The organism is Citrobacter freundii complex sp. 2024EL-00216, from assembly GCF_043945515.1.
GTDB lineage: Bacteria > Pseudomonadota > Gammaproteobacteria > Enterobacterales > Enterobacteriaceae > Citrobacter > Citrobacter portucalensis.
The window spans coordinates 169,456-214,975 of the sequence record NZ_JBIMRA010000008.1 but is presented as its reverse complement, the minus strand read 5'-3'; the positions used below and the strand labels follow the sequence as shown (position 1 = coordinate 214,975).

The 45,520-nt window shown below is 52.0% G+C and carries 43 protein-coding genes; 25 read left to right on the top strand and 18 right to left on the bottom strand.

Features of this window, described 5'->3' with window-relative positions; genetic code table 11:
- Window positions 1-461 precede the first annotated feature (461 nt).
- Together ACHHZ7_RS13355 and mdtD are read left to right on the top strand one after the other, a co-directional pair.
- A complete protein-coding gene (locus ACHHZ7_RS13355) occupies window positions 462-1,166 on the top strand; it encodes a FadR/GntR family transcriptional regulator (RefSeq protein ID WP_003023753.1) in 705 nt (234 codons plus the stop codon).
- A 1-nt stretch (window position 1,167) separates the two neighbouring features.
- Complete coding sequence (mdtD, locus tag ACHHZ7_RS13350) at window positions 1,168-2,595, top strand: multidrug transporter subunit MdtD (protein ID WP_008786557.1); 1,428 nt, start codon at window positions 1,168-1,170, stop codon at window positions 2,593-2,595.
- On the opposite strand, the gene rbsR is transcribed toward mdtD, so the two are convergent.
- The 7 genes from rbsR to kup form a co-directional block, all read right to left on the bottom strand.
- Window positions 2,561-3,553, bottom strand: a complete 993-nt coding sequence (rbsR, locus tag ACHHZ7_RS13345; protein ID WP_123969733.1) for a ribose operon transcriptional repressor RbsR — start codon at window positions 3,551-3,553, stop codon at window positions 2,561-2,563. The two genes, mdtD and rbsR, sit on opposite strands and share 35 nt — an antisense overlap.
- Before the next feature lie 3 nt (window positions 3,554-3,556).
- Entirely contained in the window at window positions 3,557-4,486 is a 930-nt protein-coding gene (gene rbsK, locus ACHHZ7_RS13340) for a ribokinase (protein ID WP_008786556.1), read from the bottom strand.
- Window positions 4,487-4,627: 141 nt separating this feature from the next.
- A complete protein-coding gene (gene rbsB / locus ACHHZ7_RS13335) occupies window positions 4,628-5,518 on the bottom strand; it encodes a ribose ABC transporter substrate-binding protein RbsB (RefSeq protein ID WP_003023760.1) in 891 nt (296 codons plus the stop codon).
- Between the two features lie 24 nt (window positions 5,519-5,542).
- The gene (gene rbsC / locus ACHHZ7_RS13330; RefSeq protein ID WP_003826999.1) at window positions 5,543-6,508 is read right to left on the bottom strand and encodes a ribose ABC transporter permease; all 966 of its coding nucleotides are present in this window, start codon (window positions 6,506-6,508) and stop codon (window positions 5,543-5,545) included.
- 5 nt (window positions 6,509-6,513) lie between these two features.
- Window positions 6,514-8,019: a ribose ABC transporter ATP-binding protein RbsA gene (gene rbsA / locus ACHHZ7_RS13325; RefSeq protein ID WP_003023764.1), complete on the bottom strand. Its 1,506-nt coding sequence runs from the start codon at window positions 8,017-8,019 to the stop codon at window positions 6,514-6,516.
- Between the two features lie 7 nt (window positions 8,020-8,026).
- Window positions 8,027-8,446, bottom strand: coding sequence for a D-ribose pyranase (gene rbsD, locus ACHHZ7_RS13320; protein ID WP_003827001.1), 420 nt, complete (start codon window positions 8,444-8,446; stop codon window positions 8,027-8,029).
- Window positions 8,447-8,638: 192 nt separating this feature from the next.
- Entirely contained in the window at window positions 8,639-10,507 is a 1,869-nt protein-coding gene (kup, locus tag ACHHZ7_RS13315) for a low affinity potassium transporter Kup (protein ID WP_003827003.1), read from the bottom strand.
- 329 nt (window positions 10,508-10,836) lie between these two features.
- Between kup and ravA the strand changes: the two genes are divergently transcribed.
- Both ravA and viaA read left to right on the top strand, forming a co-directional pair.
- Window positions 10,837-12,333: an ATPase RavA gene (gene ravA, locus ACHHZ7_RS13310; protein ID WP_060683004.1), complete on the top strand. Its 1,497-nt coding sequence runs from the start codon at window positions 10,837-10,839 to the stop codon at window positions 12,331-12,333.
- Window positions 12,327-13,778, top strand: coding sequence for an ATPase RavA stimulator ViaA (gene viaA, locus ACHHZ7_RS13305; RefSeq protein ID WP_003827006.1), 1,452 nt, complete (start codon window positions 12,327-12,329; stop codon window positions 13,776-13,778). The genes ravA and viaA overlap by 7 nt, the downstream gene beginning before the upstream one ends.
- A gap of 3 nt (window positions 13,779-13,781) precedes the next feature.
- Here the strand turns inward: viaA and asnA are convergent, their stop codons facing one another.
- Window positions 13,782-14,774 carry an aspartate--ammonia ligase gene (gene asnA / locus ACHHZ7_RS13300; RefSeq protein WP_060683003.1) on the bottom strand — a complete coding sequence of 331 codons (993 nt, stop codon included), beginning with the start codon at window positions 14,772-14,774 and terminating at the stop codon, window positions 13,782-13,784.
- 151 nt (window positions 14,775-14,925) lie between these two features.
- Here asnA and asnC point away from each other — a divergent pair, with 151 nt between their 5' ends.
- From asnC to phoU, 20 genes are all read left to right on the top strand, one after another.
- A complete protein-coding gene (gene asnC / locus ACHHZ7_RS13295; RefSeq protein ID WP_003023780.1) occupies window positions 14,926-15,384 on the top strand; it encodes a transcriptional regulator AsnC in 459 nt (152 codons plus the stop codon).
- A gap of 88 nt (window positions 15,385-15,472) precedes the next feature.
- Window positions 15,473-15,922: an FMN-binding protein MioC gene (gene mioC / locus ACHHZ7_RS13290; RefSeq protein WP_003827013.1), complete on the top strand. Its 450-nt coding sequence runs from the start codon at window positions 15,473-15,475 to the stop codon at window positions 15,920-15,922.
- Between the two features lie 372 nt (window positions 15,923-16,294).
- Window positions 16,295-18,184 (top strand): tRNA uridine-5-carboxymethylaminomethyl(34) synthesis enzyme MnmG, encoded by a 1,890-nt coding sequence (mnmG, locus tag ACHHZ7_RS13285; RefSeq protein ID WP_003827014.1) that lies wholly within the window; start codon window positions 16,295-16,297, stop codon window positions 18,182-18,184.
- A 102-nt stretch (window positions 18,185-18,286) separates the two neighbouring features.
- Window positions 18,287-18,910, top strand: coding sequence for a 16S rRNA (guanine(527)-N(7))-methyltransferase RsmG (gene rsmG / locus ACHHZ7_RS13280; protein WP_003827017.1), 624 nt, complete (start codon window positions 18,287-18,289; stop codon window positions 18,908-18,910).
- 614 nt (window positions 18,911-19,524) lie between these two features.
- Window positions 19,525-19,905 carry a F0F1 ATP synthase subunit I gene (atpI, locus tag ACHHZ7_RS13275; protein WP_003827019.1) on the top strand — a complete coding sequence of 127 codons (381 nt, stop codon included), beginning with the start codon at window positions 19,525-19,527 and terminating at the stop codon, window positions 19,903-19,905.
- Window positions 19,906-19,912: 7 nt separating this feature from the next.
- Complete coding sequence (gene atpB, locus ACHHZ7_RS13270; RefSeq protein WP_003023792.1) at window positions 19,913-20,728, top strand: F0F1 ATP synthase subunit A; 816 nt, start codon at window positions 19,913-19,915, stop codon at window positions 20,726-20,728.
- 46 nt (window positions 20,729-20,774) lie between these two features.
- The gene (atpE, locus tag ACHHZ7_RS13265; protein WP_003023794.1) at window positions 20,775-21,014 is read left to right on the top strand and encodes a F0F1 ATP synthase subunit C; all 240 of its coding nucleotides are present in this window, start codon (window positions 20,775-20,777) and stop codon (window positions 21,012-21,014) included.
- Window positions 21,015-21,073: 59 nt separating this feature from the next.
- Entirely contained in the window at window positions 21,074-21,544 is a 471-nt protein-coding gene (gene atpF / locus ACHHZ7_RS13260; RefSeq protein ID WP_003827022.1) for a F0F1 ATP synthase subunit B, read from the top strand.
- A 14-nt stretch (window positions 21,545-21,558) separates the two neighbouring features.
- Window positions 21,559-22,092: a F0F1 ATP synthase subunit delta gene (gene atpH, locus ACHHZ7_RS13255; protein WP_003827024.1), complete on the top strand. Its 534-nt coding sequence runs from the start codon at window positions 21,559-21,561 to the stop codon at window positions 22,090-22,092.
- Window positions 22,093-22,104: 12 nt separating this feature from the next.
- Complete coding sequence (atpA, locus tag ACHHZ7_RS13250) at window positions 22,105-23,646, top strand: F0F1 ATP synthase subunit alpha (RefSeq protein ID WP_003023802.1); 1,542 nt, start codon at window positions 22,105-22,107, stop codon at window positions 23,644-23,646.
- 50 nt (window positions 23,647-23,696) lie between these two features.
- Window positions 23,697-24,560 carry a F0F1 ATP synthase subunit gamma gene (atpG, locus tag ACHHZ7_RS13245; protein WP_006687765.1) on the top strand — a complete coding sequence of 288 codons (864 nt, stop codon included), beginning with the start codon at window positions 23,697-23,699 and terminating at the stop codon, window positions 24,558-24,560.
- A 26-nt stretch (window positions 24,561-24,586) separates the two neighbouring features.
- Window positions 24,587-25,969 carry a F0F1 ATP synthase subunit beta gene (gene atpD, locus ACHHZ7_RS13240; RefSeq protein WP_003023806.1) on the top strand — a complete coding sequence of 461 codons (1,383 nt, stop codon included), beginning with the start codon at window positions 24,587-24,589 and terminating at the stop codon, window positions 25,967-25,969.
- A 20-nt stretch (window positions 25,970-25,989) separates the two neighbouring features.
- The gene (locus tag ACHHZ7_RS13235; protein WP_003023809.1) at window positions 25,990-26,409 is read left to right on the top strand and encodes a F0F1 ATP synthase subunit epsilon; all 420 of its coding nucleotides are present in this window, start codon (window positions 25,990-25,992) and stop codon (window positions 26,407-26,409) included.
- A gap of 676 nt (window positions 26,410-27,085) precedes the next feature.
- Complete coding sequence (gene glmU / locus ACHHZ7_RS13230) at window positions 27,086-28,456, top strand: bifunctional UDP-N-acetylglucosamine diphosphorylase/glucosamine-1-phosphate N-acetyltransferase GlmU (RefSeq protein WP_395149119.1); 1,371 nt, start codon at window positions 27,086-27,088, stop codon at window positions 28,454-28,456.
- A 224-nt stretch (window positions 28,457-28,680) separates the two neighbouring features.
- Entirely contained in the window at window positions 28,681-30,510 is a 1,830-nt protein-coding gene (glmS, locus tag ACHHZ7_RS13225; RefSeq protein WP_060683001.1) for a glutamine--fructose-6-phosphate transaminase (isomerizing), read from the top strand.
- Window positions 30,511-30,844: 334 nt separating this feature from the next.
- Complete coding sequence (pstS, locus tag ACHHZ7_RS13220; RefSeq protein WP_003827033.1) at window positions 30,845-31,885, top strand: phosphate ABC transporter substrate-binding protein PstS; 1,041 nt, start codon at window positions 30,845-30,847, stop codon at window positions 31,883-31,885.
- A gap of 143 nt (window positions 31,886-32,028) precedes the next feature.
- The gene (gene pstC, locus ACHHZ7_RS13215; RefSeq protein WP_008786549.1) at window positions 32,029-32,988 is read left to right on the top strand and encodes a phosphate ABC transporter permease PstC; all 960 of its coding nucleotides are present in this window, start codon (window positions 32,029-32,031) and stop codon (window positions 32,986-32,988) included.
- A complete protein-coding gene (gene pstA, locus ACHHZ7_RS13210; protein ID WP_003827037.1) occupies window positions 32,988-33,878 on the top strand; it encodes a phosphate ABC transporter permease PstA in 891 nt (296 codons plus the stop codon). Before pstC ends, pstA begins: the two co-directional genes overlap by 1 nt.
- Before the next feature lie 46 nt (window positions 33,879-33,924).
- On the top strand, window positions 33,925-34,698 hold the full coding sequence (gene pstB, locus ACHHZ7_RS13205; protein WP_003023821.1) for a phosphate ABC transporter ATP-binding protein PstB: 774 nt from the start codon (window positions 33,925-33,927) through the stop codon (window positions 34,696-34,698).
- Window positions 34,699-34,712: 14 nt separating this feature from the next.
- Window positions 34,713-35,438, top strand: a complete 726-nt coding sequence (phoU, locus tag ACHHZ7_RS13200; protein ID WP_003023824.1) for a phosphate signaling complex protein PhoU — start codon at window positions 34,713-34,715, stop codon at window positions 35,436-35,438.
- Between the two features lie 121 nt (window positions 35,439-35,559).
- Here phoU and yieH read toward each other — a convergent pair whose 3' ends face one another.
- Window positions 35,560-36,225: a 6-phosphogluconate phosphatase gene (yieH, locus tag ACHHZ7_RS13195; protein ID WP_003827040.1), complete on the bottom strand. Its 666-nt coding sequence runs from the start codon at window positions 36,223-36,225 to the stop codon at window positions 35,560-35,562.
- A 167-nt stretch (window positions 36,226-36,392) separates the two neighbouring features.
- On the opposite strand from yieH, the gene adeP reads away from it, so the two are divergent.
- Window positions 36,393-37,730 (top strand): adenine permease AdeP, encoded by a 1,338-nt coding sequence (gene adeP / locus ACHHZ7_RS13190; RefSeq protein WP_003827042.1) that lies wholly within the window; start codon window positions 36,393-36,395, stop codon window positions 37,728-37,730.
- Between the two features lie 56 nt (window positions 37,731-37,786).
- On the opposite strand, the gene ACHHZ7_RS13185 is transcribed toward adeP, so the two are convergent.
- From ACHHZ7_RS13185 to rpmH, 9 genes are all read right to left on the bottom strand, one after another.
- A complete protein-coding gene (locus ACHHZ7_RS13185) occupies window positions 37,787-38,353 on the bottom strand; it encodes an NADPH-dependent FMN reductase (protein WP_003827046.1) in 567 nt (188 codons plus the stop codon).
- A 30-nt stretch (window positions 38,354-38,383) separates the two neighbouring features.
- On the bottom strand, window positions 38,384-39,130 hold the full coding sequence (locus ACHHZ7_RS13180) for a 4'-phosphopantetheinyl transferase superfamily protein (protein WP_060683000.1): 747 nt from the start codon (window positions 39,128-39,130) through the stop codon (window positions 38,384-38,386).
- 166 nt (window positions 39,131-39,296) lie between these two features.
- Complete coding sequence (gene yidZ, locus ACHHZ7_RS13175; RefSeq protein WP_060682999.1) at window positions 39,297-40,256, bottom strand: HTH-type transcriptional regulator YidZ; 960 nt, start codon at window positions 40,254-40,256, stop codon at window positions 39,297-39,299.
- A complete protein-coding gene (locus ACHHZ7_RS13170; RefSeq protein ID WP_032945462.1) occupies window positions 40,225-41,406 on the bottom strand; it encodes an MFS transporter in 1,182 nt (393 codons plus the stop codon). Before ACHHZ7_RS13170 ends, yidZ begins: the two co-directional genes overlap by 32 nt.
- 182 nt (window positions 41,407-41,588) lie before the next feature.
- The gene (gene mnmE / locus ACHHZ7_RS13165) at window positions 41,589-42,953 is read right to left on the bottom strand and encodes a tRNA uridine-5-carboxymethylaminomethyl(34) synthesis GTPase MnmE (RefSeq protein WP_032945460.1); all 1,365 of its coding nucleotides are present in this window, start codon (window positions 42,951-42,953) and stop codon (window positions 41,589-41,591) included.
- A 105-nt stretch (window positions 42,954-43,058) separates the two neighbouring features.
- On the bottom strand, window positions 43,059-44,705 hold the full coding sequence (gene yidC / locus ACHHZ7_RS13160) for a membrane protein insertase YidC (RefSeq protein ID WP_003827058.1): 1,647 nt from the start codon (window positions 44,703-44,705) through the stop codon (window positions 43,059-43,061).
- Between the two features lie 2 nt (window positions 44,706-44,707).
- Window positions 44,708-44,965, bottom strand: a complete 258-nt coding sequence (gene yidD / locus ACHHZ7_RS13155) for a membrane protein insertion efficiency factor YidD (protein ID WP_003023846.1) — start codon at window positions 44,963-44,965, stop codon at window positions 44,708-44,710.
- Window positions 44,929-45,288, bottom strand: a complete 360-nt coding sequence (gene rnpA, locus ACHHZ7_RS13150) for a ribonuclease P protein component (RefSeq protein WP_003844432.1) — start codon at window positions 45,286-45,288, stop codon at window positions 44,929-44,931. The genes yidD and rnpA overlap by 37 nt, the downstream gene beginning before the upstream one ends.
- A gap of 17 nt (window positions 45,289-45,305) precedes the next feature.
- Window positions 45,306-45,446, bottom strand: coding sequence for a 50S ribosomal protein L34 (rpmH, locus tag ACHHZ7_RS13145; RefSeq protein ID WP_003023858.1), 141 nt, complete (start codon window positions 45,444-45,446; stop codon window positions 45,306-45,308).
- Window positions 45,447-45,520 lie beyond the last annotated feature (74 nt).

The window sequence follows — 45,520 nt, the reverse complement described above, 5'->3', positions numbered from 1 at the left end:
ATTAAACTTCGTAATGAATTACGTGTTCACTCGTTGAGACTTGGTATTCATTTTTCGTCTTGCGACGTTAAGAATCCGTATCTTCGAGTGCCCACACAGATTGTCTGATAAATTGTTAAAGAGCAGTGCCGCTTCGCTTTTTCTCAGCGGTGCGGGGTGTGCATATTACGCCATCCCGCTACGAAGTCAAGCATTTAATTTCGCTTTCTTCGCCGGAGTTCTCAGTGGAACCCCGCTGACCCGGCGGCTTGTAATCCGTTGTTCCGTGTCAGTGGAGGCGCATTATAGGGAGTTATTTCAGGCTGACAAGGGGAAATTTAAAATAACTTTCCGAGTGCGTGTTTTTTCACCAAAACAACCATTAACATGCCATAAAATAAGCAAATTGCCGTTTTTGCAGCCGCAATCACACTTCCAGATGGCATACTAATGAATAAGAAAAAGAGTAAGGAAGAACATTCATGCCGTTAAATGCCCAACAGCTAGCCGCACAGAAAAACTTGTCCTACGTTCTGGCCGAAAAGCTGGCTCAGCGAATATTAAAAGGTGAATACGCACCGGGTGCGATATTGCCTGGCGAAATAGAGCTAGGCGATCAGTTTGGCGTGAGTCGCACCGCGGTAAGAGAGGCAGTAAAAACATTAACGGCAAAAGGTATGGTATTACCGCGCCCACGTATTGGTACACGCGTCATGCCGCAAGCAAACTGGAACTTCCTTGACCAGGAGCTGCTCACCTGGTGGATGACAGAAGATAATTTCCCGCAGGTCATTAAACATTTTCTGGTGATGCGTATCAGCCTTGAGCCTCAGGCGTGCTTACTGGCAGCGACCATAGGTACGGCTGAACAGAAAGCGCACCTCAACACGCTGATGGAAGAGATGGTCGAGCTGAAAAGAAACTTCAGACGCGAACGCTGGATTGAGGTTGATATCGCCTGGCATGAGCACATCTATGAAATGAGTGCGAATCCGTTCCTTATTTCCTTTGCATCTCTGTTCCATTCGGTTTACCAGACCTACTTTACCTCTATTACCTATAACGATGTGGTGAAACTGGATTTGCACCAGGCCATTGTCGATGCAATAGATGATAACGATGGCGATCGCGCCTTTGCTGCCTGTCAGGCATTGCTGATAGCACCGAACGTGCTACCGGATAAATAATATGTCAGAAAAGAAATCTCGCAGTATGGCCGGGCTACCGTGGATAGCAGCCATGGCCTTTTTTATGCAGGCACTAGACGCCACGATCCTCAATACCGCCCTACCCGCAATAGCACATAGTCTTAACCGCTCTCCACTCGCCATGCAGTCGGCCATTATCAGCTATACCCTGACTGTCGCGATGCTGATCCCGGTAAGTGGTTGGCTGGCAGACCGATTTGGTACCCGACGCGTCTTTATGATTGCCGTTAGCCTGTTTACGTTGGGATCGCTGGCCTGTGCGCTGTCCAGTTCCTTAAGCGAGCTGGTGATTTTCCGTGTCATTCAGGGGATCGGTGGCGCCATGATGATGCCCGTTGCCCGTCTGGCGTTATTGCGTGCTTACCCCCGCAGCGAACTGCTTCCCGTGCTTAACTTCGTCACCATGCCAGGACTTGTGGGGCCGATTTTAGGTCCGGTATTGGGCGGTGTACTGGTTACATGGGCCAGTTGGCACTGGATCTTCCTGATTAATATTCCAATTGGCATTGCCGGTATCTTCTATGCCCGCAAATATATGCCGAACTTCACCACGCCACGCCGCGGTTTTGATATGACCGGTTTCTTTCTGTTTGGTTTGAGCCTGGTGTTGTTTTCCAGCGGCGTTGAATTGTTCGGTGAGAAGCTTGTCGAGACCTGGGTCGCACTCGGTATTATTCTTGCCAGTGTGTTGTTACTACTCGCCTATATTCGCCATGCGCGTCGCCACCCAACGCCGCTGATATCGCTTCCGATATTTAAGACTCGGACCTTTTCTGTTGGGATCGCCGGAAACCTCGCCACTCGCCTGGGCACAGGCTGCGTGCCCTTCTTAATGCCGCTGATGTTGCAGGTAGGATTTGGATATCCGGCTCTGATAGCCGGCTGCATGATGGCGCCAACAGCGTTAGGTTCAATTCTGGCAAAATCCATGGTGACGCAGGTACTGCGCAAACTCGGCTACAGGACCACATTGGTGGGTGTTACGGTATTTATCGGCCTGATGATTGCGCAGTTCGCTTTGCAATCTCCTGCCATGCCGATCTGGATGCTAATCCTGCCGTTGTTCATTTTAGGTATGGCGATGTCCACACAGTTTACTTCAATGAATACCATCACTCTGGCGGATCTGACCGATGAAAACGCCAGCAGCGGCAACAGCGTATTGGCCGTTACTCAGCAGTTATCAATCAGTTTAGGGGTTGCCATCAGCGCCGCCGTTCTGCGTATCTATGAAGGTATGGAAGGAACCAATACGGTCGAGCAGTTCCACTACACCTTTATGACGATGGGCGCTATAACGGTAATATCCGCGCTGATGTTCATGCTGCTAAAAGCCAAAGATGGACGTAACCTGATCAAAGATCGGCACAAACCTAAACCGACCCCCGCTCCATCAGAACAGGAGTAAGCTGCAAACGCTGTTGCTGTAATGTGGGCTGCGCCATCCGGTGAATTAATACATCGATGGCCAGTTCGCCCAATTCATCTTTTGGTTGGTGGATGGTCGTCAGGGGCGGCGTCATATAGCGCGCCAGCTCGATATCATCGTAACCCACCACAGCCATATCCTGCGGAATGCGCAATCCTGACTGGTACAGAGCCTGATACGCGCCAACTGCCATTGCATCATTGCCGGTAAAAACGGCCTGCGGTCGCTGTTTATGCGACAGCAACGTTTGCATAGCTTCAAAGCCGCCGCCGAACTCAAAGTCACCGGTAATCTCGTAGCCTTCCGGGACAGGCAACCCCGCCCGCTTCATTGCTGCCCGATATCCTTCCAGACGCAAACGCGCCGGGGTTTTATCCAGCGGCCCGGTGATGCAGGCAATGCGCGTAAAACCTTTTTCGATAAGATGTTGCGTGGCTAAATCCCCGCCCAGCAAGGAGTTATCCTGAATCAGATCGCTTTCACCATCAAAAGGCGACCAGTCCATCATCACGGTCGGTATAGAAGGATAACGCTGCATTATCTCTCTGGAAGGCTGATGTGTTTCGGTGCAGAGCAGCAACAAGCCGTCCACACGTTTTTGCATCAGAGTTTCCAGGTTACGGTTCATGCGCTGTTCATCGCCTTCGGTATTGCACAGCACCAGGCTGTAGCCGCGCTCAAAACAGCTACGTTCAACGCCGCGCACTAGTTCAGAATAGAAGGGATTGGTACTGGCAGTGATTAACATGCCAATCGTGCGGGTCTGGTTTAACTTGAGGCTACGCGCCAGCGCGGAGGGCGCGTAGTTAAGCGCTTTAATTGCAGCTTCTACTTTGTCAGTGACGGACTCACTGACAAAGCGATCTTTATTAATGACGTGAGAAACCGTCGACGTGGAAACACCCGCCAGGCGGGCGACGTCCTTCATTGTAGCCAAGCGTTACCTCTGTTGACTTAAAAACGCTTCTATTTCTTCGCGCCACGGAACGGAAGGCTGTGCGCCTTTACGGGTAACCGCAATCGCCGCAGCGGCATGCGCAAAACGGATCGCTTCAGGCAGCGGAGTCTCTTCCAGCAACGCCGTAATTAACGCGCCATTAAAGGTGTCTCCAGCGGCAATAGTATCAACGGCTTCCACTTTAAAACCGGGCACACGCTGTCCTTCGCCATTAACACTGGCCCACACACCGCGACTACCTAAAGTAATCAGTACAGTATGGATACCTTTAGCGTGCAATGCCTGCGCCGCTTTGGCCGCGTCTTCATCATTTTCGACCCGGATCCCCGTCAGCTTTTCAGCCTCGGTTTCATTCGGGGTAATAATATCCACCAGCGCCAGCAGTTCATCAGAAAGCTCACGTGCCGGTGCCGGGTTCAGGGCGACCATGGTCTTATTTTGATGTGCAATCTTTGCTGCAGTCAGTACGCTTTCGATCGGCGATTCTAACTGCATAAGTAAGGCGGAGGCCTGCGCAATGCGATCGCGCTGTGCTTCCACCAGCGCAGGAGAAAGGGCTGCGTTTGCACCGGCGTGAATGCCGATAACGTTCTCACCTTCACCATTCACAAAAATCAGTGCCACACCGGTCGATTCCCCCGAAATTACGCTAATCGGCGCGATATCGATGTTGTCTTTGGCTAACTGTTTACGCACACTTTCGCCAATATCATCATCGCCCGTACAGGCAATGAATGCGATATTAGCGCCACTACGACCCGCAGCAACAGCCTGATTCGCGCCTTTACCGCCAAATGCGACCTGATAATGGCTACCTGTTACGGTTTCACCAGGTGTCGGGAAAGAGTTAAGGTTAAGGATGTGATCGGCATTGATACTGCCAAGAACAACGAGGTTGCCTGCGGTTTTCATATTTGGTGTTCCAAGTCAAAGTGCGCCACCGGGTTAGGGTGGCGCGTGCCCTGCTTTTCTTTTTACGCTTTCATCCCCAAAATCAGATACGGGGATGGCGTATTTATGTCTCCATCAGGCCGCGAGCGACCTGAATCGGTATTACTGCTTGATGACCAGCTTCAGGTCAACCGGATATTTAGCCTGAACCTTCTCGCCTTTCAGGACTTTATCCGCAGTCTCAACGCCTTTCGCGCCGATCTGATCCGGCAACTGAGCAATGGTCGCAGCCAGTTTGCCATCATTTACTGCTTTTTCGCCATCTGGAGTGCCGTCAAATCCAACCACCATCACATCAGATTTACCCGCGGTTTGCAGTGCGCGCAGCGCACCCAGCGCCATTTCATCGTTCTGGGCAAATACGGCCTGCACATCAGGATGCGCGGTCAGCAGGTTCTGCATGACGTTCAGACCTTTGGTGCGGTCGAAGTCTGCCGGCTGGCTGGCCAGTACGTTAAATTTGTGTGCCGCAACGGCCTGCTGGAAACCTTCGCCACGCTCACGCGCCGCTGAAGTTCCGGCAATCCCCTGCAGTTCGATAACTTTCGCGCCTTCACCTGCTTTCTTCGCGATGTAATCACCCGCAATTTTGCCACCCAACACGTTATCAGACGCGATGTGGCTTACCACTTCGCCTTTGGAGGCAACACGGTCAAGGGTAATAACCGGAATTTTTGCCTGGTTAGCCATCTTCACAGCATTACCAACGGCATCAGAGTCAGTCGGGTTGATCAGCAGAATTTTAGTTCCACGAACCGTTAAGTCCTGAACGTTAGCCAGCTCTTTCGCCGGATTGTTCTGCGAGTCCAGAATCACCAGGTTGTAACCCAGCTTATCCGCCTCTTTTTGCGCCCCATCCTTCAGAGAAACAAAGAACGGGTTGTTGAGGGTGGAGACCACCAGCGCAATGGTATCTTTCGCCATCGCATTCGCGCTCACGGTGGCGCTCAGCGCAACAGCAGAAACCAGGGTAGCCAGTTTTTTCATGTTCATATTTAAGATGTCCTGTAATCGTTGTTACTGCTTTTTGTTGTCTACCAGTACCGCCAGCAAAATCACCACCGCTTTGACGATCATCTGGTAATAGGAGGATACACCTAACAAATTCAAACCATTATTGAGGAAACCAAGAATCAATGCGCCGATCAGCGTCCCAACAATACGTCCTTTACCACCCGCCAGGCTGGTACCGCCTAACACCACCGCTGCGATAGCATCCAGCTCATAGCCAGTACCTGCTGTTGGTTGCGCAGAGGAGAGGCGCGCGACTTCAATGATGCCCGCCAGCGATGCCAGCAGACCGCACAGTGAGTAAACGATAATTTTGATTTTACTGACGCTGATACCAGACAAACGCGTTGCCGCTTCGTTACCGCCCAGCGCGTAGATATAACGGCCCAGACGAGTGTGGTGCAGCATGTACCACGCCGCGAGGAAGACAATCCCCATGATCCACACTGGCGTAGGGATGCCTAACGGACGACCAATACCAAACCAGCCAAACAGATCGGCATTGTCAGTAAACCCGGTATTAACCGGACTGCCGTTGGTGTACACCATGGTCACGCCGCGCAGCAGCAGCATCATCACTAGCGTTGCAATAAACGCCTGCACCCGGCCTTTCGCAACAATCACCCCGGTGACTGCGCCAATGGCAGCGCCGAGCGCCAGGGCCGCAGCAACAGCCACCAGCGCATTGACCTCAATCCCTACAATTGAAGCCGCAACCGCGCCGGTAAGCGCCAGCAAGGAACCGACGGACAGATCGATACCCGACGTCAGGATGACCAGCGTCATGCCAACGGCCATGATGGCGTTCACCGACGTTTGCTGGAGAATGTTGAACAGGTTATTAACGGTAAAAAAGTTAGGGCTCATGGTGGAAACAATCGCGATCAGCACTAACAGAGCGATGAGCGACTTTTGCTCCAGAAGCCATGCTTTAGTGAAATAACGGCGACCAGAAACAGCCTGGGTAGTCATCTTTTTTACTCCTGATTCACGCGATTAAGCTTGCCCACAGCGGCAGCCATTAATACTTCCTGAGTGGCCTGCTCGCGAGTGAACTCACCGCCGAGATGCCCTTCATGCATAACGATAATTCGATCGCTCATGCCCAATACTTCTGGCATCTCAGAGGAGACCAGAATGATGCTCAGCCCGTCAGCCTTAAACTGGTTGATAAGCTGATAGATTTCTTTCTTGGCTCCAACGTCAACGCCGCGCGTTGGTTCATCAAGGATCAACACTTTTGGCCGGGTCATCAGACCGCGTGCAATCGCCACTTTCTGCTGGTTACCACCGGAAAGCAGGCCGATAGCCTGTTCCATTGATGGTGTTTTAACATTGAACAGACGAATAAAATCACCCACCGCCTGCTGCTCATCTTTATGTTTAAGGCTTCCACCGGCGCGGCTGAAATAACGCAGCGCGGTCAGTGACATGTTCTCTTTCACCGACATGCCCAGCACTAAGCCATCGCGTTTACGGTCTTCAGAAATATAGACGATGCCGTTAGCCAACCCATCCTGCGGCGAACGGGTAACCACTTCATGGCCATCAAGCGTGACGTAACCGCTGGTGCGCGGCAATGCGCCGTACAACACTTTCATCAGTTCGGTACGTCCGGCCCCCATCAGCCCGGATACGCCAAGGATCTCGCCTTTACGCAGCGTGAACGAAACATCGTTTACGCCAGGACCGCACAGGTTATCGACCTTCAGGCGAATATCACCCGGCGCTTTTTCCAGGCGCGGGTACTGATCTTCCAGCTTACGTCCCACCATCATTTCAATCAGCGAGTCTTCTGTCAGCGAGGCAACTTCACGTTCGGCAATAAACTGCCCGTCACGGAAGACGGTTACGTCGTCGCAAATCTCGAAGATCTCTTTCATACGGTGAGAAATATAGACAATGCCGCGTCCCTGGGATTTCAGTTCGCGGATGACGCGGAACAGGGATTCGGTTTCGGTATCGGTGAGGGCATCCGTCGGTTCATCCATAATGATGACCTTCGATTCAAAGCTCAGCACTTTGGCAATTTCGACCATTTGCTGATCGCCAATCGACAGCTCACCGACCAGCCTGTCGCTTTTAAAGCGTAGATTGAGTTTGGCGAGCAGCAGATCGGCTTCGGCGTACATCTTCTTCCAGTCAATTTTGCCAAAGCGATTCACAAACTCGCGGCCAAGAAAAATGTTCTCGGCGATAGTGAGTTGCGGGATCAGGTTCAGCTCCTGGTGGATGATACCGATTCCGGCTTCCTGGGAGGATTTAGGGCCGTTAAAGGTGGTCTCTTTCCCCAGCCACAATAAAGAACCGGCATCACGGGTATAGATCCCGGTCAGCACTTTCATCATGGTGGATTTGCCCGCGCCGTTTTCGCCCACCAGCGCCATTACGCGGCCAGGGTAGACATTCAGCGCGGCGCCGGATAGCGCTTTTACGCCCGGGAACGCTTTATCGATCCCTTTGAGTTGCAGTAATGCGTTCATGATGGCCTCAGAACGTGACGCCAGCACAGAGAATGATATTCGCATACGGAGAACATTCTCCGCTGCGAATTACCGCCTGACTGTCTGCGGTTTGTTTTTTGAATTGTTCATGCGTGGTGTAACGAATTTCTATGGTGTTTCCCTGGTGTTGTTGCAGTTGCTCAATGTGGCTGAGCAACGTTTCGTGGAGTTGCGGATTATGTTGTTTAATTTCCGACGCGAGAATGGCTGCCTCGACCTGCATTTCACGTGTGACCACATCCAGTACCTGCATAAAAGAAGGTACGCCCTGGGTTAATGCCATATCAATACGCGTTGTGCTGTTCGGGATGGGTAAACCTGCATCACACACCACCAGCGTATCGGTATGCCCCAGACGGGAGATCACCGTTGAAATTTCAGAGTTGAGTACCGTGCCTTTCTTCATTTTCTTTCCCCACTAGCGAAACGTTTCGCTGGAGATAAGTGTAGTGCGAAGAGTGGACAGAAAACCACCGCGACGTTACGAAAATGTGATCGCCATCGAAACGTTTCGCAAGGATTATCATTTGATGAAATGAAAACTGAGAGGGGCAAAACAAAACGCCCCCTTTCGCGATGAAAGAGGGCGTCGATGAGATTAAATCTCTACCTGAGTACCAAGCTCAATAACCCGGTTCGGTGGAATTTCAAACTGGTCCGGCGCGCGCAGAGCGTTGCGCTGTAGCAGCAGATACAGCTTGCCGCGCAGACGCAGGTACCATGGCCGCTTGCCAACAATCAACGACTCATGCGACATGAAGAAGGACGTTTCCATCATCCGACAGCTTAAACCTTCCAGACCGCAGCGATGGAACACTTCCTCCACGTTCGGCGTTTCGCGCCAACCGTAGCTGGCCACCACACGCCAGAAGGTGGGCGATAACTGCTCAATCTGCACCCTACGCACGTTGTGCACGTATGGCGCATCTTCCGTGCGCAGCGTCAGCAGAATAACGCGCTCATGCAGCACCTTGTTATGCTTGAGGTTATGCAGAAGTGCAAACGGGATGACGTTCAGTGCGCGGGACATATACACCGCCGTTCCCGGCACGCGTACCGGTGGCGATTTCTCCAGAGAAGCAATCATCGCCTCCAGAGAGTTACCGTGCTCATGCATGCGACGCAGCAGACGGAAGCGTTCGCTTTTCCAGGTGGTCATGATGGTGAACATCACCAGACCCAGCGTCAGAGGCAGCCAACCGCCGGAAATAAGCTTATCGAGGTTCGCGGAGAACAGCGGAACATCGACGCACAAGAACGCCACCAGGATCAGGAAGACGAAGTATTTATTCCAGTGCCAGTTTTTGCGCGCCACGGTGGTCGACAGAATTGAAGTCAGTACCATCGTCCCCGTTACCGCAATCCCATACGCCGCGGCAAGGTTACTGGAGTGTTCAAAGCTCACTATCACGATAACTACCGCAAAATAGAGCATCCAGTTAACGAAAGGAATGTAAATCTGGCCCGATTCCATTTCCGAGGTATGGATGATACGCATCGGCGATAAATACCCCAGACGTACGGCCTGACGCGTCAGCGAGAAGACACCGGAGATAACCGCCTGAGAAGCGATAACCGTTGCCAGCGCGGCGAGGATCAACAATGGAATTAATGCCCAGTCCGGCGCCAGCAGGAAAAACGGGTTTTTGATCGCTTCAGGATGCTTTAACAGCAACGCGCCCTGCCCAAAATAGTTCAGCACCAGTGAAGGCAATACAACTGAGAACCATGCCAGACGAATCGGCAATTTACCGAAGTGGCCCATATCCGCATACAGCGCTTCAACACCGGTAATCGACAGTACCACCGCACCCAGCGCGATAAAGGACAGCGTTTTGAATTCGAGGAAGAAATGCACCGCCCAATACGGATTGAGCGCCTGCAGCACTTCCGGATTGCCAATAATACTGCGCACACCTAATACCGCGAGCGTCAGGAACCATAGCAGCATAATCGGCGCAAACAGCTTACCGACCATGCCGGTACCGTGTTTTTGAATCAAAAACAGCAGGGTCAGCACAATTATTGAGAGCGGAACAATCCAGGTATCCAGTTGCGGGGCAACTATCTCCAGACCTTCAATTGCAGACATCACCGAAATGGCTGGCGTAATCACCACTTCACCATAGAAGAAGCTGCCGCCTATCAATCCCATAATGACCAGCATGGAGGTTGTTCGCGCCGAGGTATTGCGCCCGGCCAATGACATCAGCGTCAGGATCCCGCCTTCTCCGGCGTTATCTGCGCGCATGACAAACGTCAGGTATTTAATGGAGACAACAAAGATCAGCAGCCAGAAAATCAGCGAGAGAAAACCAAATACGGCATCACGTTCAACGCCAAAACCAAACTGGCCGGACAAACATTCACGAAGCGTATAAAGTGGGCTGGTACCAATATCACCGTAGACAACCCCAATGGCCGCAAGGGTAATCGCAGACAATGATTGTTTATTATCAGTGCTCATAGACTCGTCTTTCGTTTATACACATCATCTTTCAAGTCACTCCGTGTGGGCTGCATTCGTTATTCCCCCCATCCCAGAAGAAAACTCCATTGCCGCCTTGGTGCAGCTTGATTGATTTGGTGTATATATAAGAAATGTGTGCGTCGTCCCTTGGCCCACAAAAAGGCGCACAGTATGCACGATTAATCACAAAATCGTACCCCTAAATGAGACCAGATTAATCTGGCTCAAAGAAAAATAAGCGCACCTTCAGTCTATTACTGCAATGGTGTGAAGCATCTATACTCGCAGTTTATGCAGTACATTTGGCGAAAGGACGCCACTTCATTATGGCTCACCCACATTTATTAGCGGAAAGAATTTCCCGTCTGAGCAATGCGCTGGAAAAGGGACTTTATGAACGTAGCCACGCCATTCGTCTGTGTCTGCTGGCAGCACTCAGCGGCGAGAGCGTTTTCTTATTAGGCCCCCCGGGGATCGCAAAAAGCTTAATTGCCCGTCGACTGAAGTTTGCCTTCCAAAATGCACGCGCTTTTGAATACCTGATGACGCGCTTCTCTACGCCCGAAGAGGTGTTTGGTCCGCTGTCCATTCAGGCCCTTAAAGACGAAGGTCGCTATGAACGCTTAACGGCGGGCTATCTTCCTGAAGCTGAAATCGTTTTTCTCGATGAAATCTGGAAAGCAGGCCCGGCAATTCTTAACACCCTGCTGACCGCCATTAACGAACGTCACTTCCGTAACGGCGCGCATGAAGAGAAAATCCCGATGCGCCTGCTGGTGGCGGCTTCCAACGAACTGCCTGAAGCCGACAGCAGCCTGGAAGCGCTGTACGACCGTATGCTGATTCGCCTGTGGCTGGATAAAGTTCAGGACAAGGCCAATTTCCGCTCCATGCTGTTAAGTCAGCAGGATGAAAGCGACAATCCGGTCCCGGCATCATTGCAGGTGACGGATGAAGAGTATCACCAGTGGCAAAAAGACATTGGTGCCATCAAGCTTCCCGATCGCGTGTTTGAGCTCATTTTCACGCTGCGCCAACAGTTGGACGTGTTACCGAATGCTCCTTATGTGTCCGATCGTCGCTGGAAAAAAGCGATCCGCTTACTCCAGGCCAGTGCTTTCTTTAGCGGACGCGATGCGGTAGTACCTATCGACCTGATCCTGCTGAAAGATTGCCTGTGGTACGACGCGCAAAGCCTGAATCTGATGCAACAGCAGCTTGAAATATTGATGACCGGACACGCCTGGCAACAGCAAGCCATGCTGACGCGCCTGGGCAGCATTGTGCAGCGCCGCATTCAGCTCCAGCAGCAGCAAAGCGACAAAACGGCGTTCACGGTGATCCGCCAGGGAGGAATGTTCAGCCGTCGTCCTCATTATGATTTACCGCCAGAAGCCTCGTCTTCTGTCGTGACATTACTGCTGCAAAAGCCTTTAAAACTGCATGATATGGAGGTTATCCATATAGCTTTCGAACGTGGCGCGCTGGAACTGTGGCTAACAAAAGGCGGTGAGATCCGCGGAAAACTAAACGGGATCGGCTTTGCCCAAACGCTGAATATGGAAGTCGATAGCGCACAGCATCTGGTTGTACGCGATGTCAGTTTACAAGGTTCTCGCCTGGCGCTGCCGGGTGCTTCGCAAGAGAGTATGCCCGCAGAGATAAAACAGGAGCTTGAAGCGCTCGATAATGAGTGGCATCAGCAACACAGCGCATTCAGCGAACAGCAAAAATGCCTGTTTATTCATAGCGACTGGTTAGGCCGCATTGAGGCCAGCCTACAGGATGTCGGGGCGCAAATCCGCCAGGCGCAACAATGCTGACCCTTGATACGCTCAACATCATGCTGGCAGTCAGCGAAGAGGCGATGATCGAAGAGATGATCGTCGCCCTGCTGGCTTCCCCAAAGATGGTGGTATTTTTTAAAAAATTTCCTCGCCTTAAAAAAGCGATCACTGACGACATTCCCCGCTGGCGTGAATCATTGCGTAGCCGCCTCAAAGATACCCATGTACCGCCGGAGCTGATGGAGGAGGTTATGTGCTATCAACAAAGCCAGCTCCTCTCTCATGCGCAGTTTATCGTTCAGCTACCGCAAATATTATCGCTATTGCACCGCCTCCATTCGCCTTGGGCCGGGCAAGCGCAGCAACTGGTCAATGACAACAGCACCTTTACGCCTGCCCTACATACGCTTTTTCTCCAGCGCTGGCGCCTGAGCCTGGTGGTGCAAACCACAACGCTGAATCAGCAACTGCTGGAAGAAGAGCGCGAGCATTTGCTCAGTGAAGTACAAGAACGGATGACCCTCAGCGGGCAACTGGAACCTGTACTGGCAGAAAATGACAACGCAGCAGGCCGGTTGTGGGATATGAGCGCGGGCCAAATCAAGCGCGGTGATTATCAGTTGATGGTGAAATACGGCGAATTTCTGACGCAACAACCCGAACTCCAGCGCCTGGCCGAGCAGTTAGGTCGTTCCAGAGAGGCGAAATCCGTGCCGCGTAAAGATGCGCCAATGGAAACCTTCCGTACCCTGGTGCGCGAACCTGCAACCGTCCCGGAGCAGGTGGATGGCATCCAGCAAAGTGACGATATCCTGCGCCTGCTACCGCCAGAGCTGGCCACGCTGGGCATTACCGAACTGGAATACGAGTTCTACCGACGGCTGGTGGAAAAGCAACTGCTCACCTACCGCCTGCACGGCGAAGCATGGCGTGAGAAAGTAACGGAACGTCCGGTGGTGCATCAGGATTTTGACGAGCAGCCGCGCGGGCCTTTTATCGTCTGCGTTGATACCTCGGGATCGATGGGCGGATTTAATGAGCAGTGTGCGAAAGCCTTTTGTCTGGCGCTAATGCGCGTTGCCCTTGCCGATAACCGGCGCTGTTTCATTATGCTGTTTTCAACAGAAGTGGTGCGCTATGAGCTTTCCGGTCCGGAGGGCATCGAACAGGCTATCCGCTTTTTAAGTCAGCGCTTTCGTGGCGGCACTGATATTGCCAGCTGTTTTCGCGCCATAATTGAGCGCATGCAGGGTCGGGAATGGTTTGATGCAGATGCGGTGGTGATCTCAGATTTTATCGCTCAGCGATTGCCCGATGAGGTCGTCAGCAAAGTAGGGGAATTACAGCGGGTACACCAGCACCGTTTTCACGCGGTGGCGATGTCAGCACATGGCAAACCCGGCATCATGCGCATTTTCGATCATATCTGGCGCTTTGATACCGGGATGCGAAGCCGCCTGCTCAGACGCTGGCGGCGTTAATTGTTACAGCAGAGATGCGACGCTTTCACGTATCTGGGCCGGCCATACGCCACACTGAACCTGACCAATGTGAGGTAATTGCAGCAACAGCATGGTCAGACGCGACTGCCCAATGCCGCCACCAATTGTCTGCGGCATTTCACCGCGCAGCAGCGCCTGGTGCCACTCCAGACTCAGGCGATCTTCATCACCGGTCAGAGACAGCTGGTGTTTCAGGGCGTCAGCATCCACACGAATCCCCATAGAAGACAGCTCAAACGCATCTTCCAGAACCGGGTTCCAGACCAGAATATCACCGTTCAGACCGGCATGACCCAGCTCGGACGCTGAACTCCAGTCATCATAATCGGGCGCACGTACGTCATGACGGTGACCGTCACTGAGCTTACCGCCGATCCCCACCAGGAATACCGCACCCAGCTCTTTAGCGATCGCACGTTCACGACCTTTTGCATCAAGATCCGGATAACGAGATAACAGCTCCTGGCTATGAACAAAGTGGATCTGCTCTGGCAGGAACGGTGCCAGACCAAACTCTTTGCTAACCGCAGCTTCGGTGGCCTTAATTCCCGCCCAGATAGCCTCTACCGTGCTTTTCAGAGTGGAGAATTGACGCTCACCGTCACCCATCACGCGCTCCCAGTCCCACTGGTCAACGTACACTGAGTGCAGCGGGGAGAGGCGATCTTCATCGGGACGCAGGGCTTTCATGTGCGTGTACAGCCCCTCGCCTGCGCTAAAGTCGTGTTGTCCTAACGTTTGACGCTTCCACTTCGCCAGTGAATGAACCACTTCGAATTGAGCGTCTGGCAATGCTTTAACCTTCACCTGCACCGCTTTTTCACAGCCCGACAAGTTATCCTGCGTACCATCTCCAACGCGGCTGAGGATCGGCGCCTGAACTTCGATCAGGCCTAAACGCTCTTCCAGCTGGCGAGAAAAATGAGATTTTACGAAGCTAATTTGACGTTGTTTGGCAATGTAAGCGGTTTTCATTATGTGTACTCCTGTGTCCTGTTGCCTATGATTAAGCAACAGAATGGAGGTAATATTCAATAATCAACAAACAAAAAGCCGACTTCGATTTTGATTCGTTAAAAATTACGTCTAAAATAGAGTGAATCATTAATCTACATAAGAAAAACCTATGGAAAATTATCAGATCGACAATCTGGACCGCGGCATTCTTGACGCCTTAATGGAAAATGCTCGTACCGCCTACGCAGAATTAGCCAAACAGTTCGGCGTCAGCCCAGGAACAATTCACGTTCGCGTAGAAAAGATGAAGCAGGCGGGGATTATTACCGGCGCGCGGATTGATGTTAGTCCCAAACAATTGGGTTATGACGTCGGCTGCTTTATCGGCATCATCCTGAAAAGTGCGAAAGACTATCCGTCAGCGCTGGCCAGACTGGAAAGCCTCGATGAAGTGACCGAAGCGTATTACACCACCGGGCACTACAGCATCTTTATTAAGGTGATGTGCAAGTCGATCGACGCATTGCAGCAGGTACTTATCAACAAGATCCAAACAATTGACGAAATTCAGTCCACGGAAACGCTGATCGTCCTGCAAAACCCGATCATGCGTACCATCAAGCCGTGATCGCTTTTTTTAATACCCTGGTTTTCCACAGGTAGATCCCAGCTCGCTCACAGCGTACAATACGCCCTCTTTATAAAGGTGGGCGATCATGGCAGACATCACTCTTATCAGCGGTAGTACGCTTGGCAGTGCGGAATATGTAGCAGAGCATCTGGCTGAAAAGCTGGACGACGCCGGTTTTTCCAGCGAAATACTGCATGGGCCAATGCTTGAAGAGGTTCCGACTGACGGGATCTGGCTGATTATCAGCTCCACGCACGGTGCGGGAGATATTCCTGACAACCTGCAGCCTTTATATGATGCGTTACGCGAGCAAAAGCCGGACCTGTCACAAGTGCGCTTTGGTGCAATCGGGATCGGCAGTCGTGAATATGACACCTTTTGCGGCGCAATCGACAAGCTGGAAGCCGAATTGAAGGCCTGTGGGGCAAAACAGATCGGCGAAACTCTCAGGATCAACGTGCTGGAACATGAAATTCCGGAAGATCCGGCTGAAATTTGGCTGGGATCGTGGCATCCGTTGCTCAGAGATTTGTAAAGATCGTACTTTTTTATGTGGATAACTCTGGTTAAAAGCTTGGATCAACCGGTAGTTATCCCAAGAACAACCGTTGTTCAGTTTTTGAGTTGTGTATAACCCTTCATTCTGATCCCAGCTTATACGGACCAGGATCACCGATCATTCACAGCTAATGATCCTCAGCAACCTGTTGATCTTACTTAAAGGATCGTCCTTATCCACAGAAAGGTGCGATCCTAATAAGAGATCACAATAAAACAGATCTCTAAATAAAAAGATCTTCTTTTTAATACCCAGGATCCCAGGTCTTTCTCCATCGACTAAAGTTGAGTAGAATCCACGGCCCGGGCTTCAATCCATTTTCACACCGCGTTATGCGAGGCAATTACCATGTTTTATCAGGATCCTTTTGACGTCATCATCATTGGCGGGGGTCATGCAGGCACCGAGGCCGCAATGGCCGCGGCGCGAATGGGTCAACAGACTCTGCTTTTGACACACAATATCGACACTCTGGGGCAGATGAGCTGCAACCCGGCGATCGGCGGTATTGGGAAGGGACACCTGGTAAAAGAAGTGGATGCGCTTGGTGGGTTAATGGCAAAAGCGATCGACCATGCCGGTATCCAGTTTAGGATACTAAACGCAAGCAAAGGGCCAGCCGTTCGCGCTACCCGAGCTCAGGCCGATCGTGTGCTCTATCGTCAGGCGGTACGCACCGCACTGGAGAATCAACCCAATCTGATGATCTTCCAACAAGCGGTTGAAGATCTGATTGTCGAAAACGATCGCGTTGTGGGAGCAGTAACCCAAATGGGACTGAAGTTCCGTGCCAAAGCGGTCGTATTAACCGTGGGGACTTTCCTCGACGGCAAAATTCATATTGGCCTGGATAACTACAGCGGTGGCCGCGCTGGCGATCCGCCGTCCATCCCGCTGTCACGCCGTCTGCGTGAACTGCCGCTGCGCGTCAGCCGCCTGAAAACCGGTACACCGCCGCGTATCGATGCGCGCACGATTGATTTCAGCGTGCTCGGCCAGCAAAACAGCGATAACCCGATGCCGGTCTTCTCATTCCTGGGCGATGCTTCTCAGCATCCGCGCCAGATGCCGTGTTACATCACGCATACCAATGAGAAAACCCATGACGTGATCCGCAACAACCTAGATCGTAGCCCAATGTACGCTGGCGTGATCGAAGGTATCGGCCCACGCTACTGCCCGTCGATCGAAGACAAAGTGATGCGCTTTGCCGATCGTAACCAGCATCAGATCTTCCTCGAACCGGAAGGACTGACCTCTAACGAAATTTACCCGAATGGCATCTCCACCAGCTTGCCGTTCGATGTGCAGATGCAAATTGTCCGCTCCATGCAGGGGATGGAAAATGCCAGAATCGTCCGCCCAGGCTACGCGATTGAGTATGATTTCTTCGATCCGCGTGACCTGAAACCTACTCTGGAAAGCAAATTCATCCAGGGTCTGTTCTTTGCGGGCCAGATTAACGGTACAACCGGTTATGAAGAAGCCGCCGCACAAGGCATGCTGGCTGGTCTGAACGCCGCACGTTTGTCTGCTGAAAAAGAGGGGTGGGCACCGCGTCGCGATCAGGCTTATCTTGGCGTGCTGGTGGACGACCTGTGTACGCTGGGCACCAAAGAACCGTACCGTATGTTCACATCTCGCGCTGAATACCGTTTGATGCTGCGTGAAGATAACGCCGACCTGCGTCTGACCGAAATTGGTCGTGAACTGGGTCTGGTGGACGATGAGCGCTGGGCTCGCTTCAACGAGAAACTGGAGCGTATCGAACAGGAACGCCAACGTCTTAAATCAACCTGGGTGAATCCGTTAGCGGAGTCCGCAGCAGAAGTGAATGCTCACCTGGCTACACCTCTGTCACGTGAAGCGAGCGGTGAAGATCTGCTGCGTCGCCCGGATATGACCTATGCTCAGTTGACCTCTTTATCTGCGTTCGCACCCGCGCTTGATGATGCTCAGGCCGCAGAACAGGTTGAGATTCAGGTGAAATACGAAGGGTATATTGCCCGTCAGCTGGAAGAAATTGAAAGACAACAGCGCAATGAAAACACCCTGTTGCCTGCAACGCTGGATTATCGTCAGGTCTCTGGCTTGTCGAATGAAGTTATCGCTAAGCTGAACGATCACAAACCCGTTTCGATCGGTCAGGCATCGCGTATTTCCGGCATAACGCCTGCCGCCATCTCCATTCTTCTGGTATGGCTGAAAAAACAAGGTATGCTGCGCCGCAGCGCTTGATAACACTATTTTGGCGGGGGCGCTTCGCTTGCCCGCCGTACAAATTTGTAGGCCCGATAAGCGAAAGCGCATCGGGCATTTGATTATTAACAGGTAACGACCGTGCTCAACAAACTCTCTCGTCTGCTGGCTGACGCCGGTATTTCTCTTACCGATCACCAGAAAAATCAGCTGATTGCGTATGTCGATATGCTGCACAAATGGAACAAAGCGTACAACCTGACGTCGGTGCGGGATCCCAACGAAATGCTGGTACGCCATATTCTGGACAGCATTGTCGTTGCACCGTATCTGAAGGGTGAGCGTTTTATCGATGTAGGTACGGGACCGGGCCTGCCGGGAATTCCGCTCTCTATCGTGCGCCCTGAAGCGCATTTCACACTGCTCGATAGCCTGGGAAAACGTGTTCGTTTCTTGCGTCAGGTGCAGCATGAGCTTGCGCTTACTAACATCACTCCAGTGCAAAGCCGTGTTGAAGAATTTCCTTCAGAACCGCCGTTTGATGGGGTGATTAGCCGTGCTTTCGCTTCACTCAATGATATGGTGAGCTGGTGTCACCATTTGCCGGGCCAGAATGGGCGTTTTTATGCGCTAAAAGGGCAGTTGCCTGCAGATGAAATTGATTCGCTGCCAGCAGAATTCAGCGTTGAGTCCGTCGAAAAATTACGCGTTCCGCAGTTGGATGGTGAACGTCATTTGGTGGTTATTAAGCCAAACAAAATTTAATTTTTATCAAAAAAAATAGAGAAAAAACGGCTTTTCAGGTGTTAAAAGTCATAGGTAATAGTGTGGTTAAATGTCGTTACATTTCACTAGTGCCTTACGGTTTTGCATCATAACTATAACGTACCGTTTTTTGTTAAAAGCGAAACAAGTCAGCTGTGAAAATATCAGTCTGCTAAAAATAGAACGTAAGAATCACCGTTCGTGTTAATTTTTTATTATAAATGTCAATGAGCGGTTTTTTTGTTGTTAGGCGTTGTTTTTGAAATAGTGGCTATTTTTACGCTTAAATATCAAAAAGATGAAAAGGCATCAATTGCCACGTAAATAAATTATGCGAAGGTGAATATGTTCAATATGTGATCTGGTGCACGCTTTGGCGCCAGTGTTTTCGCGGCATTTGCAGTTTTGCATGATCGTTCACAGTTTGCCTAAAAGTAATAAATGTGGGGCAGCGAAAAATATTTAAACATTTATTCACTTTTTAGCTACTTATTGTTTGAAATCACGAAGGCGCACCGTATAATTTGTCCGCTTTTTGATGCTTGACTCTAAGCCATAAAGAACGTTTTATACGACACGCGGCATACCTCGAAGGGAGCAGGAGTAAAAACGTGATGTCTATGTCGCTCTTGAGTCGAAACGTTGCTCGTAAGCTTTTGCTCACACAGCTTCTGGTTGTAATAGCAAGTGGATTGCTGTTTAGCCTCAAAGACCCTTTCTGGGGCATCTCCGCGTTGTGTGGAGGATTGGCAGTGTTACTGCCTAATGTGTTGTTTATGATATTTGCCTGGCGTCACCAGGTACATACACCAGCGAAGGGCCGAGTAGCCTGGTCGTTCGCTTTCGGCGAAGCCTTCAAGGTATTAGCGATGCTGGTGTTGTTGGTGGTGGCGTTGGCTGTTTTGAAAGCGGTATTCATGCCGCTGATCGTTACGTGGGTTTTGGTGCTGGTGGTTCAGATACTGGCGCCGGCTGTAATTAACAACAAAGGGTAAAGGCATCATGGCTTCAGAAAATATGACGCCGCAGGATTACATAGGACACCATCTGAATAACCTTCAGTTGGACCTACGTACATTCTCGCTGGTGGATCCGCACAACCCCCCAGCCACCTTCTGGACGCTCAATATTGACTCCATTTTCTTCTCGGTGGTTCTGGGTCTGTTGTTCCTGCTTATGTTCCGTAGCGTAGCCAAAAAGGCGACCAGCGGCGTACCAGGTAAATTTCAGACCGCGATTGAGCTGGTAATCGGCTTTGTGCATGGTAGCGTGAAAGACATGTACCATGGCAAAAGCAAGCTGATTGCTCCGCTGGCCTTGACGATTTTCGTCTGGGTATTCCTGATGAACTTGATGGATTTGCTGCCTATCGACCTGCTGCCGTACATCGGTGAGCATATCTTTGGCCTACCGGCTCTGCGTGTGGTTCCGTCTGCTGACGTGAACATCACCCTGTCGATGGCGCTGGGCGTATTTATCCTCATTCTGTTCTACAGCATCAAAATGAAAGGCATCGGTGGCTTCGCGAAAGAGTTGACGCTGCAGCCGTTCAATCACTGGGCGTTCATCCCTGTCAACTTAATCCTTGAAGGGGTAAGCCTGCTGTCCAAACCAATCTCTCTTGGTCTGCGACTGTTCGGCAACATGTATGCCGGTGAGCTGATTTTCATTCTGATTGCTGGTCTGTTGCCGTGGTGGTCACAGTGGATCCTGAATGTGCCTTGGGCCATTTTCCACATACTGATTATCACGCTGCAAGCCTTCATATTTATGGTTCTGACGATTGTCTATCTGTCGATGGCATCTGAAGAGCATTAATTTACCAACACTACTACGTTTTAACTGAAACAAACTGGAGACTGTCATGGAAAACCTGAATATGGATCTGCTGTACATTGCTGCCGCTGTGATGATGGGTCTGGCGGCAATCGGTGCTGCGATCGGTATCGGCATCCTCGGGGGTAAATTCCTGGAAGGCGCAGCGCGTCAACCGGATCTGATTCCTCTGCTGCGTACTCAGTTCTTTATCGTTATGGGTCTGGTGGATGCAATCCCAATGATCGCTGTAGGTCTGGGTCTGTACGTGATGTTTGCTGTCGCGTAGTAAGCGTTGCTTGAATTAAGAGCAATATCAGAACGTTAACTAGATAGAGGCATTGTGCTGTGAATCTTAACGCAACAATCCTCGGCCAGGCCATCGCGTTTGTCCTGTTCGTTCTGTTCTGCATGAAGTACGTATGGCCGCCATTAATGGCGGCCATCGAAAAACGTCAAAAAGAAATTGCTGACGGCCTTGCTTCTGCAGAACGAGCACATAAGGATCTTGACCTTGCAAAGGCCAGCGCGACCGACCAGCTGAAAAAAGCGAAGGCGGAAGCTCAGGTAATCATTGAGCAGGCGAACAAACGCCGTGCTCAGATCCTGGACGAAGCTAAAACTGAAGCAGAGCAGGAACGTACTAAAATCGTGGCACAGGCGCAGGCGGAAATTGACGCCGAGCGTAAACGTGCTCGCGAAGAGCTGCGTAAGCAAGTTGCTATCCTGGCTGTTGCTGGCGCCGAGAAGATCATCGAACGTTCCGTGGATGAAGCTGCTAATAGCGACATCGTGGACAAACTTGTCGCTGAACTGTAAGGAGGGAGGGGCTGATGTCTGAATTTATTACGGTAGCTCGCCCCTACGCCAAAGCAGCTTTTGACTTTGCCGTTGAGCACCAAAGCATTGACCGTTGGCAGGATATGTTGACGTTCGCCGCTGAGGTGACAAAAAACGAACAAATGGCAGAGCTTCTCTCTGGCGCGCTGGCGCCGGAAACGCTCGCTGAGTCGTTTATCGCCGTGTGCGGTGAGCAGCTGGACGAAAGCGGCCAAAACCTGATTAGGGTTATGGCTGAAAATAACCGTCTGAATGCGCTCCCGGATGTTCTTGAGCAGTTTATTCACCTGCGTGCAGCCAGTGAGGCTATCTCTGAGGTAGAAGTCACTTCTGCCAATGCACTGAGTGATGAACAGCTTACGAAGATTAGTGCTGCGATGGAAAAACGTCTGTCACGCAAAGTTAAGCTGAATTGCAAAATCGATAAGTCTGTAATGGCAGGCGTAATCATCCGAGCGGGTGATATGGTCATTGATGGCAGCGTACGCGGCCGTCTTGAGCGCCTTGCAGACGTCTTGCAGTCTTAAGGGGACTGGAGCATGCAACTGAATTCCACCGAAATCAGCGAACTGATCAAGCAGCGCATTGCTCAGTTCAATGTTGTGAGCGAAGCTCACAACGAAGGTACTATTGTTTCTGTAAGTGACGGTGTTATCCGCATTCACGGCCTAGCCGATTGTATGCAGGGTGAGATGATTTCCCTGCCGGGTAACCGTTACGCTATCGCACTGAACCTGGAGCGCGACTCCGTAGGTGCAGTTGTGATGGGTCCATACGCTGACCTCGCCGAAGGCATGAAGGTTAAGTGTACGGGTCGTATTCTGGAAGTTCCGGTTGGCCGTGGCCTGCTGGGTCGTGTGGTGAACACTCTGGGTTCCCCGATTGACGGTAAAGGTCCGGTTGATAACGATGGCTTCTCGCCAATCGAAGTTATCGCACCAGGCGTAATCGAACGTCAGTCCGTCGACCAGCCAGTACAGACCGGTTATAAATCTGTTGATGCCATGATCCCAATCGGTCGTGGCCAGCGTGAGCTGATCATCGGTGACCGTCAGACAGGTAAAACTGCGATGGCAATCGATGCCATCATCAACCAGCGTGATTCCGGCATCAAATGTGTGTACGTGGCTATCGGCCAGAAAGCGTCCACCATTTCCAACGTGGTTCGTAAACTGGAAGAACACGGCGCACTGTCCAACACCATCGTTGTTGTGGCGACCGCGTCTGAATCTGCTGCACTGCAATACCTGGCACCATATGCCGGTTGCGCAATGGGCGAATACTTCCGTGACCGCGGTGAAGATGCACTGATCGTTTACGATGACCTGTCTAAACAGGCCGTTGCTTACCGTCAGGTTTCCCTGCTGCTGCGTCGTCCGCCAGGACGTGAAGCATTCCCGGGCGACGTATTTTACCTCCACTCCCGTCTGCTGGAACGCGCATCCCGCGTAAACGCGGAATACGTTGAGAAGTTCACCAATGGTGAAGTTAAAGGTAAAACCGGCTCCCTGACCGCTCTGCCGATTATCGAAACCCAGGCGGGTGACGTTTCTGCGTTCGTTCCGACCAACGTAATTTCCATTACCGATGGTCAGATCTTCCTGGAAACCAACCTGTTTAACTCCGGTATTCGTCCGGCAGTTAACCCGGGTATCTCCGTATCTCGTGTTGGTGGTGCAGCGCAGACCAAGATCATCAAGAAACTGTCCGGTGGTATTCGTACCGCTCTGGCACAGTATCGTGAACTGGCAGCGTTTTCTCAGTTCGCTTCCGACCTGGATGAAGCTACTCGTAAGCAGCTGAGCCATGGTCAGAAAGTAACTGAACTGCTGAAGCAGAAACAGTATGCGCCAATGTCTGTTGCACAGCAGGGTGTGGTGCTGTTTGCGGCTGAACGCGGTTACCTCGAAGATGTGGAACTGGCGAAAATCGGTAGCTTCGAAGCCGCTCTGCTGGCATACGTTGACCGTGACCACGCTCCGCTGATGCAAGAGATCAACCAGTCCGGTGGCTATAACGATGAAATCGAAGGCAAGCTGAAAGCTATCCTCGATTCCTTCAAGGCAACCCAGTCCTGGTAACGTCTGGCGGTCTGCTTTAGGGCGGACCGCAAGGCATTGAGGAGAAGCTCATGGCCGGCGCAAAAGAGATACGTAGTAAGATCGCAAGCGTCCAGAACACGCAGAAGATCACTAAAGCGATGGAGATGGTCGCCGCTTCCAAAATGCGTAAATCGCAGGATCGCATGGCGGCCAGCCGTCCTTATGCAGAGACCATGCGCAAAGTGATTGGTCACCTTGCGAATGGTAATCTGGAATATAAGCACCCTTACCTGGAAGAACGCGACGTTAAACGCGTGGGCTACCTGGTGGTGTCGACCGACCGTGGTCTGTGCGGTGGCTTGAACATTAACCTGTTCAAAAAGCTGCTGGCGGATATGAAAACATGGTCCGATAAAGGCGTTCAGTGCGATATCGCAATGATTGGCTCTAAGGGCGTGTCTTTCTTTAACTCCGTTGGCGGAAACGTGATCGCTCAGGTAACCGGCATGGGGGATAACCCTTCCCTGTCCGAACTGATCGGTCCGGTTAAAGTGATGCTGCAGGCCTACGATGAAGGTCGTCTGGACAAACTGTACGTTGTCAGCAACAAATTTATTAACACCATGTCTCAGACGCCAACCATCACTCAACTGCTGCCTCTGCCGGCATCAGATGATGATGAATTGAAGCGTAAATCTTGGGATTACCTGTATGAGCCAGACCCGAAAGCGCTGCTGGATACCTTGCTGCGTCGTTATGTCGAGTCTCAGGTTTATCAGGGCGTGGTAGAAAACCTGGCCAGCGAGCAGGCCGCACGTATGGTGGCGATGAAAGCCGCGACCGACAATGGCGGCAGCCTGATTAAAGAGCTGCAGTTGGTATACAACAAAGCTCGTCAGGCCAGCATTACTCAGGAACTCACCGAAATCGTCGGTGGTGCATCCGCGGTATAACCAGGTTAATTCGTAGAGGATTCAAGATGGCTACTGGAAAAATTGTCCAGGTAATCGGCGCCGTGGTTGACGTCGAATTCCCTCAGGATGCCGTACCGCGCGTGTACGATGCTCTTGAGGTTATGAATGGTAAAGAGAGCCTGGTGCTGGAAGTTCAGCAGCAGCTCGGCGGCGGTATCGTACGTACCATCGCCATGGGTTCTTCCGACGGTCTGCGTCGTGGTCTGGAAGTTAAAGACCTCGAACACCCGATCGAAGTCCCGGTAGGTAAAGCAACCCTGGGTCGTATCATGAACGTCCTGGGTCACCCGATCGACATGAAAGGCGATATCGGTGAAGAAGAGCGTTGGGCTATCCACCGCGCAGCACCTTCCTACGAAGAGCTGTCCAGCTCTCAGGAACTGCTGGAAACCGGCATCAAAGTTATCGACCTGATGTGTCCGTTCGCTAAGGGCGGTAAAGTCGGTCTGTTCGGTGGTGCGGGTGTAGGTAAAACCGTAAACATGATGGAGCTGATCCGTAACATCGCGATCGAACACTCCGGTTACTCCGTGTTTGCGGGCGTAGGTGAACGTACTCGTGAGGGTAACGACTTCTACCACGAAATGACCGACTCCAACGTACTGGACAAAGTGTCCCTGGTATATGGCCAGATGAACGAGCCGCCGGGAAACCGTCTGCGCGTTGCACTGACCGGTCTGACCATGGCTGAGAAGTTCCGTGACGAAGGTCGTGACGTTCTGCTGTTCGTTGATAACATCTACCGTTACACCCTGGCCGGTACAGAAGTATCTGCACTGCTGGGTCGTATGCCATCAGCGGTAGGCTACCAGCCGACCCTGGCGGAAGAGATGGGTGTTCTTCAGGAACGTATCACCTCTACCAAAACCGGTTCTATCACCTCCGTTCAGGCGGTATACGTACCTGCGGATGACTTGACTGACCCATCCCCAGCAACCACCTTTGCTCACCTGGATGCAACCGTGGTACTGAGCCGTCAGATCGCTTCTCTGGGTATCTACCCGGCAGTTGACCCGCTGGACTCCACCAGCCGTCAGTTGGATCCGCTGGTTGTTGGTCAGGAACACTACGACACCGCGCGTGGCGTACAGTCCCTGCTGCAGCGTTATCAGGAACTGAAAGACATCATCGCCATCCTGGGTATGGATGAACTGTCTGAAGAAGATAAACTGGTGGTAGCACGTGCGCGTAAGATCCAGCGCTTCCTGTCCCAGCCGTTCTTCGTTGCGGAAGTATTCACCGGTTCTCCGGGTAAATACGTTTCCCTGAAAGACACCATCCGTGGCTTTAAAGGCATCATGGAAGGCGAATACGACCACCTGCCAGAGCAGGCGTTCTACATGGTTGGTTCTATCGACGAAGCCGTGGAAAAAGCCAAAAAACTTTAACGCCTTAATCGGAGGGTGATATGGCAATGACTTACCACCTGGACGTCGTCAGCGCAGAGCAACAAATGTTCTCTGGTCTGGTCGAGAAAATCCAGGTAACGGGTAGTGAAGGTGAACTGGGTATTTTCCCGGGTCACGCCCCGCTGCTCACCGCCATTAAGCCTGGTATGATCCGCATCGTTAAACAGTTCGGTCATGAAGAGTTTATCTATCTGTCCGGCGGCATTCTCGAAGTGCAGCCTGGCAGCGTGACCGTACTGGCTGATACCGCGATTCGCGGACAGGATCTCGATGAAGCGAGAGCCCTGGAAGCGAAGCGTAAGGCTGAAGAGCACATTAAGAGCTCTCATGGTGACGTGGATTACGCTCAGGCATCTGCGGAACTGGCCAAAGCGATCGCGAAACTGCGCGTTATCGAGTTGACCAAAAAAGCGATGTAACACCGGCTTGAAAAGCACAAAGGCTAGTCTGGTTTCCAGGCTGGCTTTTTTTATGGCTTGGTTACAGGAAATATGTAAATAAAAAGCAGTTTTATTATTTCGTGATTTAGATCATAAAAATATTGATTGGTTAAAAAATGAGGCGTAGACTCTTTTTTATGTGATGTATGTCACATAATGAACTCAGATAAAAAAAGAGATACCAACATGAAATTGATCAACAAAATCATCGCCCTGTTCAGCAATATGAGTTTTTAGTCTTTCCCCGCCTGCTCTGTGGCGCGAAGCTTAATGCGGTTTATCAGCTAGCGTCATCGTCATTAAATCCCCCCCTCCTTCGCTGTATCATTTGTTCTCTATCATTCCTCCCCTCAATTTTCCCAACCCGTTTTTCTGCTTCTCACTGAATCACATAAATAAAATCGTACTATGCTGATGTAATGCTTTATTCATGCGGTAAAAAAATAGCAAAAACATTAACCTAAGGCTTTAATAAGAGCAGACTCCTGGTTTTTGGGAGACAAAAGACGCAGATATAGACGAAAATAGTGAGTTATCAGATGGGGAATACCCCCTGTTGAACGTTTTATCTTCGGTCCATTTCACGCTGAAAAAAATGTAGTATTTTCAATGTGAAACGGTATAAATTCGTTCTCAAATTACAGTCAGGACGTGTATGTTGAATAATGCTATGAGCGTTGTGATCCTTGCCGCAGGCAAAGGCACGCGTATGTATTCCGATCTTCCTAAAGTGCTGCACACCCTCGCAGGAAAGCCGATGGTTCAGCATGTCATTGATGCAGCTAATGAATTAGGTGCGACTCATGTACACCTTGTCTACGGACACGGTGGCGATCTGCTTAAGCAAACGCTGAAAGATGGCAATCTGAATTGGGTTCTGCAGGCTGAGCAGTTGGGTACCGGCCATGCAATGCAGCAGGCGGCGCCATTCTTTAGTGATGACGAAGACATTTTAATGCTCTATGGAGATGTGCCGCTGATCTCTACCGATACCTTACGTCGCCTGCGTGAAGCCAAACCGCAGGGTGGTATCGGTTTGTTAACGGTAAAACTGGACGACCCATCCGGCTATGGGCGTATTACCCGTGATAACGGCAAAGTTACTGGCATTGTTGAGCATAAAGATGCAACCGACGAGCAGCGTCAAATCCAGGAAATCAACACTGGTATTCTGATTGCCAACGGCGCTGACATGAAGCATTGGCTGTCTAAACTGACCAACAACAACGTGCAGGGTGAATACTACATCACCGATATCATCGCGATGGCGTATCAGGAAGGACGTGAAATTGCGGCAGTACATCCGGCACGAATCAGTGAAACGGAAGGGGTAAATAACCGCCTTCAGTTATCCCGTCTGGAACGTGTGTATCAGTCCGAGCAGGCAGAAAAACTGCTGCTGGCGGGCGTGATGCTGCGCGATCCTGCACGTTTTGATCTTCGCGGTACGCTGATTCACGGGCGCGATGTTGAAATTGATACTAACGTTATCATTGAAGGTAACGTAACCGTTGGGGATCGCGTCAAGATTGGTGCTGGCTGCATCATCAAAAACAGCGTGATTGGTGAGGGTTGTGAGCTTAGCCCGTACAGTGTGGTGGAAGATGCCCATCTGGAAGCCGCATGCACCATCGGTCCATTCGCGCGTCTGCGCCCGGGTGCTGAGCTGCAGGAAGGTGCACACGTGGGTAACTTCGTCGAAATGAAAAAAGCGCGTCTGGGTAAAGGCTCTAAAGCTGGTCATTTGACCTATCTGGGCGATGCGGAAATTGGCGATAACGTGAATATCGGCGCGGGTACGATCACCTGCAACTACGATGGTGCCAATAAGTTTAAAACCATTATTGGTGATGATGTGTTTGTGGGTTCTGATACTCAGCTGGTGGCACCTGTCACCGTGGGTAAAGGTGCGACGATTGCCGCAGGAACCACCGTAACGCGTAATGTCGCCGATAACGAATTGGTATTAAGCCGTGTACCTCAGGTCCATAAACAGGGCTGGCAGCGTCCGGTGAAGAAGAAGTAATTTATTTTTGCCGGATGGCGGCCTACGTGCGGTGACGTTCTGTAGGCCTGATAAGCGTGAGCGCCATCAGGCAGACAAGAGATGAGGGGATAATATAATCCTCCGCTCAACAAGCAGTACCTATAAAAATAACCCCACTCTCTACAAGGCTCGGGGCGCCCGAAATACGGGTATCAGGTTGACCGACAACGACAGGCTAATGCCTAAATTCGGAATCAAAAAATATGTGTGGAATTGTTGGCGCTATCGCGCAGCGTGATGTAGCTGAAATCCTTCTCGAAGGTTTACGTCGTCTGGAATATCGTGGTTATGACTCTGCTGGTCTGGCCGTTGTCGATGCTGAAGGCAACATGACCCGTCTGCGTCGTCTGGGTAAAGTGCAGATGCTGACTGCTGCTGCGGAAGAACATCCGCTGCATGGTGGTACTGGTATTGCTCACACCCGCTGGGCGACACACGGTGAACCTTCAGAAGCGAACGCGCATCCCCATGTTTCTGAACACATTGTTGTGGTGCATAACGGCATCATTGAAAACCATGAACCACTGCGTGAGCTGTTGAAAACGCATGGCTACACCTTTGTTTCTGAAACCGACACCGAAGTGATTGCTCACCTGGTGCACTGGGAGCTGGAACAGGGTGGTACGTTACGTGAAGCCGTGCTGCGTACTATTCCGCAGCTGCGCGGTGCCTACGGCACGGTGATCATGGATACCCGTAACCCGGAAACCCTGCTGGCGGCCCGTTCTGGCAGCCCGCTGGTGATTGGTCTGGGTATGGGTGAGAACTTTATCGCTTCCGATCAGCTGGCACTGCTGCCGGTAACCCGTCGCTTCATCTTCCTGGAAGAGGGCGACATCGCGGAAGTAACCCGTCGTTCGGTCTCTATTTTCGACAAGTCTGGCGCGGAAGTGAAACGTCAGGATATCGAATCTAATCTGCAATACGATGCGGGCGAAAAAGGTATTTATCGCCACTACATGCAGAAAGAGATCTACGAACAGCCGAACGCAATTAAAAACACGCTGACCGGCCGTATCAGCCACGGTGAAGTGGATTTAAGCGAGCTGGGTTCGCATGCCAACGAGCTGCTGTCTCAGGTTGAGCATATCCAGATTATCGCCTGCGGTACGTCGTACAACTCCGGTATGGTGTCCCGCTACTGGTTTGAATCGCTGGCTGGCATTCCTTGTGATGTCGAAATTGCTTCCGAATTCCGCTATCGCAAATCCGCCGTGCGTCGTAACAGCCTGATGATCACCCTTTCCCAGTCTGGTGAAACGGCAGATACCCTGGCGGGTCTGCGCTTATCCAAAGAGTTGGGCTATCTGGGTTCGCTGGCTATTTGTAACGTACCGGGCTCTTCTCTGGTGCGCGAATCCGACCTGGCGATGATGACCAATGCCGGTACCGAAATCGGCGTGGCCTCCACGAAAGCATTTACCACTCAGCTGACCGTTCTGCTGATGCTGGTGGCGAAACTGTCTCGTCTGAAAGGCCTGGATGTGGCTATTGAGCAGGAAATCGTTCACGGTCTGCAGGCGCTGCCGAGCCGTATTGAGCAGATGCTGTCTCAGGACAAACGCATTGCCGCTCTGGCTGAAGGATTCTCTGATAAACACCATGCGCTGTTCCTGGGCCGCGGCGATCAGTACCCGATTGCGCTGGAAGGCGCGCTGAAGCTGAAAGAGATCTCTTATATTCACGCTGAAGCTTATGCCGCAGGCGAACTGAAACACGGTCCGCTGGCGCTGATTGATGCCGATATGCCAGTTATCGTGGTTGCGCCGAACAACGAACTGCTGGAAAAACTGAAGTCCAACATTGAAGAAGTTCGCGCCCGTGGTGGTCAGCTGTACGTCTTTGCTGACCAGGATGCTGGCTTTACCAGCAGCGAAAACATGCACATCATTGAGATGCCGCATGTAGAAGAGGTGATTGCACCGATCTTCTATACCGTTCCGCTGCAGCTGCTGGCGTATCATGTGGCGCTGATTAAAGGCACCGACGTGGATCAGCCGCGTAACCTGGCGAAGTCGGTTACCGTAGAGTAATCCGTACCTAACTGAACTGAAAATGCCCTGCTATAAGCGGGGCATTTTTTTAAACTTGTTCTGTTTTTAATCAATTATCCCGCCTGTTTTATGTGACAAACCGTCATCTTCAGCTACTGTTTGCAGTGTCATAAAAAGAAAATTTTAGCGAAATGTTATTGTCATGGTAATAGATAACATTTTGTTTTAAATGAATTTTTAGATAAATAACTTCCCGTATTTTTCATTGTCATAAAACTGTCATATTTCGTACATTTAACTGTCACCTGTTTGTCCTATTTTGCTCACAGTAGCAACTCAAACAACGATTTACGAAAACCGTGCAGGAGACATTATGAAAGTTATGCGTACCACTGTCGCAACTGTTGTCGCCGCGACCTTATCCATGAGCGCGTTCTCTGCGTTTGCAGCAGCGAGCCTGACAGGTGCAGGTGCAACCTTCCCTGCGCCAGTGTATGCCAAATGGGCAGATACCTATCAGAAAGAGACCGGTAGCAAAGTAAACTACCAGGGTATCGGCTCCTCCGGTGGTGTAAAACAAATTACGGCCAATACCGTTGATTTCGGCGCTTCTGATGCACCGCTGTCTGACGAGAAACTGGCACAAGAAGGCCTGTTCCAGTTCCCGACCGTTATCGGTGGTGTGGTACTGGCAGTCAACATCCCTGGCCTAAAATCCGGCGAGCTGGTGCTGGACGGTAAAACGCTCGGCGACATCTACCTCGGTAAAATTAAGAAGTGGGATGACGAAGCCATCACCAAACTGAACCCAGGTCTGAAGCTGCCTTCGCAGAATATCGCCGTTGTGCGTCGCGCTGATGGTTCTGGTACTTCCTTCGTCTTCACCAGCTACCTGGCGAAAGTGAACGAAGAGTGGAAATCTAAAATTGGTTCCGGCTCTACCGTTAACTGGCCGACCGGTCTGGGCGGTAAAGGTAACGACGGTATCGCCGCGTTCGTACAGCGTCTGCCGGGTTCTATCGGTTACGTTGAGTACGCTTACGCTAAGCAGAACAACCTGGCGTACACCAAGCTGGTCTCTGCTGATGGTAAACCGGTAAGCCCGACCGAAGAAAACTTTGCCAACGCCGCTAAAGGCGCTGACTGGAGCAAAACCTTCGCTCAGGATCTGACTAACCAGAAAGGTGACGATGCGTGGCCAATCACTTCCACCACCTTCATCCTGGTCCATAAAGAGCAGAAGAAGCCTGAGCAGGGCGTTGAAGTGCTGAAATTCTTCGACTGGGCATACAAAAATGGTGGCAAACAGGCTAATGACCTGGATTACGCCAGCCTGCCGGACAGCGTGGTTGAGCAGATTCGTGCTGCATGGAAGACCAACGTGAAAGACAGCAGCGGTAAAGCGCTGTACTAATAGAATATCTTTAACGAGTTGGCGGATGGCGCTACGCTTATCCGCCCTACAGTTCCGACTGTAGGCCCAATTTGTAGGCCGGATAAGCGTAGCGCCATCCGGCAGGGCAATTTCGTAAACGCGTTTAACTTAAAGAGTGATTTATGGCTGCAACCAAGCCTGCTTTTAACCCACCGGGTAAAAAGGGTGACATGATATTCAGCGCGCTGGTAAAACTGGCTGCGCTGATTGTGCTATTGATGTTGGGTGGCATTATTGTCTCTCTGGTTATCTCCTCCTGGCCAAGCATACAGAAATTTGGTTTCTCCTTTTTGTGGACCAAAGACTGGGATGCGCCGAACGATATCTACGGCGCGCTGGTACCGATTTACGGTACGCTGGTCACCTCGTTTATTGCATTGCTGATTGCCGTTCCGGTGAGTTTCGGCATTGCGCTGTTCCTGACTGAACTTGCACCCGGTTGGCTGCGTCGTCCGCTGGGTATCGCTATTGAACTGCTGGCAGCAATTCCGAGTATCGTATACGGCATGTGGGGCCTGTTTATCTTTGCCCCGCTGTTTGCGACGTACTTCCAGGAGCCGGTCGGAAACATCCTTTCCAACATTCCGTTTGTTGGTGCACTGTTCGCTGGCCCGGCGTTTGGTATCGGTATACTGGCGGCTGGTGTGATCCTCGCTATCATGATCATTCCGTACATTGCTGCGGTTATGCGTGATGTGTTCGAACAAACGCCGGTGCTTATGAAAGAGTCAGCCTACGGCATCGGCTGTACCACCTGGGAAGTTATCTGGCGTATCGTCCTGCCGTTCACCAAAAATGGTGTGATCGGCGGTGTGATGCTGGGTCTGGGCCGCGCGCTGGGTGAAACCATGGCGGTCACCTTTATCATTGGTAACACCTACCAGCTCGATAGTGCCTCGCTGTACATGCCGGGCAACAGTATTACCTCTGCGCTGGCGAATGAATTTGCCGAAGCGGAATCTGGCCTGCACGTTGCTGCGTTGATGGAACTGGGTCTGATTCTTTTTGTGATCACCTTCATCGTACTGGCGGCGTCTAAGTTCATGATCATGCGCCTTGCGAAGAACGAGGGGGCACGCTAATGGCTACGCTTGAAATGCAAAACACCACTGCGCTGGCGGAGTCCCGCCGTAAAATGCAGGCACGTCGCCGTCTGAAGAACCGCATCGCGCTGACGCTCTCTATGGCGACCATGGCGTTCGGTCTGTTCTGGCTCATTTGGATCCTGATGTCCACGATCACCCGCGGTATTGACGGTATGTCGCTGGCGCTGTTCACCGAAATGACGCCTCCGCCGAATACAGCGGGTGGTGGTCTGGCGAACGCCCTGGCCGGTAGCGGACTGTTAATTCTGTGGGCGACCGTGTTTGGTACACCGCTTGGCATTATGGCGGGTATCTACCTGGCAGAGTACGGACGTAAGTCCTGGCTGGCTGAGGTTATCCGCTTTATCAATGACATTCTGCTGTCTGCGCCATCAATCGTGGTCGGTCTGTTCGTTTACACCATCGTGGTAGCAAAAATGGAGCACTTCTCTGGCTGGGCGGGCGTTATCGCGCTGGCGCTGCTGCAGGTGCCCATTGTTATCCGTACCACGGAGAACATGCTCAAGCTGGTGCCGGATAGCCTGCGTGAAGCTGCCTATGCACTGGGTACGCCGAAATGGAAGATGATTTCTGCGATCACCCTGAAGGCGTCTGTCTCGGGGATCATTACAGGCGTTCTGTTAGCGATTGCTCGTATCGCAGGTGAAACGGCTCCGCTGCTGTTTACGTCGCTCTCCAATCAGTTCTGGAGCACCGACATGATGCAGCCTATTGCCAACCTGCCGGTCACTATCTTTAAGTTTGCGATGAGCCCGTTTGCTGAGTGGCAGCAACTGGCCTGGGCCGGGGTACTGATTATTACCTTGTGCGTACTGCTGCTGAACATTCTGGCGCGCGTCATTTTCGCGAAGAAGAAACACGGTTAATTTTTACGGCGTGGCTGATGCGGCGCCGGATGAGGAAGAGATTGAAATGAGTATGGTTGATACTGCCCCGGGTAAGATTCAGGTTCGTGATTTGAACTTCTACTATGGCAAATTCCATGCCCTGAAGAACATCAACCTGGATATTGCTAAAAACCAGGTAACGGCGTTTATCGGGCCGTCAGGCTGTGGTAAATCAACGCTGCTGCGTACGTTCAACAAAATGTTTGAACTGTACCCGGAGCAGCGTGCGGAAGGTGAAATCCTGCTGGATGGCGACAATATTCTCACCAATACCCAGGATATCGCTCTGCTGCGTGCCAAAGTGGGCATGGTATTCCAGAAGCCGACGCCGTTCCCGATGTCCATCTACGACAACATTGCTTTTGGCGTACGTCTGTTTGAGAAACTCTCGCGTGCGGATATGGACGAGCGTGTGCAGTGGGCATTGACCAAGGCCGCATTGTGGAACGAAACCAAAGATAAATTACACCAGAGCGGGTACTCTCTCTCGGGTGGTCAGCAGCAGCGTCTGTGTATTGCGCGTGGTATCGCCATTCGCCCGGAAGTGCTTCTGCTTGATGAGCCATGTTCAGCGCTCGACCCTATTTCTACCGGGCGTATCGAAGAGCTGATCACTGAGCTGAAAGAGGATTACACCGTCGTTATCGTTACCCACAACATGCAGCAGGCTGCGCGTTGTTCCGATCACACGGCATTTATGTACCTGGGCGAGTTGATTGAGTTCAGCAACACGGACGATCTGTTCACCAAGCCCGCGAAGAAACAAACTGAAGATTACATCACCGGTCGTTACGGCTGATTCAGGAGCTTGTTGTGGATAACCTTAACCTTAATAAACATATTTCCGGCCAGTTCAATGCAGAGCTGGAAAGCATCCGTACCCAGGTGATGACCATGGGCGGCATGGTCGAGCAGCAGCTTTCTGATGCAATCACGGCGATGCACAACCAGGACAGCGAGCTGGCAAAACGCGTCATTGAAGGCGATAAGAACGTCAACATGATGGAAGTGGCGATCGACGAAGCCTGCGTGCGTATCATCGCCAAGCGTCAACCGACAGCGAGCGACCTGCGTCTGGTGATGGCGATTATCAAAACCATCGCTGAGCTGGAACGTATTGGCGACGTGGCGGACAAAATTTGCCGTACCGCGCTGGAGAAGTTCTCGCAACAGCACCAGCCGCTGCTGGTAAGCCTGGAATCACTGGGCCGCCACACCGTACAAATGCTGCATGACGTGCTGGATGCGTTTGCGCGTATGGATCTGGACGAAGCAGTGCGTATTTATCGCGAAGATAAGAAAGTTGACCAGGAATATGAAGGCATCGTGCGTCAGCTGATGACTTATATGATGGAAGACCCACGTACCATTCCAAGCGTGCTGACCGCGCTGTTCTGCGCACGTTCCATCGAACGTATCGGTGACCGCTGCCAGAATATCTGCGAATACATCTTCTACTTCGTGAAGGGACAAGACTTCCGTCACGTGGGCGGGGATGAGCTGGATAAGCTGCTGGCGGGCAAAGATCCGAAGGAATAAGCAGTTTGTTGCGTTCGCCGGGATCCCCCGGCGTCGCTATTGTAGGCCGGATAAGGTGTTACGCCGCATCCGGCATTCTGCGCTATTCGCCTGATGGCGCTTTGCTTATCGGGCCTACTGTTTATTCGACGATATTCCAACCCCGCGCTTTCCACAATTCCGGCAACTGTGCCAGATCGGTAAACGTCGTCACTTTTGGATGATCGATCGGTTTGTTATGCGGATCGGCGCAGAAGTAGAACACTTCCATCCCGGCGGCAATCCCCGCCTGCGCACCTGCGCTGGAATCATCAACCAGAATGCAGTTCTCAACGTTAACGTCCATCGCTTTCGCCGCATGGAACATCAGGGCCGGATCGGGCTTCCAACGCTGAATATCGTAGCCGCTGAACAGTAAATCAGGGAAATGGTGCAACATGCCCAGCTTACCCAGCGAATGCTGCATTTTGCTGACTGGACCGTTAGAGACCACACACATTGGTACGGCCATGCTGTCCAGTAGCGCATTGGCACCGGCAATCACCTCCAGTTCCGTATCGAACAGACGTGCGACCTCAGCGCGGTAAACCGGTTCTAAATCGGCTTTTGCCAGTTCGACACCGTGCTCTTCGTTGATAATGTCGATGATCTCGTACAGCTTTACCCCCTTGAAGCGTTTGAAAATTTCTTCAAGATCGAGCGTAATGCCAAACGCCTGGAACATGCTGACATACGCGCGAGAACAAATCACTTCACTGTCGACAAGGGTACCGTCACAGTCAAAAAATACGGCTTCTATCTGGGACATGTCATTTCCGTTTTAACAAGTTTAACGTTTTCGTAATGCATTATTGGGCGACGCAATCGTTGCCGTATAAGCAAAATCAATGAAAAAAGTTGCTCATAACCCAACCCTATTGTCGCATTTTGGTATAGGATAGCGACGAATTTTCCCTCCTTGTTCGGAAATTGATAATGAGTCAACAACACACAACCCAGGCTTCTGGCCAGGGGATGCTGGAACGCGTGTTCAAACTGCGCGAACATGGCACGACGGCACGGACCGAAGTGATCGCCGGTTTAACGACCTTCCTGACGATGGTGTATATCGTTTTTGTTAACCCGCAAATTCTTGGCGTGGCTGGCATGGATACCAGCGCTGTCTTTGTTACCACCTGCCTTATTGCTGCATTTGGTAGCATCCTGATGGGCCTGTTTGCCAACCTGCCGGTCGCACTTGCGCCTGCTATGGGCCTGAACGCATTCTTCGCTTTCGTGGTCGTTGGCGCGATGGGGCTGTCATGGCAGATTGGTATGGGCGCTATCTTCTGGGGCGCTGTTGGTCTGCTGCTGCTGACGATTTTCCGCGTTCGTTACTGGATGATTGCCAATATCCCGGTTAGCCTGCGTGTGGGGATCACCAGCGGTATTGGTCTGTTCATCGGCATGATGGGGCTGAAAAACGCCGGTGTTATCGTCGCCAACAAAGACACGCTGGTGTCTATCGGTAACCTGACGTCCCACAGCGTACTGCTCGGTATCCTGGGCTTCTTTATCATCGCGATTCTGGCGTCCCGTAACATTCACGCGGCGGTGCTGATTTCTATCATCGTAACCACGCTGCTGGGCTGGATGCTGGGCGATGTTCATTACAACGGTATCGTTTCTGCGCCACCGAGCGTGATGTCCGTTATCGGACATGTCGACCTGGCCGGTTCGTTTAACATTGGCCTGGCGGGTGTGATTTTCTCGTTCATGCTGGTTAACCTGTTCGACTCCTCCGGTACGCTGATTGGCGTTACGGATAAAGCCGGTCTGGCGGATGCGAAGGGCAAGTTCCCGCGCATGAAGCAAGCGCTGTATGTGGATAGCGTGTCGTCGGTTACCGGGGCGTTTATCGGGACTTCTTCCGTTACTGCGTATATCGAATCTTCTTCCGGGGTTTCGGTCGGTGGACGTACCGGTCTGACCGCCGTGGTCGTTGGCCTGCTGTTCCTGCTGGTTATCTTCCTGTCGCCGCTGGCGGGGATGGTACCGGGTTATGCAGCCGCTGGTGCGCTGATTTACGTTGGCGTCCTGATGACATCAAGCCTGTCGCGCGTTAAGTGGGATGACCTGACAGAAGCGGTTCCGGCGTTTATTACCGCCGTGATGATGCCATTTAGCTTCTCAATTACCGAAGGTATTGCGCTGGGCTTTATTTCTTACTGCGTGATGAAGATTGGTACCGGACGTTTCCGCGATCTCAGCCCGTGCGTCATCATTGTCGCGCTGCTGTTTGTGCTGAAGATTGTGTTTATCGACGCGCACTAATCGCTGTTTATTTGCCCATATATCAAAAAGCCCGGCATATCGCCGGGCTTTTTCTTTTACGCTTTCACGCGCTGAATGTAGTCGCCAAATGCGGTCAGTTGACCGGTCAGATGGTCCAGCGTGCTTTGGTCGATCACTTCACCTGTCTGCGGGTCTACTTTATTCTGAATGACGCCGCCCATAAATTCCGGCTTGTTCATTACCATGGCGTCGAGGAATACCAGGATCTGACGCAGATGATACTGGCAGCGCGCGCCGCCAATAGCGCCCATAGAACTGGTCTGGATCAGCACCGGCTTACCCGATAATGGCTGATCGGGCAGGCGGGACAGCCAGTCGATGGCGTTCTTCAGTCCGCCCGGAACAGAATAGTTATATTCAGGTGTGACGATGACGACACCGTCAGCCTTTCTGATTTGCTCAGCCAGTGCTTCTACGCTGGCCGGAAAACCTTCTTCCTGTTGGAGGTCGGCATCGTACAGAGGGATATCACCAATCGACGGCAGCGCGTTCACTTCCATTCCCGCTGGAGCAATCTTGGGCAGCGTACGGGCAACCATTCCATTAAACGAACCTTTGCGCAGACTTCCCAGTAACGTAACAACATTCAATGTTTCAGACATGGTGACTCCTGTTTCATCATGAAGGTTAAATCAAAGCGTATGGCTCTTCGCTGCACATAATTGAGAGAACCGGATCAGACGACCCGTTGGCTCATTGGCGCGAGTCTGGATATCAGGCAAACTTTTCCAGTCCTGTTTACCATCAAACTCCCAAACTTTGAGTTTTTCAATGGTTGGCGTAACCGCAACTGACCACACCAGTACATCTTCCGCATCGCAAATGGCTTCAACCTGCGCCACATGGGCACATTTCAGGCGCCCTGCGCCGGGTAAAAGCTGGAGCTCGCGCGGATCGTCATTGCACACATCGCCAGTGAGTTTGAGTACGCTCTGGCGCAATGTAATGAGCTGCGCGCGTGCTTCGTTGGGGTCGTTTTGGTTATTGATCCACAGGTTTTCGTTACTGGAGAAGCGCCACGTTTCCACTGAATTTGGATTGTGAAACCCGCGGGTGGCCCGCTGAAGTTCCATATCCAGGCCGCACGTTCCTTCAGTTGTCAGCACAACGCCGACGATATTCCCGGCATAGGAAATCGAAAAACCCGGCAGGTTCTTATCGCGAAAAACGGGCTTACCTTTGGCCTGAGTAACAATTTCGGGCAGCGTGCTGGTGCCGTAAAGCATAAACATCAGTTCAGCGAGAAGACTTCGGGAAGCCAGGAAACGTGTCCGGCGATGAGCGGGTAGATCTCTTGCTTCGATATGACATGGAGAAGGGAGGCGAGCTGAAACCAGGTGTCCCTCCGTAAGAATCCCTCTGGCAAAATGTGTCGCCATTTGTCGCTCCGTGATTAATGGTCCGTGATTATTACCAGAGTAACATTTACACGGCTTCCGGGCAGGCTTTGCTGCCCAAAAAATAAGCGAAAATGGGAGACATTACGCGATATTTACATTTCTGTTGCCAGAATGGTCGATTTAGCAACACCAAAATGAAGGATCGTCAGGAGATATCGCGATAAAGCGCCTTGATCGTGTCTTTTAGCCAGACGATCTTAGGATTGTGGCTGTTGCGTTTATGCCAAAGAAGAGTGAACGGTACGCGCATTTTTTCCAGTTGCGTCGTATCAAATGGCATTGGCCGTGCAACGAGTGGAAGCTGGTGGAGTTGGTTATAACGCTGGCAATAGACCGGTGCGGTGGCTATCAGCGCGTGATCCGGCTGCGCGGCCATAAACAGCGATTGCTCAAAACCGGGCAGACATAACGCGATATTGCGTGCGCGTCCCATTTCTTGCAGGACTTCATCCAGCGCCCATGTATCGCTTTGCTCCCAGCTAATGCTGATGTGCGGATAGCGCAGAAAGGTGTCCAGATTCCACTCTTCCTGCAGTGCGGGATGATCTTCACGTAGCCAGACGCAGGGCAGATCGGAAAACAGCACTTCATGGTCGATCGACAATGGCAACAAACTCAGCAGTTCGCGCGAACGCGGATGACTTTCGCGCCCGGTAAAGCCAATATCCACTTCACCGCGAATAATGGCATCCAGTGAATCATAGTCCCAGTTGCGTATTTTGATCGTCGCCTGGGGATAGCGCTGATAAATCTGCCGGGAGAGCGAGTTGAACATGATCATCACTAACGGCGTTTCGGCCACCAGATCAAACTTCAGCCCGCGCGGAGACTCATGGTGCGGCTTATCGAGCAGCTGATTGCCCATCTGCATCCATTCAGCCAGGCTCTGCTCCATGCTGACCATCAGCGGCGTCGGCGATAGCCCCAGCGGGGTGTTCACAAACAAGGGATCGTCAAACCAGGCCCGCAGCTTCGACAGCGACTTACTGACCGCCGACGGTGTGACGTTCATCCGTTTGGCGGTTTTAGTGACGCTGCGTTCCTGCATCAACAGCTGCAGACAGAGCAATAAATTAAGATCGAGACTGCTGAGGGATTTCTTCATGAGTTGGCGCGGACCGGTTAGGTGCAACAGTGATAATCAGCATGATACTCACTATGCTACAGCCAATCAGAATCCCGATCAGCATATTCAGCGCATCAAGGCCAAGAACCGCCGCCAGCCAAATCCACAGCGAGGAACCGCAAACCTGGGCAATACCTAATGCCGAGCTGGCGACGCCCGCGCGCAGCGAGAACGGCCCAAGCGCCTGGCTCATCGCAACACCGAAGCCGACCGAGAATCCGGCGCAGATTAACGTCAGCCCGAAAAGCGTTACTGCGTGTGAAGTGGCAAGGGTTAACACCACGCCGGCACACAGAAACAGCACCTGTGAGGTCAGCATCAGAACGCGAGGCTTAAATACGCTCAGAGCAAATGGCGTAGAGAAAGAGACCGCCATACTGATGCCTGCGGTCATGGCCATCGTGGTGGCATACTCACCACGGTCGAAGCCCATCACTTCCATCAGCAGCACCGGAGACGTATTCACGAAGGTCAGGATCACCGACACGCTGAGGGTGGTAATGGCCAGACGGCTTAAGAAAAAGCGGTTTACCAGTGATTCGGTCGTGTGGTTCTTTTCCGTCGTCGCCATAAGCGTTGCTGGGCGCGATTCTCGCAGGACAAACACCGACAGCAGGCAAACAGCCACACCCATTCCCATCATCGTGTAGAACAGGCTCTGCCACGGGTATTTGAGCATGATCAGATGCCCCATCACCGGAGCCAGAACCGGCACGATACAGGTAATACCGTTCAACAACGACAGTACCTTCGCCCGGCGGCGATCGTCGAGCGTATCGCGCAGGATAGCGAAAGCCACCACGTAGCAACAGCCCGCACCTACGCCCTGAATAAAACGACCTATGAGGAATGGCGTACCGCTTTCGGCGAAAGAACATAGCGCAGAGGCGAAAATAAAGATGAGTGCGCCGACTATGGCGACCGGTTTGCGACCTGACTGGTCGGCAATTTTACCGGCGAACAGCATCGCCGTCGCCATTCCTGCCAGATATACCGAAAACGCGATATGCAGTTGCGCCTCGCTGGCCTGTAAATCGGCAGCAATACGGGGCAGCCCCACCAGATACATATCAATACCGGCAGGATAAAGAAGAACCAGGGCGAAACTGCAGATTAGAAAGCGTGTCATAGCGACCTCATAAGAAATGTGGCGCTAAGCATACGGTCAGAGAGTCAACTGCACGAGTTGCCATTTGGACAACAGTGATTTCCACATGGGAAATAGTTGTTGCCGGATGGCGGCGTAAACGCCTTATCCGGCCTACGAGGCCTGTAGGCCCGGTTAGCATCGCGCCACCGGGCAACACAACGTTACTTACCAATACAGAAGCTGGAGAAAATCCGTCCCAGCAGATCGTCGGAGGTAAATTCTCCGGTGATCTCACTGAGGTTCTGCTGCGCCAGGCGTAGCTCCTCAGCCAGCAATTCTCCGGCCCATGCTCCGAGCAGTTGGGCTTTACCCTGCTCGAGATGCTCTGCAGCTTCTGCCAGCGCCTGCAGGTGACGACGACGGGCCAGGAAGCCGCCTTCCATATTGGTTTCAAAGCCCATGCTCTGTTTGAGATGATTACGCAGTACGTCAACGCCTTCACCGGTACGCGCGGAGAGTCGAACCAGTGAGTGGCCATTTACTTCACTAAGGCCCAGCGTCTCACCGGTAATATCCGCTTTGTTACGCACCACGGTGATCGGCAGTTTGGCTGGCAGACGGGCAATAAAGTCTGGCCAGATATCTGCCGGGTCCACGGCGTCGGTGGTGGTGCCATCAACCATAAACAGTACACGGTCGGCCTGTTCAATTTCCTGCCAGGCACGTTCGATACCGATGCGTTCAACTTCGTCGCTGGCATCGCGCAAACCGGCGGTGTCGATGATGTGTAGCGGCATGCCGTCGATATGAATATGCTCACGCAGCACGTCGCGGGTAGTCCCGGCGATATCGGTGACAATGGCCGCCTCACGGCCAGCCAGCGCGTTCAGCAGGCTTGATTTCCCGGCGTTTGGACGCCCGGCAATCACCACCTTCATCCCTTCGCGCAGCAGGCTGCCCTGACGCGCTTCCGCACGCACGGCATCAAGATCGCTGATAACGCTGTTGAGTTGCGCTTCAATCTTGCCGTCAGACAGGAAGTCGATTTCTTCATCCGGGAAGTCGATCGCTGCTTCAACATAGATGCGCAGGTGAGTGAGCGCTTCCACAAGATGATTTACCCGTGCGGAAAATGCGCCCTGCAACGAGTTCAGCGCCGAGCGAGCGGCTTGCTCTGAGCTGGCATCGATCAGGTCGGCAATCGCCTCTGCCTGGGCTAAATCGAGCTTATCATTGAGAAACGCTCGCTCGGAGAATTCACCTGGTCTGGCAATGCGCAGCCCGGGAATGGTCAGAATACGTTTGAGCAGCAGGTCAAGAATCACCGGACCGCCGTGGCCCTGAAGCTCTAAAACGTCTTCGCCGGTAAAGGAGTTTGGGCCGGGGAACCACAAGGCAATCCCCTGATCCAGCGCGCTGCCATCCGCGTCTTTGAACGGCAGATAATCGGCATAACGCGGTTTGGGCAGTTTCCCCAGTACGGTTTCTGCGACCTCACGCGCTTTCAGGCCGGAGATACGCAGGATACCCACGCCACCACGTCCCGGTGGGGTGGCCTGAGCGACGATGGTGTCGTTATGGCTCATGGTTTGTCTCTTCTTAATGCAATAAAAAAGGCGGTCTAATGACCGCCCTTTACTTTATGTTCCGTTTGCCGGATGGCGGCTTCGCCTAATCCGGCCTACACCGAATCAGGAGTTTTTCTTCTCGCGGCTATGCAGGCCACGTTTCTCCAGACCACGGTAAATCAGCTGCTGCTGAATAATAGTTACCAGGTTGCTGACGATATAGTACAGCACCAGACCTGACGGGAACCACAGGAAGAACACGGTGAAGATGACCGGCATGAAGGTCATGATCTTCTGCTGCATCGGGTCGGTTACGGTGGTCGGAGACATCTTCTGAATGAAGAACATCGTCACGCCCATCAGAATCGGCAGGATGTAGTACGGGTCCTGTGCAGACAGGTCATGGATCCACAGGGCGAACGGCGCATGACGCAGTTCAATGGAGCCCATCAGCATGTAGTACAACGCCAGGAAGATTGGCATCTGGATGATCAGCGGGAAGCAGCCGCCCAGCGGGTTTACCTTCTCAGCTTTGTACAGGGCCATCATTTCCTGGCTCTGACGCTGTTTGTCATCGCCCAGACGCTCACGCATAGCCTGAATCTTCGGCTGCAGCATACGCATCTTCGCCATGGAGGTGTACTGCGCTTTGGTCAGCGGGTACATGATGCCACGAACGATAAAGGTGATAACGATGATGGAGAAGCCCCAGTTACCCAGGAAGCTATGGATCCACTTCAGCAGTTTAAACAGCGGCTGAGAAATGAACCACAACCAGCCGTAGTCCACGGTCAGATCAAGGTGCGGTGCAACGGCCGCCATTTTATCCTGAATTTCCGGGCCGACCCACAGGGTGCTGGTCATCGCGCCAGTCTGGCCAGGCTGTACCAGTACCGGCTGTGATTTATAGCCGATAGCGGCAATGCCGTTACCCAGGTTAGCGGTATAGAAGTTGTTGGTGCCGTCGTTACGCGGAACCCATGCCGTTGCGAAATACTGTTGCAGCATTGCGACCCAGCCGTCTTTAGCATTGACGTTCAGGTTTTCGTTTTCAGCAATGGTGTCGAATTTGTATTTCTCATACTTCTCATCCGGCGTGGAGTACGCCGCGCCACGGAAAGTGTGCAGCGCAAAGTTGCTGCTACCGGTGTCACGATGAGATGGCAGATTGATGGATTGCTTCAGCTGACCAAAGGTGGAGATTTCCAGCGGTTTTTCGCCGGCGTTCTGCACGCTGTAGTTAACGTTGACAGCATATTCACCACGCTTAAGAACAAACGTTTTAGTGAATGTGTTACCCGCTGCGTCAGTATAGGTCATCGGGATCTGCAGTTCGTTCTGACCGTCAGCCAGTACAAACGCGTCTTTATCGACGTTGTACAGCGGACGTGGGCCGTTAGCCGGGTTATCCGGGCCGTCACGACCTGTCAGGCCACTCTGTGCCTGGTAGATGAACTGTGGCGTGGTTTCCAGTAACTGGAACGGTTCGGTAGAACCGAGTTCTTTCGGGTAAGCTGGCAGTGAAGCCTGTTCCACATCACCACCACGGGTGTTGATGGTCAGATCAAGCACGTCAGTTTTAACCGTAATCAGTTTCCCCTGGCCACTGGCCGGTACGCCCTGGTCTGCGGCGCTACCCGCTGCGGTGGTCGTTGTCTGCGTGGTCTGTTGGGCCTGAGGTTGCGGGTTTTTATCCTGCTCCCAGGCTTGCCAGATCATGAAAGACACGAACAGCAAAGCGATGACTAAAAGATTGCGTTGCGAATCCATCGTTAGTGTTCTCTGGTATCAAATGGTCCGGGCGGGACGGGATCGTCACCACCAGGGTGTAAAGGGTGGCATTTTAATACGCGTTTCACCGTCAACCAACTGCCTTTTATCACTCCAAACCTGCGCAATGCCTCAATTCCGTAGCTCGAACAGGTTGGAGTGAAACGGCAATGCGGCCCAAGCAGCGGACTGATCAGGCGTTGATAGACCCGAATGAGGGCTATCAGGACCCGCGAGCCAGGCGACAATGGCGACGCCATAATTTTTCCAACGCTTCCGAGAGAGCACGGTTATCGAGGTCAGCAACCCCTTTTTTCGCCACCACCACGAAATCCATTGCTGGAAGCTCGTGCTGACGTAAACGGAAGCTTTCACGCGTCAGACGTTTAATCCGATTGCGTTCATGCGCACGTTTAACATTTTTCTTGGCGACTGTAAGACCGATACGGGGATGCCCCAGCGAATTCAGGCGGCCGAGGATGGTGATTTGCGGCGTGCCAGCCCGTTGTGGCTGCTGGAAGACGAATGTGAAATGAGTGGGAGTTAACAAACGTAACTCCCTGGGAAATGCGAGCTTAACCACTCAGGGGCTAGCTTTTATTACTTAGAAACGGTCAGACGAGAACGGCCTTTAGCACGACGACGTGCCAGAACCTGACGACCATTTTTATTAGCCATACGAGCACGGAAGCCGTGAGAACGGTTGCGCTTCAGTACAGACGGTTGAAAAGTGCGTTTCATGGCGATTTCTACCTAAACTTGAATAAATTCACTGACTTTTGCGTATACCCGAACGAATTTCGAACGACTTACGC

Excerpts from the sequence above, each read along its gene's own strand:
- atpG (WP_006687765.1), top strand. The coding sequence starts at position 23,697 with ATGGCCGGCGCAAAAGAGATACGTAGTAAGATCGCAAGCGTCCAGAAC.
- atpH (WP_003827024.1), top strand. The coding sequence starts at position 21,559 with ATGTCTGAATTTATTACGGTAGCTCGCCCCTACGCCAAAGCAGCTTTT.
- mdtD (WP_008786557.1), top strand. The coding sequence starts at position 1,168 with ATGTCAGAAAAGAAATCTCGCAGTATGGCCGGGCTACCGTGGATAGCA.
- rbsC (WP_003826999.1), bottom strand. The coding sequence starts at position 6,508 with ATGACTACCCAGGCTGTTTCTGGTCGCCGTTATTTCACTAAAGCATGG.
- yidZ (WP_060682999.1), bottom strand. The coding sequence starts at position 40,256 with ATGAAGAAATCCCTCAGCAGTCTCGATCTTAATTTATTGCTCTGTCTG.
- mnmG (WP_003827014.1), top strand. The coding sequence starts at position 16,295 with ATGTTTTATCAGGATCCTTTTGACGTCATCATCATTGGCGGGGGTCAT.
- atpA (WP_003023802.1), top strand. The coding sequence starts at position 22,105 with ATGCAACTGAATTCCACCGAAATCAGCGAACTGATCAAGCAGCGCATT.
- rbsB (WP_003023760.1), bottom strand. The coding sequence starts at position 5,518 with ATGAACATGAAAAAACTGGCTACCCTGGTTTCTGCTGTTGCGCTGAGC.
- ACHHZ7_RS13235 (WP_003023809.1), top strand. The coding sequence starts at position 25,990 with ATGGCAATGACTTACCACCTGGACGTCGTCAGCGCAGAGCAACAAATG.
- rpmH (WP_003023858.1), bottom strand. The coding sequence starts at position 45,446 with ATGAAACGCACTTTTCAACCGTCTGTACTGAAGCGCAACCGTTCTCAC.
- pstB (WP_003023821.1), top strand. The coding sequence starts at position 33,925 with ATGAGTATGGTTGATACTGCCCCGGGTAAGATTCAGGTTCGTGATTTG.
- pstC (WP_008786549.1), top strand. The coding sequence starts at position 32,029 with ATGGCTGCAACCAAGCCTGCTTTTAACCCACCGGGTAAAAAGGGTGAC.
- glmU (WP_395149119.1), top strand. The coding sequence starts at position 27,086 with ATGTTGAATAATGCTATGAGCGTTGTGATCCTTGCCGCAGGCAAAGGC.
- yidD (WP_003023846.1), bottom strand. The coding sequence starts at position 44,965 with ATGGCGTCGCCATTGTCGCCTGGCTCGCGGGTCCTGATAGCCCTCATT.
- pstS (WP_003827033.1), top strand. The coding sequence starts at position 30,845 with ATGAAAGTTATGCGTACCACTGTCGCAACTGTTGTCGCCGCGACCTTA.
- asnA (WP_060683003.1), bottom strand. The coding sequence starts at position 14,774 with ATGAAAACCGCTTACATTGCCAAACAACGTCAAATTAGCTTCGTAAAA.
- asnC (WP_003023780.1), top strand. The coding sequence starts at position 14,926 with ATGGAAAATTATCAGATCGACAATCTGGACCGCGGCATTCTTGACGCC.
- rbsK (WP_008786556.1), bottom strand. The coding sequence starts at position 4,486 with ATGAAAACCGCAGGCAACCTCGTTGTTCTTGGCAGTATCAATGCCGAT.
- ACHHZ7_RS13185 (WP_003827046.1), bottom strand. The coding sequence starts at position 38,353 with ATGTCTGAAACATTGAATGTTGTTACGTTACTGGGAAGTCTGCGCAAA.
- rbsD (WP_003827001.1), bottom strand. The coding sequence starts at position 8,446 with ATGAAGAAAGGCACGGTACTCAACTCTGAAATTTCAACGGTGATCTCC.
- yieH (WP_003827040.1), bottom strand. The coding sequence starts at position 36,225 with ATGTCCCAGATAGAAGCCGTATTTTTTGACTGTGACGGTACCCTTGTC.
- atpE (WP_003023794.1), top strand. The coding sequence starts at position 20,775 with ATGGAAAACCTGAATATGGATCTGCTGTACATTGCTGCCGCTGTGATG.
- mnmE (WP_032945460.1), bottom strand. The coding sequence starts at position 42,953 with ATGAGCCATAACGACACCATCGTCGCTCAGGCCACCCCACCGGGACGT.
- viaA (WP_003827006.1), top strand. The coding sequence starts at position 12,327 with ATGCTGACCCTTGATACGCTCAACATCATGCTGGCAGTCAGCGAAGAG.
- ravA (WP_060683004.1), top strand. The coding sequence starts at position 10,837 with ATGGCTCACCCACATTTATTAGCGGAAAGAATTTCCCGTCTGAGCAAT.
- yidC (WP_003827058.1), bottom strand. The coding sequence starts at position 44,705 with ATGGATTCGCAACGCAATCTTTTAGTCATCGCTTTGCTGTTCGTGTCT.
- atpB (WP_003023792.1), top strand. The coding sequence starts at position 19,913 with ATGGCTTCAGAAAATATGACGCCGCAGGATTACATAGGACACCATCTG.
- ACHHZ7_RS13170 (WP_032945462.1), bottom strand. The coding sequence starts at position 41,406 with ATGACACGCTTTCTAATCTGCAGTTTCGCCCTGGTTCTTCTTTATCCT.
- adeP (WP_003827042.1), top strand. The coding sequence starts at position 36,393 with ATGAGTCAACAACACACAACCCAGGCTTCTGGCCAGGGGATGCTGGAA.
- ACHHZ7_RS13180 (WP_060683000.1), bottom strand. The coding sequence starts at position 39,130 with ATGGCGACACATTTTGCCAGAGGGATTCTTACGGAGGGACACCTGGTT.
- pstA (WP_003827037.1), top strand. The coding sequence starts at position 32,988 with ATGGCTACGCTTGAAATGCAAAACACCACTGCGCTGGCGGAGTCCCGC.
- mioC (WP_003827013.1), top strand. The coding sequence starts at position 15,473 with ATGGCAGACATCACTCTTATCAGCGGTAGTACGCTTGGCAGTGCGGAA.
- atpI (WP_003827019.1), top strand. The coding sequence starts at position 19,525 with ATGTCTATGTCGCTCTTGAGTCGAAACGTTGCTCGTAAGCTTTTGCTC.
- atpD (WP_003023806.1), top strand. The coding sequence starts at position 24,587 with ATGGCTACTGGAAAAATTGTCCAGGTAATCGGCGCCGTGGTTGACGTC.
- rbsA (WP_003023764.1), bottom strand. The coding sequence starts at position 8,019 with ATGAACGCATTACTGCAACTCAAAGGGATCGATAAAGCGTTCCCGGGC.
- ACHHZ7_RS13355 (WP_003023753.1), top strand. The coding sequence starts at position 462 with ATGCCGTTAAATGCCCAACAGCTAGCCGCACAGAAAAACTTGTCCTAC.
- glmS (WP_060683001.1), top strand. The coding sequence starts at position 28,681 with ATGTGTGGAATTGTTGGCGCTATCGCGCAGCGTGATGTAGCTGAAATC.
- kup (WP_003827003.1), bottom strand. The coding sequence starts at position 10,507 with ATGAGCACTGATAATAAACAATCATTGTCTGCGATTACCCTTGCGGCC.